Raw genomic sequence first — 56,191 nt, 5'->3', positions numbered from 1 at the left:
TGCGGGACCAGGTGGAGACGAGCATGGACCCGGCCAGCGTGCAGATCATCGACTGGCAGAGCCAGCCCTACTTCTTCGGCGCGTTCAAGCTGAACCACCCGGGCGAGGACCCGTACGTGCAGGCGATGTACTACGATTTCCTGAAGGCGGGAACGCAGGAAGACACCGGCGTCTACATCGCCGGCGACAGCGTGGGCTTCCTGGGCGGATGGGTGGAGAACGCCTTCCAGACGGGGCTGAACGCGGCCGCGGGCGTGGCCGTGTCGCTCGGCGGCACCCTCGTGGCCGCCCCGTCCAGCCCATTCGCCCAGCTGAACCCCAACACGTACGACTACGTAGTCCCCGGCTCCGCGGGCGCCGAGCGCAGCGCAGACCCGGTGATCACGGCGGAGCGCCCGCGGCGCGGCGCGCTGGTGTAGCGGGAGATGCGGCTGGGAAAGGCGAATGAATTCGCGGCAACAACAGCACAAAGTCCCTGCGGGACTGCGGCCCCGGCATTGTCTCGCCCCGCGGCACCGGAGCACGGAGCCGAACCGCAGACCGACGTCATCCTGAGCCTGAGGCCGGGCAAGCCGTAATCCCGGATCTGGCAATCATCTGTGCATTACAAACGCACAGAGAGACGTCATCCTGAGTCGAACACCGCGCTGCGCGCGACCATGGCGGATGAAAGGAGATTGGTCGTGAGCGCTGATGCCACAGAATGAGCGGATCAGCCTCGCGCAGTTTGCGAGGCTTCCCGTAGTTGTTGCTGCGACGCTGCGACTTCAGTCGCCGGTGGGGGGCCAGGCCGCGAACTTTCTATTCAGGCCGGCCACACGATCGTCGCCCCGGCACGAGCGGTTGCAGGCCGAAGGATCTACAGGCGAGGTCGCACGTGCGCTTCCGGATTGCACGATCGATCCCCAAATTCGGTATAGGGTGAACAAAGAAAATCAGGGCAGCAGAGGCGGTTTTCCTCTGCTGCCCTGATCTTGTTTGGGCCTCGACACATCGCGGATGAGATCGAGGCGCGATCCGCGTTGGACGTGCTGGACAGACTATGGATCCTTCGGCCTGCAAGCGCTTGTGCGGAAGCGGGCTGAGGCGTGGCCGGCCTCAGGATGACGTCTTTCAGAGACGGAACACTACCCGTCCCTCGCCCGCTCCGGATCAGACGTTGAAGCGGAAGAGGAGGATGTCGCCGTCCTTGACGACGTATTCCTTGCCCTCGCTGCGCATCAGCCCCTGCTCGCGGGCGGCCTTCACCGAGCCGGTCTTCACGAAGTCGTCCCACCCCACCGTCTCCGCGCGGATGAAGCCGCGCTCGAAGTCGCTGTGGATGACGCCCGCGGCCTCGGGGCCCTTGGCGCCCACGCGGATCTCCCAGGCGCGGACCTCCTTCTCGCCGGCGGTGAAGTACACCTGCAAGCCGAGGAGGCGGTACCCCTCGCGGATGAGCTTGTGGAGCCCCGGCTCGTCCAGCCCCAGCGACGCCAGGAACTCCGCGCGCTCTTCCTGCGGCAGCTCGGCCAGCTCGCTCTCGATCTTGCTGGAGATGGGGATCACGTGCGCCGTCTCGCCGCTCTCCTCCACCGCCCTGCGGAGCGCGCGAACATGCTCGTTGTCGCCCTCCGGCAGGTCGTCCTCCGACACGTTGGCCAGGTAGAGCACGGGCTTGCTGGTGAGCAGGTTGAAGCCCTTCATCACCTTGCGCTCGTCGTCGTCCATCTCCACCGCGCGCGCCGAGCGGCCCTCGCCCAGCGCGGCCACCAGGCGCTCCAGCAGCCCCAGCTCGGCCCTGGCGTCCGCGTCGCCGCCGCGGGCGGCCTTGCGCACTCGCTCCAGCCGCTTCTCGGCCACGGCCAGGTCGCTCAGGACGAGCTCCAGGTTGATGACCTCGCGGTCGCGCACCGGGTCCACGCTCCCCATCACGTGCACCACGTCGGGGTCGTCGAAGCAGCGCACCACGTGCACCACCGCGTCGGTCTCGCGGATGTTGTTGAGGAACTGGTTGCCCAGCCCCTCGCCCTCGCTGGCGCCCTTCACCAGCCCGGCGATGTCCACGAACTGCACCACCGCGCGCACGGTGCGCTGCGGCTGCACCTTCTCGGTGAGCAGGTCCACGCGCGGGTCGGGCACCTCCACCATCCCCACGTTCGGCTCCACGGTGCAGAACGGGTAGTTGGCCGCGTCGGCGCCCGCCGCGGTCAGCGCGTTGAACAGGGTGCTCTTCCCCACGTTCGGCAGCCCCACGATCCCCAGCTTCAGCATATCTCTAACGGTCGCAATCGAATGGATGATTTCGGCAAACGAACAGGCCGGGCGCCCCTGCGGGAGCCCGGCCCAGCGCACCAAATCTAACGCATCCCGCCGCTCACTTCAACGATGCGCCCGCCACCAGGCTCCTCGAAGGCTCACCCGCGCCGGTCAGCGCTCCGCGAGCTGCGCGTCGCCCGATCGCGCGCCCGCCGAGGCGAGCTGCCGCAGCTCCGCGCGCGAGCCGTTGAAGCGGTCGAGGTCCACGGCGCGGGGGATACCGGCCACGCGGCCGCGCTCGGAGTGCTGCCAGAAGGTCCAGCGCGGGTGCGAGGGCGACTCCACGCCGTACTCCGCGATCCAGAGCGGGTAGTCGTCCAAGGCGCTGCCCAGGTGCGCGCGGCGGAAGCCGGGCTTGGTGTAGACCACCGGCCGCACGCCCGTCCGGCGCTCCACCTCGGCCAGCCACGCGCGCACGCCGCGCACCAGCCGCGCGTCGCTCACCCCGTCCGTGGCCTCCACGTCCAGCACCGGCGGCAGGTCGCCGTCGGTGACGCGGACCACGGCCAGGAAGTGCTCCGCCTGCGCCCGCGCGTCGCGGCCGGGGCGGAAGCGGTGGTAGGCGCCGCGCAGGATCCGCGTCTCCCCCATCGCCGCCCAGTTCCGCCGGAACGCGGGGTCCACGAACGTCGCGCCCTCCGTCGCCTTCACGAACGCGAACCCGACTCCGTCGCCCTCCACCGCCGCCCAGTCGATCCGCCCCTGGTAGTGCGACACGTCGATCCCGCGCGCGGACAGCCCATCGTCGGCCGCGGTGCGGGACGTCGATGCGCTCGGTGACACGCTCACCGGCGCCGCCGCAACCGCAGCAACCGCGGGGATCACGGGAGATGGAGATGCAGCGCCACCGCCGGACAGCGCATGGGCGCCGGCGACGAGCGCGGGAACGACGGCAGCGGAAACGAGCTTGAGGCGAAGCATTCAGTCGGAGCGGTTCCGGTTGCGATGCGCATCACTCCGGAAGTCGAATCCAGAGCGGCACTTACCGCATCGCATAAGCGAAAAGCTTGCCAGCGGGACAGGGCCCTCGCCGCGAGCGCGGCGAGAAGACGAGGAGAGACCGCTTCGGCGTTGCACGGCGCCGATGTGCAAGCCGCGGTGATAGATCCTTCGGCCGGCGTCCGGACCGGGAGCGGGGCTGCTTGGGTGAGGCGCCGACCTCAGGATGACGTCGGGTGCTAATTGGAAGGTGCTGTTGAAGTCCGCGAAGGCGGACTGCGTGCCGTTGTAGCCGCCACTTCAGTGGCATCTTCGCCACACGGGCATACGCCGGAAGCTACCCGTTGAAGCGGTTCATCGCCGGCTCGATGCCCTCCTCCATCCACACCTTGATGCCGGCGATGCAGTCGTCGAAGCGCTCGCGGACCAGCTCCTGGTCGCGCTTCGGCATGGGGCTGAGCACCCAGTCGGCCAGGTCCCACTGCGGCGGCTTGGCGCCCACACCGATGCGCAGGCGCGGGTAGTCCTTCGTCCCCAGCGCCTGCTCCACCGACTTCAGCCCGTTGTGCCCGCCCGGCGTGCCGCTCGGGCGGAAGCGGATCTTCCCCGGCTCCAGCGCCACGTCGTCCACGATCACCAGCAGGTCCTTGGTGACGTCGATGGCGTTCATCCGCTTGTAGGGGAGGAGCGCGGACCCGCTGCGGTTCATGTAGGTGATGGGCTTCACCAGCCGCACCGCCCACGGCTCCACCCGGCCGCTGGCCGTGGCCGCCGTCTTGTCCGGGCGGAAGCGCCCCATCCCCCACCCGGCGGCGAGCTCGTCCAGCAGCCACCATCCCACGTTGTGCCGCGTGAGCGCGTACTCGCGCCCGGGGTTCCCCAGCCCCACGATCACCTTCAGCCCGGCCACGCCGCTCCCCTCCCCTTCCCCGTCCGGATCAGCGGAAGCAGCAGGCGACAGGAGCGAGCGCAGCCGGCGGAGCCACAACCGCTACTCCTCGTCGGCCTTGGGGCCGCGCAGCACCTCGGGCTCGGCCACCGCCGCCTCGCCCTCGACGGTCTCGTCGTGCACCCGCGCGGCCAGCACCGACGCCACGGGAAGCTCTCCGTCCATCAGGATGGTGACGTTGGGGATGGAGATGTCGGCCACGCGCACGCTCTCGCCGATGCCCAGCGCCGAGATGTCGACGTCGGCCGAGTCGGGGATGTTCCCCGGCAGGCACTCCACGTGGAGCGCGTACAGCACCTGGTCCAGCACGCCGCCGTCCTCGCGCACGCCCACGGGCGTGCCGGTGAGCCGCACCGGGATGTCCAGCTTCAGCGTCTCGTCGCCGTGCACCTGCAGGAAGTCCACGTGCAGGAACTCGGGGCGGTACGGGTGCTTCTGGATCTCGCGGATCAGCACGTCGGTGCGGCGCCCGTCGATGTCCAGCCCGATCAGCGTGTTCTCGGGGTTCACGTGGTGCAGCAGCAGCTCCAGGTCGTGCGCGTTCACCGACAGCGTCTCGGTGCGGTCGCCGTGGCCGTACAGCACGGCGGGCACCTGCCCGGTGCCGCGGAGCTTGCGCGCCATCCCCTTGCCGCCGCCTTCGCGCTTCGTGGCGCGGAGCGTTGCGTTGGTCGCCATAGAAACACCCTTCCTTTCGCAGAGACAGTAAGGCCCGGCGGGTTTCTCCCGCCGGGCCCGGTGAAAATCAGACCGCTTCGAACAGGGAGCTCACCGATTCGTTCACGTGGGTGTACCGCACGGCCTTTGCCACCAGCTCGTCCACCGAGAGCACCTTCAGCGTGGGAAAGCGCTTTTCTTCGGGAACCTCGATGGTGTCGGTCACCACGATCTCGGTGAACGGCGCGTCGCGCAGCCGCTCGACCGCCGGGCCGCTGAGCAGCGCGTGCGTGGCGCAGGCGTACACGTCGCGCGCGCCGCGTTCCTTCAGCGCCCGCGCGGCCTGGGCCATGGTCCCCGCGGTGTCGATCATGTCGTCGCAGAGCAGGCAGTCGCGCCCGTCCACGTCGCCGATCACGCTCATCACCTCGCTCACGTTGGCGGCGGGGCGGCGCTTGTCGATGATGCCGATGGTGGCGCCCAGCCGCTTGGCGAAGCCGCGCGCCATCTTGGCGCTCCCCACGTCGGGGGCCACCATCACCAGGTTCTCCAGCTGCTTGTCGCGGAAGTAGCGGGTGAACACCGGCGCCGCGTACAGGTGGTCCACGGGGATGTCGAAGAAGCCCTGCAGCTGGTGCTGGTGGAAGTCGATGCTGAGCACGCGCTCGGCGCCGGCGGCCACGATCATGTTGGCCATGAGCTTGGCGCCGATGGCCACGCGCGGCTGGTCCTTGCGGTCCTGGCGGGCGTAGCCGAAGTAGGGGATCACGGCGGTGATGCGCGCCGCCGAGGCCCGCCGCGCCGCGTCCAGCATCAGCAGCAGCTCGACGATGTTGTCGCTGGACGGGTTGGTGCTCTGGATGATGAACAGGTCGCGCCCGCGCACGTTCTCGTCGATGCGGACGAAGATCTCGCCGTCGGAGAAGTTGCGGATGGTGACTCCGCCCAGCTGGCACCCCAGCCGCGCGGCGATCTTCTCGGCCAGCGGCAGGTTGGCGCGGCCGGAGAGGACCATCAGCTTGGCGTCGGCCATGTGCTCGTCGTACATCGGCCTTGGTGGCTTCCGTCCTGGGGGTTCGGCGTACGGGAGCGGTAGAATAGGCCGGGCGCCGGGGAGCGTCAACCTCGCAGGGGACAGGGGACAGGGGACAGGGGACAGGGGACAGGGGACAGCGAAGAATGCGCGCTGACGTTCCCCGCAATCGGGATAGGGGGCAGCCAGTGATCCCGGCTGCACCCCTCCCACACCACCGGACATGCGGGTCCGCATCCGGCGGTTCGGAAAGTTGAGGTCAGTGCGATGCGAGCCGGGGTAGCCCCATCTGCTCGAAGAGGTCCCCGGCAGGGCGGTGTGGAGCGCACCGTGGCTGGACAGCTTCCACCAGCTTCGCATGTGCGCGGCGGCGGCCCGGGCAAGCTGATCGGGCACTCCCCGAGTTCTCATCTCCCGGTACGCCGTGCGTCCACGCTTCCACTGCTTCAACTGCACCATCCGCAGCCTTCGGGCGATCCACTGGTCGAGGTCGTGAAAGATCCCGGGTGTATCCGCCAGTTGGAAGTAGGCCTTCCAGCCCAGCAGGTACATCCGTAGCTCCTCCACCACCCGTGGCAGCGACCTCCCACCGTTGCGGCCAGTGATCTGCCGAATGCGCTCCTTGAATTGGGTCAGGGCCTTCGGCGCGACGCGGCGCTTGACCTCTCGTCCCTTGGCTACCCAGAAGCTGTAGCCGAGGAATTTGCGGTTCCACGCACGCGCCACCGCGCTCTTGTCCTCGTTGACCTTCAGTCGCAGCCTCGCGTAGAGCTTCCGAAGCCGCTCCAGCACACGCTCGCCCGCCCGCTTCGACCGCACGTACACGTTGCAGTCATCCGCATAGCGCACGAAGGCGTGCCCGCTCTTCTCCAGCTTCCGGTCGATCTCGTCCAATAGCACGTTCGCCAGCAGCGGCGAGAGAGGTCCGCCCTGCGGCGTGCCCTCATGCCGCTCCACCACCACGCCGTCGGCCAGCACTCCGGCCTCCAGGTAGCGGCGGATCACCCTGAGCAGCCGCCGGTCCCCGATCCGCCTCTCCAGACGCGACATCAGCACGTCGTGGTTCACGCGGTCGAAGAACTTCTCCAGATCCACATCCACCACCCAGCGCCGCCCCGACTGGACGTACCGCTGCGCCTGACAGACCGCGTCGTGCGCCCGCCGCCCCGGCCGGAAGCCGTAGCTGTGTTCCGAAAACGTAGGATCGAAGATCGGCTGCAGCACCTGCAGGATGGCTTGCTGGATGAACCGGTCGAGCACGGTCGGGATGCCCAATTGCCGCACTCCGCCCCCGCTCTTCGGGATCTCCTGCCGACGCACCGACGAAGGCCGGTAGCTTCCCCCGAGCAATTCGCCCCGGATTCGCTCCCAGTTCTCCCGCAGGTACGCCAGCAGGTCATCCACACTCATCCCGTCGATGCCCGCACTGCCCTTGTTCTTCCGCACGCGCTGCAACGCCACCTTCAGGTTGCCGCGCTCGACCACCCGCTCCATCAACTCCATCGGGCGGCCGCTTCCCGAGCGCTCGTCTCCCTGCGCCCCCGACATGGCTTCACCGCTCCGCCGTACGTTCGGGGCTTCACCCCTATCCTCCGGCAGCAGCTCCATCTGCATGGACTTCTGGTGCATGGCCATTCCGAGACGCAACGTCGTTTCGCTCTCCTCTCCGTTCGGCCCTTCACCGGCGGGGCTGGGCCCAAGCGCATTCTGCACCCCGTTCGGCTACTACGGCCTCTGCTGACTTCTCGCTCCGCCCGGTGCTTCCACCGCACGTCACCCTTTCAGGTACAAGGCGAGATCTCCCCAGGTAAGAACAGTGACCTTCCCCGCACAACCGCCGGATCTACGCAGCCTGAGCCTTGGTCGTGAGAGCTTCGCGGTCATTGGCCCGCTCGCCCTGCTCGGCTGCGCCTCCCATCCGGTTTCTGTTCGTCGGCTCGACGGGTTCGCTACCCCGCTTCTTTCAGCGCTCCCCTCACGGTCGGCGCCTTGCGGCTCGCTTCGGTCCCTACGACCAAGTTCCGGGAGGACTTTCACCTCCTGACCACTGTTCATGCTGGGCACACCAAGGCAGGAGGGCCCGGGATGCGCTCCCGGGCCCTCCTTCACGCGGGGACAGGCTGTTCCCTGTCCCTGTAACCTGTCCCCTGTCCCCTACCGCACGAACTCGCCGATCTCGCGCACCTGCACCGGGGCCACGTTGATCGCCCGCAGCCCGGCCTCGATCTGCGAGCGGTCGCCGACGATCACCACCACCGCGTTGGACGGGCGCACGTACTGCTCGGCCACGCGCTTCACGTCGGCGGCGGTCACGGCCATGATCCCGTTCTGGTAGTTGGCGAAGAACGAGGGGTCGATCCCGTACGTCACCAGCTCGGCCAGGCGCCCGGCCACGGTCGGGTTGGTCTCGAACTGCTGCGGGAAGCCCAGCGCCACGTAGCGCTTGGCCTTGTCCAGCTCGTCGGCCGGGATCGGCTCGGTGCGGATGCGGTTCAGCTCGCGGAAGAACTCCACGATCGAGCTGTCGGTCTTGGCCGTGACCACCGCCGCCTGCGCGGTGAACGGCCCCGCGCTCTGCCGCATGCTGAAGCCCGAGCGCGCGCCGTACGTCCAGCCGTGCGTCTCGCGCAGGTTCAGGTTCAGCCGGCTGCTGAACGCGCCGCCCAGCATGGTGTTCAGCACCTGCAGCGCGAAGTAGTCGGGCGTGTTGCGCGCCACGCCGGGGTGCCCGATGCGGATCTCGCTCTGCGCCGCGCCGGGCTTGTCGATCAGGTAGATGGTGGTGCTGCCGATCTGCGGCGCGGCCACCGACCCCTCCACCGATGGCACGGCGCCGATCCCCACCCACCCGCCGAACGCCCGCTCGATCTGCGGCTGCATCGTGGCCGGATCCACGTCGCCCACCAGGATCAGCGTGGTGTTCTCGGGGCGGTACGCCGCGCGGTGGAAGGCCATCACGCGGTCGCGGTCCAGCGTGCGCGTGGCCTCGATGGTGGCGAAGCGCCCGTACGGGTGCTGCGCGCCGTACACCAGCGACTGGAAGGCGTTGCCCGCGATGGCCGCCGCCTCGTCCTTGGCGCGGGTGAGGTTGGTGACGCGCTCGTCGCGCACCCGCTGCACCTCGTTCGCGGGAAAGTCGGGGCGCAGCACCACGTCGCTCATGATCCCCAGCGCGGGCCCGAAGTTCTTCTTCAGCACGTACAGGTTCACCGTGGCCGCGTCGTAGCTGGCCCCGGTGCCCAGCGACGCGCCCAGCAGGTCCAGCGCGTCGGCGATCTGCAGCGAGCTCTTCCCCGCCGCGCCCTCGTCCAGCATCGAGGCGGTGAAGGTGGCCAGCCCCGGGAGCGCGGCCGGGTCCTCGGTGGTCCCCGCGCCGCGGACGACCAGCACCGCGCTCACGACGGGGATCTCGGGCTGGCGGACGTACAGCACCTTCATCCCGTTGGCCAGCCGCCGCTGCACCGGCGTGGGGGGATGGACGGCCCCCGGCGCGCCCAGCGTGGGCGGCGTGGTGGGGAACTGCTGGGCGGCGCCGGCGGCGGGAAGCGCGGCGGCCAGGGCGCCCAGGATCAGGGCCTTGCGGTTCATCAGTGGGCCTCCGTGGCGGCCAGCTCCGTGTGCCCCTGCGGGACGAAGCTCAGGACGATGCGGTTCTTCCCCTGCAGGTACTCGCGCGCCACGCGCTGCACGTCGGCGGGGGTCAGCGCCCGGTAGCGCGCCAGGTCGCGCGCCGCGAAGCCCGGGTCGCCGGCGAAGTACTCGTAGTCGTTCAGCTGGTCGGCCTTGTTCTCCACCGTCTCCAGCCCCGACACGAACGTGGTCTCGATCCCGTTCACCACCCGCTGCAGCTCCTCGGCGGTGGGCGGGGTGGCGGCCAGCTTGGCGATCTCCTCGTTCACCGCCGTCTCCATCGCGTCCAGCTGCGTCCCCGGCTTGCCGCGGATGATCACCCAGAAGTCGCCGGAGAGGAGGTTGGCGTCGTTGAACGCGTTCGTGCTCTGCGCCACCTGCTGCTCGTACACCAGGCGCTTGTACAGCCGCGAGCTCTTGCCGCCGGTGAGGATCTGCGCCAGCGCGTTCAGCGCCGCCTCGTCGCGCGAGAAGCGCGGGCCGCTGCGCCAGGTCATGGTCAGCTGCGGCAGGGTGACGCGGTCTTCCCTGGTGATGTAGCGCGTGGCCGGGATCGGCGGGATGGGCACGGTGGGCTTGGAGACCGCCGGCCCGGGCCGGATCCAGCCGAAGTACTGCTCGGCCCAGCGCCGCACGTCGGCCGCGTTCACGTCGCCGGCCACGGTCAGGACGGCGTTGTTGGGCGTGTAGTAGTTGCGGAAGAAGCCCTTCACGTCGTCCAGGCTGGCCGCCGAGAGGTCGGCCATCGAGCCGATGGTGGTCCAGTGGTACGGATGGCCCTCGGGGTACAGCGCGTCGTACGCCGTTTCCCACATCAGCCCGTACGGCTGGTTCTCGTAGCGCTGGCGGCGCTCGTTCTTCACCACGTCGCGCTGGGTGTCGAGCTTGGACTGGGTGAGCGAGTCCAGCAGCGTGCCCATGCGGTCGGCCTCCAGCCACAGCGCCAGCGGCACCGCGTTGGAGGGGATGATCTCGTAGTAGTTGGTGCGGTCGGTGGTGGTGCTGCCGTTGTTGCTGCCGCCGGCGTTCTCCAGCAGCGCGTCGAACCGGCCCTGGGCCACATGGCCGCTGCCCATGAACATCACGTGCTCGAACAGGTGCGCGAACCCGGTGCGGCCGGGGCGTTCGTACCCCGAGCCCACGTGGTACCACACGTTCACCGCGGCCACGGGGGTGGAGTGGTCTTCCGCCACGATCACCTTCAGGCCGTTGTTCAGCGTGAAGGTGGTGTGGGGGATGCTGACCTCCTGCGCGGCCAGCGGCGCGGCCAGCAGGAGGAGCGGAACGACGAGGCGTTTCATGCGGGGCTCCGCCTTTCGGAAGAGGGAGATTTTTCGTTCGCCGGGAGGCTAAAACGTTAGCACGCACCCCGGCGAGCCGCCAGAGCGCCGGGGTGAACCCCGCTCAGCGCGGGATGTTCCGTCGAACAGCAGGGGACAGGGGACTGTAGACAGGGATAGGCGTTAGGAGATGGAGATGGGGACAGGTGATGGGCCATGCGCTCTGGAAGGCGGCTGAAGCCGCGGCAACAACTACGGAAAGCCTCGCAAACCGCGCGAGGCTTCAACAACTCATATCACACAAAGAAGCAGGGCAGCGGAGGAATCGCTCCGCTGCCCTGCTTCTTTCGCTGTCGTCAACCCTGTTCCCTGTCCCCTGTTCCTGCTCTTCCTACTGTCCCGCCGGGAGGTTCCTCGCGAGCAGCCAGGCGCGCACGTCGCCCACGTCCAGGCGGCCGTTGGCGTTGCCCTGCAGGTCCAGGTAGGCGGACTGGGCCTGCGTGAGGGTGCCGCCGCCCAGCAGATGGTTCACCACCGCGTCCTGCGCCAGCTGCGGCTCGGCCACCTCGATGCGCACGTCGCGCTTGCCGAAGCCGTTGGGCGTGGTGACCAGCACGGTGAAGGCGTAGCTCCCCGCCTTCGCGGGCGTCCCCTCGATGCGGCCGGTGGAGACGAGGGTGAGCCCCTTCGGCAGCTGGCCGGCGCTCACGCTCCATATCCCGGCCTCGGCGTTGCTGGCGGCGAGCTGGAAGGCGTACGGCGCGCCCATCATCCCCGGCGCCAGCACCGCGTCGCTGGTCACGGTCACGTTCCCCTCGGTGCTCACCTCCACCCGGAAGCCGTCGGCCGTGGCCTCGAGCACCCGCACGCGCACGCCGTTCTGGAAGTCGGTGAAGGTCTCGCCGGGAACCCACATCGCCCCCGCGTCGTTGGGGTTCCCGTTGTTGTCGGGGTCCACCACCTTGGCGGGCACGTCGTCGTTCAGGTTCACCCGGTGGATGACCACCGCCTCGCCGGGGATGCGGCCCACCGCGTCGTACCCGGCGTAGCGGCGCGCCTCCACCGTGTAGAAGGTGCCAGTGCCGGTGCCGGTCTGGATCTGCACCATCTGGTACCCCGCCGACGTGGGGACCGCGTCGCGCACCAGGTCCAGCGTGGCCGTGCCGGAGGTGGCCAGCACGTACTTCCGCGCGGCGGGGATCCACCCCAGCAGGTCCTTGTGGAAGGCGATGGTGTGCGGCGCCACGCGGGTGCCCGCGTCGGTGCTCCCGCCGCCGCTCATCACGTCCCAGCGCGAATCGTACGTGGCGTCGTACGGGCCCGACGAGTGCGGAAGCCCCAGCGAGTGCCCGGTCTCGTGCGCGTAGGTGGACTGCGTGGCCCAGCTGGCCATCCAGGTGGTGGCGAAGCGGCGCGTCTGCCCGTCGATGGTCAGGTTCCACGACCCGCCCCACGACGAGTTATCGAGCGGCGAGTTGAACTGCATGTTGATGCCGGCGTACTGCGTGAAGTCCACCGAGGCGTCCGCGGCGCCGGTGCAGTCCTGGATCAGCATCCCCAGGTTCGCGGTGCCCGACGAGTTCATGTAGTCGCCGCTGGCGCGGGGGAGGACGAACGGCCCCACCACCTGCGTGGTCAGGTCCACCCGGTCTTCCGAGCTCTCGCGCCAGTAGTGCTCCAGCCCCGGGTACGCCGACCCCATCCACTTCTCGTAGACCGACGCGGGGTGCGGGTCGGCCGCGGCCATGTTGGGAAAGCGGCAGAGCAGGGTCACGTAGGTGCGCGGCCCGTGCTGGTTCACGTACGAGACGGAGAGGCGCGGCCCGTCCAGCGGCTGGATCGCGTGCACGCGCAGGCGGGGAACTGCGCGCCCGGCCCCCGCGGGCGCCAGGTCGCCGGTGACGCTCACCCGGCGCCCGTTCAGCCGCAGCATCCCGCCGAACGGCTCCAGGTCCGCGTGCGTGGCGTCCAGCTCCGTCGCGTCGCCCCTGGCATCCACCAGGAACAGGTTCACGGCGGCCAGCGCGTTCTCGGTGCCGCGCGTCTGCCAGACCACGTTCAGCGTGCCGGTGCGCGTCTCGCCGGGAACGCTCCCCGGCATCGCCGCCCAGGCGGCCAGCGCGGCGGCGGCCAGCGCGAGCGCGGCGCGGAAGCGGCTGCGGGAGATGGAGATGCGTGGCATCGCTCAGCTCCCCCGCTTCACGGTGGCCGAGTACCCCGAGACGGACCCGCGCGCCGCGTTCCCCGCGTCGGCCGCCTCCTGCACGGTGGCGCTGTACTCCCCCGCCCGCCCGGCGTCGGGCACCGACACCTGCAGCAGCGCCCCGTCCGCGATCGTCCCGAACACCGCCACGCGGGTGGTGGTCCCCTGCGTTCGCGTGTACACCACGTTCGTGGCCACGGCGGGCTGCACGTCGGTGACCGCGGCGGGGCCGCTCAGCGTGAGCACCAGCGCGCGGTCGCCCGCGTTGGGGTTGTCGAGCGTGACGGTGAGCACGCCGGGGCCGGGCGCCGCCGAGCCGGTGCCGTCTCCGCCGCCGCAGGCGGAGAGGAGCGCGGCGGCCACGAGCAGGGCCGCGCGGGAGATGGGCTTCATGGGGTCCATCGATGGAAGGGAGGATAGGGAGACGCGCTGATACACACGTCCCCGCCGCCGGGTCCGCTGAGAGAACGCCGCCACCGCCATCTCTCTGACAGCTCACCCGCCCCGCACCCTGCGCCAGGAATGGCGCCGCGCCGCCGCGGTCCGCTTCTCCGTTTCCCTCCGCTTCCTCCGTGTGATCCTTTGAAGACGGTTAATCACACAGAGGAAACGGAGGGAACGGAGGAAAAGGAGACGAAACCGTCGCCAGGAAGTTGAACGGCGCGGCCGGCCGCTGCAACGATTTCGACCGCGTCGATCCAGCGTCCGTCGAATGCCGGCGCGGACGCGCGGTATGCACGTTGCGATTGGGGATGGCGGCCGATCGGCGCCGCGGCGCGGATCGGCTCACATCGGTGGCATCGCGGTCCCACCCCGGCGGGTCAGCAGACGCGAGCACGGATGCGGAATCGGCTGCGGTTCTCCCCATCTCCCCGACCCAACGGCGCGCGCCCGGTCCGGCGCGGCGCCCTCCTCCTGCTCGCGTGGGCCCTCTGCGCGTGCGGCGGCGGATCTCCCGACAAGCGGGCGCAGGACGCCGTCGAGTCCGCGCGCTCGTGGACGGCCACGATGCGCCTGGCCGGCAACGCGTGGCTGGCGGGGAAGGTCCCCTCCGTGTACGCCCGGCAGACGTTCCGGAAGGCGCACGAGACGCTGGGAACGGAGATGGCGGCGCTGCGCAGGGACGGCGTTCCGCCCGTGCTCCGCCCCGAGCTGGGGCGCCTGCACGCGCCCGCCGAGTCCGCGCGGCGGCTGGCGGACGCCGTGGAGCGCCGCGACACCACGGCGGTGCGGCAGGAGCTGGGCGCGCTGGCGGTGCAGGACGCCGGGCTGGAGGCGCTGGAGCGGCGCCTCCCGGGAACGGGGAACTAGGCCGTGGCGCTGAAGCCCAAGCAGCTGGTGGAGGTCGCGCTGGGCGTGCTGACCAGCATCGGCGGGTACCTGGACGTGGGCGCCATCGCCACCTCGTCGCAGGCGGGCGCGGAGTTCGGCTTCCGGCACCTGTGGGTGATCGGGCTGGGAACGCTGGCGGTGGTCTTCCTGCTGGAGATGTCGGGGCGCTTCGCCGCGGTCAGCAGGCACACCATCCGCGAGGGGATGCGCGAGCGGCTGGGCTTTTCCTTCTTCGTCACCACCTGCAGCGCCGAGGTGGTGGTGGACGTGCTGATTCTGGCGTCGGAGATCGGCGGGATCTCGCTGGCCCTGCAGCTGGTTACGGGCGTGCCCGCGCGGTGGTGGGCGGTGCCGGTGGGGCTCTTCGCCTGGCTGCTGCTCTGGAAGGGAACCTTCGGCGTGCTGGAGAAGGGGGTCGCGCTCCTCGGGCTGGTCACCCTCGCCTTCGTGGTGGCCGTGGTGCGGCTGCATCCGGCGGTCGGCGAGGTGGCGCGCGGGTTCATCCCCGGCGGCGGGGGCGGCGACGCGGCGCACTACTGGTTCGTGGCCGTCTCCATCCTGGGCGCGCTGATCTCGCCGTACCTCTTCTACTTCTACTCCGCCGGCGCGGTCGAGGACGGGTGGGGGAAGGACCACATCGCCACCAACCGCATGGTGGCAGGGGTGGGGATGACGTTCGGGAGCGTGGTCGCCTGCAGCGTGCTGATCGTGGCGGCCGTGGTGTTCCTGCCGCGCGGCATCCACGTGGACCAGTACGAGCAGGTGGCGCTGGGACTGACGTCGGCGCTGGGCGGGAGCTGGGGGTTCTACCTCTTCGCGGCGTCGCTGGGCATCGCGTGCCTGGGCGCGGCGCTGGAGGTGTCGCTGGCGATCCCGTACGTCCTGGCGCAGGGGCTGGGGTGGGTGTGGGGCGAGAACAAGAAGCCGTCGGCGGCGCCGCGCTTCGCCATCACCTACACCATCGCCATCGTCCTGGGCGTGGTGCCGATCCTCCTGGGGGTGGACCCGCTGAAGCTGACGGTGTTCAGCATGGCGCTCACGGCGGTGTTCCTGCCGCTGGCCATCTTCCCCTTCCTGGTGCTGATGAACGACGAGCGGTACCTGGGCGAGCACCGCAACGGGCGCCTGAGCAACTTCGTGGTGATCGCGTCGGTGTGCATCGCCTTCGTCCTCGCCCTCGTCACCATCCCGCTGGAGATCATGGGGGGATGAAGGATGACAGGGGACAGGGATGAAGATTGGGATGGAGATGGATCGGATGTCGGCTGCGAAGATGGCATGGAAGGCGAATGAATTCGCGGCAACAACCGCACAAAGTCCCTGCGGGACTGCGGCGGAGGCATTGCCGCAGGTCGACAGCATACATGATGGCCTAACCCGGAGGACGTCATCCTGAGGGAGCCTAAGCGACTGAAGGATCCATAGTTGACGCATGAGCGCCGGCTGGCTGGACGCGTCAAAGAGACGGACGTGCTGGACCGGCTATAGATCCTTCGGCCGCCGCCGGGATTCGGGGTGGAAGATGGTTTGGAGCAGCGGCGGCGCTCAGGATGACGTCATCTTGTGGTGGGCGAAGGGAGGAAATACGCGATGATCGAGGACGGGCACGAGTACGACCTGGTGGGGCACGTGCTGGATCAGCAGCTCCGCGACTTCATCGGGCGGCCGATGGGGATGGTGGACGGGCTGGTGCTGGAGATCCGCGACGGCGAGCCGCCGCGCGTGAGCCACATCGAGATCGGCGGCGATACCCTGGCCATGCGGCTGAAGCAGCCGCTGGGGCGCTGGCTGGGGGCCGCCGCGCGCCGGTGGGGGGGCACCCGCGGCCAGCCCTTCCGCATCCCGTGGGAGAAGGTGAAGAGCGTGGGGCTGGACGTGGAGGTGGACGTGGACGCGGACCAGACCCCGGCGATGTACTGGGAGCACCGCATCGGCGCCGTGGTGCGCAGGATTCCGGGCTCGTGAGCGCGGGCGAGGCGCACGTCGAGCGGCTGCTGGGCCGCCCCGTGGTGGACGCCGACGGCCGCAGCCTGGGGCGGATGGAGGAGATCCGCGCCGTCGCGCACGGCGGGCAGCTGTACGTGAGCCAGTACGTCGTGGGGCGATACGGCGTGGCCGCGCGGCTGACGTCGGAGTCGCTGCTGCCGCGGGTGCTGCACCTGGTCGGCATCGCGCGCCGCCGCCGCGGCTACGTCATCCCGTGGATCTGGATGGACCTCTCCGACCCCGAGCACCCTCGCACCACCAAGCCGATGCACCTGCTGACGGCGATCGACGACGACGCGACGCCGTATAAACCGGTGGATATCTAAAAGTCCTAAGTGCTAAGTCCTAAGTCCTAAGTGCTGAGTGCGATGTGGCCACTCAGGACTTGGGACTTAGGACTTAGGACTTCTTTTCGTCTCCACTCCCCCGCCGTGTCCTCAGCCTCGCCAGCGCCAGGTCCGCGGCGCCCAGCGACGGCGCGTTGTCGCCCAGGCCGGCGTGCACGAAGTCGACGCGCGCGGCGGCGGCGGGGAGGGCGCGGGCGCGGACGACGGCGGTGGCACGGTCCAGCAGCTCGGGGAAGCCCTCCATCACCCCGCCGCCCAGGATCACGCGGCGCGGGTTCAGGCCGTTCACCAGCCCCACCAGCGCCGCGCCCAGGATGCCGCCGGTGTCGTCGATCAGCTGCGTCGCCAGCGCGTCCCCGGCCCGCAGCGCGGCGGCCACCGACTCGCCGGTGATGGCGTCGGCCGAGCCGGCGGCGCGGATCAGCGGCTGGCCGGCGGCGTGGTGCGCCAGCACGGCCTCGCGGGCGCGCTCCTCGATCCCCCAGCCGCCGCAGTAGGCCTCCAGGCAGCCGCGGTTGCCGCACCGGCACTGCCGGCCCCCGGCCACCACCGTCATGTGGCCGAACTCGCCGGCCACCCCGTCTCCCCCCTCCAGCAGCCGCCCGCCCAGCACCGCCCCGCCGCCCACGCCGGTGCCCAGGAACAGCACCAGCAGGTCGCGCACGCCGCGCCCGCCGCCCAGGCGCCACTCGGCCCAGGTGGCGGCGCGCACGTCGTTGGCCACGGTCGCGGGGATGCCGAAGGCCTTCGCCGCCAGCCCGCGCACGTCCGCGCCGGTCCACCCCAGGTTGGGCGCGCCCAGCAGAACGCCGCGCGGGCCGACCTGGCCGGCCACGGAGACGCCGACCGCCACGGCCTCGGCGAACGCGCCGCCGAACTCCGCGCGCGCCGCCCCGGCCGCGCGGGTGAGCGTGGCCGCCGCGCCCCCCTCGGGCTCGGTGGGGATGCGGTGCTCGGCCACCACGCGCCCGCCGCGCCCGGCCAGCACGATCTCCGTCTTGGTCCCGCCGACGTCCACCCCCAGGGCCAGCCGGCCGTCGTTCCTCATCCCCATCCCCCGTCTGGTCACCCCACTGCCCCGCGCGCGGCTCCCCGCGGATGCGCCGAAGATGCCGCCCGGCCGCCCCGGCGGCAACCGGTGCCCCGGCACCGGGCGGCGTTAACCGGGTATGCGGGCCGGGGGTCCTCAAAGCGTGGACGTCCGCGCGCCGCGGTCCGGGCGTTGCGGGGGTCCGGCGGGTGGAAGGGAAACGAAAACGACATGACACGATCCGACAGGCCGCTCCGGCTTTCGCCGCGGCAGCGGCTGGCGGCGGTGCTCACCCCCGCGCTGCTGGTGCTGGCGTTCGACGCGGCCACCTTCTGGGGCACGCTGCGCGAGCGCGGCAGCCGCAACGTGGTGGACGAGAGCCACCGCACCATCGAGGCGCTGCAGCAGGTGCTGGCCACCTCCTCGGCGGCCGAGACGGCGCAGCAGCGCTACCTGCTCACCGGCGACGAGAGCGCGCTGGTGCCGTTCGAGCGCGCCCGCGGCGAGATGGGGACGCTGCTGGCCCGGCTGCACGCGCTGACCGCCGACGATCCGGAGGCCGCGAAGGCGCGTGCCGACACGCTGGAGCGCGTCATCACCCAGCGCATGGACGAGCTCCGCGCCACCGCCGCGCTCGCCCGGGCCGGCGACCGCGCGGGGGCGCTGCAGCGGGTGCGCTCGGCGCGGGTGGCGCGGCTGGCGGACGAGGCCGCGCGCGTGGCCGATGCGGTGCGGGGCAACGAGGAAGCCGAGCTGAGCGCCCGCGGCACCCGCGAGGAGGGGGTCACGCGGCGGCTGGTGCTGCTGGTGGTGCTGGGCGCCGCCGCCTGCGCCGGGGTGACGCTGGCGGTGAACGCGCTGCTGGGGCGCTACGGCGCCAGCCAGGAGGCGTTCGCGGGAGAGATGGAGAGGCTGAACGCGCGCCTGGCCGAGCAGTCGGCCGCGCTGCAGCAGCTGACCGCCGAGCTGCAGGAGCGCACTTCGGCGGCGGAAGAGGCCAACCGCGCCAAGTCCCGCTTCCTGGCGGGGATGTCGCACGACCTGCGCACGCCGCTGAACGCCATCTCCGGCTACACCGACCTGCTGGAGACGGGGATCCGCGGCCCCGTGAACGACGCGCAGAAGGCCGACCTGCAGCGCATCCGCGCCAGCAGCCGCCACCTGCTGTCGCTCATCGACACCATCCTGAGCTTCGCGCGCACCGAGTCGGGGAAGCTGGAGGTGCGCGTGGAGCCGGTGCCCGCCGCCGGGCTGGTGCGCGGCATCGAATCGTCCTTCCTCCCGCAGCTGGCCGAGAAGGGGCTGCACTACGAGTGCGACCCGGGGCCGCCGGGGCTGTGGGTGATGGCCGACCCGGGAAAGACCGAGCGCGTGCTGCTGAACCTGATCGGCAACGCCATCAAGTTCACCGATGCGGGCGGCCGGGTGGCGGTGCGGTGCGAGGACGAGGGCGATGTCGTGGCCATCCACGCCCGCGACACCGGCCGGGGGATCGCGCGGGACCAGCTACCGCACGTCTTCCAGCCCTTCGTGCAGGTCGATCGCGAGCAGGTGCCCGAGGCGAAGCGTGGCGTGGGGCTGGGCCTCGCCATCTCCCGCGAGCTGGCCGTGGCGATGGGCGGCACGCTGACGGTGGAGAGCGAGGTCGGCCGCGGCTCCGTCTTCACCCTGCGCCTCCCGCGCGCCCCGATCCCCGCGCGCGCCCCGGCACGTCCGCGACGGCCGACGTAGCCGTGGGGTGATCCGTAGGAGAAAAAGGGACAGGGACGGCGGGGGATGAGAAGCAGAATCAGCGGAGTCGACGGTGGAAGTAGCACCGTTGACTCCATTTGGCTCCCCTGTTGTCGGATCCCGGATCTGGCCATCATCCGTGCATTACAAACGCACAGAGAGACCATCCTGCATCGTCCCTGCGCTGCGCGCGTCCAGGGAGGATGAAAGGAGATCGGTCGTGAGCACCGATGCCACGGAATGAGCGGATCAGCCTCGCGCAGTTTGCGAGGCTTCCCGTAGTTGTTGCTGCGACTTCAGTCGCCGGTGACCGGTTGCGCCCGGAACTTTCTATTCAGCGCCTGTGGACCTTGACCTGCGGCGAGTTGGATGCAGGTTAGGAAAGCATCCTTTCCCGAGACGCCCGCCGCCGGCCCGCGGCGCCATTCCGCGTCTCCGGGGCCGCCCTTCGGCCGTCCAGGGGGTCGAAGCCCATGCCTCCCGCGCTCCAGCCCCTCCGGCTCTCCCCCGCGCAGCGCTTCGCGGCCGTGTTCGTCCCCGCGCTGCTGGTGCTGGCGTTCGGCGCCGCCACCTGGTGGGGCACCCTGCGCGAGCGCCGCTCCCGCATCGCCGTCGACCAGAGCCACCGCACCCTCGAGGCGCTGGACTCGCTCGTCACCACCCTGGTGAACGCCGAGACGGGGCAGCGCGGCTACCTGCTCACGGGGCGCGACGAGTACCTGGACCCGTTCCGCCGCGCAGACGGAGAGGTGCACCGGCACATCGGGCGGCTCCGGACGCTGGCCGGCGACGACCCGCCCATCGCCCGGGCGCGGGTGGACTCGCTCTCGCTCCTCGCCGGCCGGAAGTTCGACGAGCTGAACGAGACGATCACCCTCGCCCGGAACGGCCGGCGCGACGCCGCGCTGGCGATCGTGGCCAGCGGCCGCGGCCGGAACACGATGGAGGCCATCCGCCGCACCGCCGCCTCGCTGGCGGCGGGTGAGAACGCCGAGCTGGCCCAGCGCGCCGAATCCGAGGAGCGCACTTCCAGCGGCGTGGCCCTGCTCATCGTGCTGGGCGCCGCCGGCTCGGCGCTGGTGTCGCTGCTGCTGAACCGCGTGCTGCACCGCTACGGAGAAACGCAGGCCGCCTTCGCCGCCGAGCTGGAGACGGCCAACCACCAGCTCGAGGAGCAGCAGGCCGAGCTGGAGATGCAGTACGAGCAGCTGCAGGAGCAGTCCACCGAGCTCGAGGCGCAGTCGGCGCAGCTGCAGGAGCAGGGCGCGGAGCTGGCGATGCAGAACGACGCGCTGCAGGAGGCCTCGGTGGAGCTGCAGCGCCGCACCGACGCGGCCGAAGAGGCCAACCGCGTGAAGGCGCGCTTCCTGGCCGCCATGTCGCACGACCTGCGCACGCCGCTGAACGCCATCGCCGGCTACGCCGACCTGCTGGAGATGGGGATCCGCGGCCCCGTGAACCAGGCGCAGATCGACGACCTGGCGCGCATCCGCAACAGCACGCGCCACCTCCTCTCGCTGATTACGGGGATCCTGGACTTCGCGCGGGTCGAGGCCGGGCACCTGGAGGTGCGGGTGGAGAACGTGCCGCTCGCCGCCACGGTGCGCGGGGTGGAGTCGTCCATCCTCCCGCAGGCGGCGGAGAAGGGGGTGCGCTTCGAGACCGACCCCGGGGCCGACGAGGTGTGGGTGGAGGCGGACCCCGAGAAGGTGGTGCAGGTGCTGCTGAACCTGGTGGGCAACGCCATCAAGTTCACCGGCGCGGGCGGCGAGGTGGCGCTGAGCTGCGTGGAGGACGGCGACGAGATGGTGGCCATCCACGTGCGCGACACCGGCCGCGGCATTCCGCCCGGGCAGCTTCCCACCATCTTCGAGCCGTTCGTGCAGGTGGACCGCGAGCAGGTGGCCGAGCGGCAGCGCGGCGTGGGGCTGGGGCTGGCCATCAGCCGCGAGCTGGCCGTGGCCATGGGCGGCGCGCTCTCGGTGCAGAGCGAGCCGGGCAAGGGCTCCATCTTCACCTTGCGCCTGCGCCGCGCCGCGAACCCGCACGCCCTGCCGCAGGCCGCCCCGGGCGCGGGCGAGGCCGGGGCGGTGTGATCGCCCGAACCGCACGCAGTGCGCCTTGACGCGCGGCCGTCCGCGACGTTGTGTTACCTCCGTGCCCGCGCGGACGCCGGGCACGGAGGAGCACACTTCACGCGGGAGACGGCGACATGGAGAAGCTGCGGCTGAACGTGGACGGGCTGAAGATCGAGAGCTTCGAGCCCCGGCCGGGCGGGCGCGACGCGAACGCGGCGCCGTTCGTGGCTTTCTGCAGCGTGCAGCCCACCTGCGGCAACCCCTCGCGCGGCGAGGAGACGTACCAGCAGGAGGTCATCACGCGCTACGCCTGCTGCGTCTGAGGCGCGGTTCCGCACACCCTTTCACGGCGGAGGTACCGATGAACAAGCTGCGGCTGGAGCTGGACGGGCTGAAGGTGGAGAGCTTCGAGGCGAGCGCGGAGCGGCGCGGCAAGGGAACGGTGCTGGGGTTCGACGGCAGCACCTGCAGCAACCAGCCGACCTGCGGCATCGCCTCGCGCGGCGAGGAGACGTACGAGCAGGAGGTGTTCACCCGCTACGCCTGCTGCGTCTGAGGCGCGGCCCGCACACACGCGAAACCCTGGAGGAAACGATGGACAAGCTGCGGCTGGAGCTGGACGGGCTGAAAGTGGAGAGCTTCGAGGCGAGCGCCGGCGCCCGCGCGAAGGGCACCGTACGCGGGTACGACGATAGCGTGTGCAGCCAGGGCTACACCTGCGGCGCCGCCTCGCGCGGCGAGGAGACGTACGAGCAGGAGATCAACACCCGCTACGCCTGCTGCGTCTGACGGCAGCCCCGTTCGCGTCCCCACCGCCGCCGAGCGGATCCGCCGGACAGACGAAGGCCCTCGCATCCGATTGGGATGCGGGGGCTTTCGGCTTCTGCGCCACCCGGCAAACGTATCCAGAGTGGCCGCGCGACGGAGCCTGCGATGCACGGCACTTGTTCTAAAACGCTTATTTGCGTAGCCTTCCCAATGCATGTTGCGGAATTTAGTCGAATTTCCGCTTGTCAGTGCATTCCACACGCATTCACGGGAACAGCCGTGCTGATTCGCTTCCGGGTTAAGAACTACCGCTCGATCAGGGACGAGCAGGAGTTCTCCCTTGTCGCATCTACTATGTCGGAGCTTCCCGAGGCGGTTGCGCGCCCGTCCGCCTTTGACTTCGGCGTGCTTCGTAGCGCCGCGTTATACGGTCCCAACGCGTCGGGTAAATCGACGCTCTGCTCCGCGCTTCAGTTTATGAAGTCCGCTGTAACTGATTCGCATAAATCCTGGGATCCGGGTGGTGGAATTTCCCGCGATCCATTTGCTCTGGACACCACCTCTGTGGGTGAGCCTTCATCCTTCATCGTAGATGTGAGTTTAGACAACATAAGATACGAGTACGGTTTCGTTGTCGATTCTTCTCGGGTGCTGGAGGAATGGCTCTACGCGTATCCTAAGGGACGGCGTCAGGAGTGGTTCACCCGCACCTATGACCTACCCGACGAGTTCGCATTCAGCCGCCTTCTTTCGGGTGAAAATCGTACGATCGCCGCACTTACTCGCCCGAACAGCCTGTTCCTCTCCGCCGCGGCGCAGAATAACCATCAAATGTTGTCTCCGCTCCACGAGTGGTTCTCTAAACAGCTTCGGGTTATCGAAGCAGGAACTTTCGACAACCTCACGCTTGAAGTGAGTGAACGCTGTCTGGATCCCGACTATCGCGCGAAGGTCTTCGACATCTTGAAATCCGCGGATCTCGGGATCACGGAAATCGAAGTGTTGGAGGATGATCAGGAAGGAGCCGCTCGCGCGCGGATGTTGGATAAAATGATGGCGGTATTCGGCTCTTCCGAGCTGGCAAGCGTGAAGCTTGTTCATCGCACGAACGGCCGTATCCCCGTGGCTTTGCCATTCAAGGGAGAGTCCGCAGGAACGCGTACACTGTTTGCCCTCGCCGGAGCAATGGTCGAGGTAATGACGAGCGGTGGAACCTTGGTGGTCGACGAGCTCGACCGCAGCCTTCATCCGCACCTGGCGCTCAAGATCGTCCGCATGTTCAACGATCCGGAGACAAACCCGAACGGTGCGCAGCTGATCTTCAACACCCACGACACCAATCTCCTCGACACCGAGCTCCTCCGGCGGGATCAAATCTGGTTCACGGAGAAGGGAGACGACGGCGCAACACGGCTGTTCCCGCTGACCGACTTCCGCGCGCGAAAGCACGAGAATCTCGAGCGTGGGTACCTGCAGGGACGCTTCGGCGCGGTTCCGTCGGTGCGCACGCCTCCAACGTTCCGGCGGACCGGCAGCTGATGGCGCGCGGTCCGCGCCGGGGAGGCGGAAACTCGCTGGGCCGGCGAGCCCCGTTCCGTGATCCCCTTCCCATGATCCTCGTCGTGTGCGAGGGGAAGGTCACGGAACCGCAGTACGTGGAGGGATTTCGGCTGGCGCGGGGAGCCAACACGGTTCGCGTACGGGTGGAATCTCCCGGCGGCGATCCGCTCGCATTGGTGGAACGGGCGATCGCGATTCGGGACGATGCCGCGCAGCGTGCAAAGCGCGAGCGCGACGACAATCTGAGATTCGACGAAGTCTGGTGCGTGCTGGACGTGGACCAGCACGCCCGGTTGGAGGCCGCGCGTACACTCGCGGGGAAGGCGGACGTCCAACTCGCCCTATCCAACCCGTGCTTCGAGCTCTGGCTGTTCCTCCACTTCGCGGAACACGCCGCCCACGTGAAACCGGATCAGGCTGCGCGGCTGCTCCGCAAGCATTTGCCCCAGTACGACAAGCATCTCCGCTTCGAGGACCTGGACCCCGGCTATGCGGACGCGGTGAGAAGGGCCGAAGCGCTCGACCGGCACCACGCCGGTCTGGACCAGGAAGGCGCGAATCCCTCTACGGGCGTGTATCGCCTCACCGAACAGATTCGCCGCTTCGGGAAAGAAGCGCGCCTCTGACCGCGATCATCGCCTTCTCGTCACTCCGCCTCCGCGGCCACGTTTGCGAGCAGGCCCAACTCCTCGACGTAGATGGGGCGCAGCGTGCGGGTGAAGAGCCAGCGCTCCACGGCGCCGAGGATGCCGCCGCGGCCCCGCATCACGGTGGAGATGGTCATGCGCGTCGCGCGGCCGCCCTCCAGCGGGTCGGCGATGAAGGTGGTGACGTTGCCGTTCTCGGGATAGCTCTCCACCAGCACGCGGCCGGGCTCCGGCTCGGTAACGTGGCCGCGCAGCGTGGCCGTGCGGCCGAGCACCGTGACCTGGAAGCGGATGACGGTGCCCTCGCCCACCCCGCCCTTCTCCACCACCAGGTCGTGGAACTGCCTGGGGAGGATGCGCGGGTGGCCGGCGTGGTAGTCCGCCACGATCCCGTACACCCGCGCCGGCGGCGCCGCGATGGCCGCCGATTCCTCGATTCTGTATTCCGCCACGTCGGTTCCTCCCTCGTTCGTTGATCCTCATCCAACGCATGAACGGTTGGCGTGGGACGGTTCTAACACGCCATGGAACCGCCCAGGCACACCGGCGGCTGGCCGATGCTCTGCCGTTGAAGCCTCGCGCGGTTGGCGAGGCTTTCCGTGGTTGTTGCCGCGGCTTCAGCCGCCTTTGCGATCAGCGGCGGGACACCTCCCGGGCCTCCGCGGAAACTCCCGGCGCGCGCGGTGTACACCGGCGCACCCCGAAACGGCGGCAACCCGCGGCGCTTCTGCTTGACGCGGTGCGGGACACGGACGATTCTATACCCCCATGCGCAAGCTCCTGATCTTCATCGGCGTGCTGCTGGCCGCACACGTCGCCCTGCTCTTCGTCCGCCCCGGCGGCGCCCAGGCCCCCGCGGCCGCGCCGGCCGGCGGCCACAGGCTCACCGTCGGCATCGTGTTCGACGTGGGCGGCCGCGGCGACAAGAGCTTCAACGACGGCGCCTACCTGGGCGCCATGCGCGCCGCCCGCGAGCTGGGCGCCGACGTCCGCCTGGTGGAGCCCGGCGAGGGCTCGGACCGCGAGGCCGGGCTCCGGCTGCTGGCCGCGCAGGGCCTCGACCTCGTCATCGGCGTCGGCTTCATCTTCAGCGACGACCTGACGCAGCTGGCGAAGGAATATCCCGGCATCCACTTCGCCGGGGTGGACTACGCGCTGTCGACCGACGCGCAGGGGAACGTCATCCCCCCGCCGCCCAACCTGGCCGCGCTGAAGTTCCGCGAGGAGCAGGGCTCGTTCCTGGTGGGCGCCATCGCCGCGCTCACCAGCAAGACCAAGAAGGTGGGCTTCGTGGGCGGGATGGACATCCCCCTGATCCACAAGTTCGAGGCGGGCTACAAGGCGGGCGTGCACTCCGTCTGCCCCGACTGCCGCGTGATCGCGCAGTACGCGGGCGTGACCCCCGAGGCCTTCCGCAACCCGGGGAAGGGGAAGGAGCTGGCGCTCAGCCAGTACAACCAGGGCGTCGACGTCATCTTCCACGCCTCGGGCAGCACCGGGCTGGGCGTGTTCGAGGCCGCGCGCGCCACCGGCAAGCTGGCGATCGGCGTGGACGCCGACCAGTACCAGGAGGCGCCGGGCTTCGTGCTCACCAGCATGGTGAAAGGCGTGGACAACGCCGTGTTCGACGAGGTGAAGAAGGTGCGCGACGGCACCTTCCACGGCGGGGTGGACTGGTTCGGTCTGAAGGAGAACGGCGTGCGCTACGTGTACGACGAGCACAACCGCGCCCTCATCCCCGACTCCGTCCGCACGCGCGTGGAGCAGTTGAAGGCCGAGATCATCGCCGGGCGCATCGTGGTGCCCAGCGAGCGCTGAACCGTCATCATCTCCCCCATCCCGCTACCCCGCACGCAATTGCCCGAGCAACCCTCCGCCGCCCCCGTGGTGCGCATGGCCGGGATCGAGAAGAGCTTCGGCCCCGTGCGCGCCAACCGCGGGGCCAGCCTGGACGTCGGCGCCGGCGAGATCCACGCCCTGGTGGGCGAGAACGGCGCCGGCAAGAGCACCCTCATGCGCATCCTGAGCGGGATGTTCACCCCCGACGCGGGCACCGTGGAGGTCTTCGGCCGCGACGTGACGGGGTGGACCACCGCGCAGGCCATCGACGCCGGCGTGGGGATGGTGCACCAGCACTTCATGCTCGTCCCCACCCTGTCGGTCGCCGAGAACGTCGTCCTTGGAACGGAGCCGCGGCGGCGGCTGGTGCTGGACCGCGACAAGGCCTTCCGCGACGTGGAGGAATTGACGCGGCGTACCGGGCTGATGGTGGACCCGCGCCGCCGCGTGAGCGAGCTGTCGGTGGGCGAGGCGCAGCGGGTGGAGATCCTGAAGGCGCTGCTGCGCGGCGCCAGGGTGCTGGTGCTGGACGAGCCGACCGCCGTGCTCTCGCCCCCCGAGGTGCAGGAGCTGTGGGGCGTGCTCCGCGGCCTGCGGAACAACGGCGCCACGGTGGTCCTCATCACCCACCGGCTGGACGAGGTGATGGACATCTCCGACAACATCACGGTGATGCGCGCAGGGGCCACGGTGGACCGCATCCGCACTTCCGCGACGACGCCGAACGACATCGCGCGGGCGATGGTGGGGCGCGAGGTCGCGCTGGCCGCGGAGGCCGACGTCTACCGCCCCGGGCGGACCGAGACCGGCGCCGCGCCCGCGCTGGAGGTGCGCGACCTGGTCGTGGCCGCGCCCGGCCGCCCGCGCGCGGTGGACGGCGTGTCGTTCGACATCCGCCCCGGCGAGATCCTGGGGATCGCGGGGGTGGAGGGGAACGGGCAGACGGAGCTGATCGAGGCCATCGCCGGCCTGGCCCCCGCCGCCTCGGGATCGATCCGCCTCGCGGGCGCGGACGTGACGGGGACCGGCGTCCGCGAGCGGGGGGACGCGGGGCTCAGCCACATCCCCGAGGACCGGCACCGGCGCGGGCTGCTGCTGGACTACTCCATCGCCGACAACCTCGTTTTGGGACAGCAGCACCGCTTCCAGAAGGGCCTCGCGCTCGACCGCGAGCGCATCGCCCGCAACGCCGACGAGCAGGTGCGCGCGTACGACGTGCGCCCGCCCGACCCGGCGCTCCCGGCACGCGCGCTCAGCGGCGGCAACCAGCAGAAGGTGGTTGTCGCGCGGGAGATGATGCGCGACTTCCGCGTCCTGCTCGCCGCGCAGCCCACACGCGGCGTGGACGTGGGCGCGGTGGAGCTGATCCACGACCGCCTGCGCCAGGCGCGGGACGCGGGGAAGGCGATCCTGCTCGTCTCGGCGGAGCTGAACGAGGTGCTGGCGCTGGCCGACCGCGTGGCGGTGATGTACGGCGGCCGGTTCGTGACGGTGATGCCGCGGTCGGAGGCGAGCGAGGAAGTGCTGGGACCCTACATGACCGGCGCGCAGCGGGAGGCCGCGTGAGCACAGCCGTGCAGCAGACCCCGCCCGCCGCGCCGGAGACGAAGGGCGGCACCGCGTCGTCCGCCTGGCGCGGGCGGCTGGAGGAGGCGCTCCTTCCGCCCATCGTGGCCATCGTGCTGGCGCTGGTGATCGGCGACCTGCTGATCCTTTCCTTCGGCCAGTCGCCCGGCGCCGTCTACAAGCTCCTGCTGGAGGGGACGTGGGGGAACGCCTACGGCTTCGGGCAGGTGCTGTACAAGACGACCACGCTGGCGTTCACCGGGCTGGCCGTCGCCCTGGCGCTCCGGGCCGGGCTCTTCAACATCGGCGCGGAGGGGCAGCTGGCGGCGGGGGGATTCCTGGCGGCGGCGCTGGGGCTGATGCTTCCCGCGGGGACGCCGGGGGTGCTGGCGGTGCCGCTCTGCATCGTCGCCGCGGCGGTGGGCGGAGGAGCCGTGGGCGCGGTGCCAGGGGCGCTGAAGGCACGCTTCGGCGCGCACGAGGTGATCGTCACCATCATGCTGAACTTCATCACCCTGGCGCTGCTGAACTGGATCATCGCCGCGCACCTGCACGTGCCGGAAACGCTGCACACGCCCGATATCCACGCCGGCGCCGTTCCGCGGCTGGGCGGGGCGTTCACCGGGTCGGCGGCCAACTGGACCATCCTGCTGTCGCTCGCCGCCGCCGGCGCGGTGTGGTGGTACCTGTTCCGCACGCGGCGCGGCTACGAGCTGCGCGCGGTGGGGCTGCAGCCGGACGCGGCCGAGTACGCGGGCGTGCGCGTGGGCGGCGTGTGGCTGCGGGCGATGGCGGTCTCGGGCGCGCTGGCGGGGCTGGGCGGGGTGAACTTCGTGCTGGGCTACAAGCACTACTACGAGGACGGCTTCGCGGGCGGCGCCGGGTTCCTGGGGATCGCGGTGGCGCTGGTGGGGCGCAACGACCCCGTCGGCGTGATCCTGGCGGCGCTCTTCTTCGCCACGCTCAGCCAGGGCGGGCTGGCGATCAACGCCGTGGTGCCCAAGCAGATGGTGGAAGTGCTGCAGGGCGTGGTGATCCTGGCCGTCGCGGTGGCCGTGCCCGAGGTGCGGCGCCTTCTCCGCCTCCAGCCGCGGAGGGGCTGACCGATGATCGTGATCACCTTCATCCTGCAGGCGATCCGCATCGCCATCCCCTACCTGTTCGCGGCGTCGGGCGGCGTGGTGGCCGAGCGCGCGGGGGTGGTGTCGCTGACGCTGGAGGGATTCATGCTCAGCGGCGCGTTCTGCGCCACGCTGGGCTCGTACTACAGCGGCAGCGCGTGGGTGGGCCTCCTCTGCGGCGTCGCCGGCGGGCTGGTGATGGGGCTGCTGCACGCGGTGGCGTCGATCCGCTACAAGGCGGACCAGATCGTGGTGGGGATCGCCATCAACCTGCTGGTGGTGGGCCTGACGCGCTTCTTCCTGCACCTGGCGTTCGACAGCTCCAGCAACTCCCCGCGCGTTCCCGGCTTCGGCGGCGAGAACGGGGGGTCGGGAATCATCGCCCTGATCTCCAACCCGCTGGTGTGGCTGGGGATCATCCTGGTGCCGGTGATGGGGTGGGTGATGTACCGCACCCCGTTCGGCCTGCGCGTGCGCGCCGTGGGCGAGCACCCGCTGGCGGCCGAGTCGGTGGGCGTGCCGGTGCCGCGGGTGCGGTATCTTGCGGTGATGCTCTCCGGCGTGCTGGCGGCGCTGGGCGGGGCGTACCTGGCGCTGGACCAGCACCAGTTCACCGACCAGATGACGGCGGGGCGCGGGTACGTGGCCCTGGCCGCGGTGATCTTCGGGCGCTGGGACCCCATCCGCGCGGGCATCGCCTGCCTCTTCTTCGCCGCCGCCGAGACGCTGCAGATCCAGCTCCAGGGCCTGCAGGCCATCCCCAGCCAGTTCGTCTCGATGATCCCCTACGTGCTCACGATCATTGCACTGGCGGGGCTGGTGGGGCGGAGTGTGCCGCCGGCGGCGCTGGGGCGGGCGGAGGATTAGGTAAAAGACCGCCAGCTCTCAGCCAAAACCTTCAACCAAACATCCGGGTGACTGCATGCTCGTTTGGGCGACAGAGTTTCCAGCTGCTTCAGGCACACACGCAGATGATCTCCTGGACGCGGCGAAGGAGTGGTTGGTCGGAAGCCCTCATTCGAAATGGACGCATGAGGATTTCGGTGCCGAGCCGCTAGGAGAAATCACGCGATACAAGAAGGACGCTCAGGAAGTAACTGTAATGAGGGTGACCCTAGACGAGCAGTCTTGGGCAGGGCTTCGGCAGTCATGGATTGAGAAAGGCAACAAGGAGTGGGTGACCGACACCGTTGCACACGAGAAGGACGGAGTAGTCTGGGTATCCGTGCGGCTTCACTGTAATTTATTAACGCCTGGCAGTAGGCTCCCCACTCCTAAAAAACCGTATTTGATTAAGGTGCTCCTGCAGAGACTTGGCGGGGGCTATGATGGAATTCTGCCAATAGATGCTGACCCCGTTCGACTGCGCGAGGACGAAGTTGATGTCGCAGCGGGTTACATGACGGGAACTGCCAGAAATCGGTTACCTGTTGTGTACGTCAGCACAGATTGGGGACGCCAGTACTCCCTGGATGTGAACCGGCTGTCGCGCGACTTAGCGGGAATGGCACACGTTGTAGTTGAGCCATCACGACAGTTCTCCTTCGCACTTAACCGCAATGTTCACGGAATTAACGCCTACAACGGAGCGGTTAGCATCTATTGGCCTGCGGGCCTTGGGGCGCAAGCACGATTTCTACCGATTCGTTTTGCTTCAGCGACAGAACTAGAGAACGCCATTAGAGAGGCCGTTCGCGTTGCGCTTACCCATATTCGGCCGCGGGTTGAGAGCACCTCATCATACCTTCGGGAAGTTATATCTCGCGCACGACTACAACAGCTCCGGACGCAGGGCAGTGCCGGGTGGGAGGAGTACGCTCAAGAGATCGATGCTGAGTTGTCCGCGGTCAGGCAGCAACTTGATGAATCCGAGGCCGAAATTCGGCGTCTCATGGGCGAGAATATGCGGCTGCAGGGATTTGCTAAGACGAGATCTGAAGGGGTGCTGGCGCTGGGCGACGAACAGGAGTTTTATCCCGGAGAGATCACTGAGTGCATCGCTGCTGCGCTTAAAGCGAGTCGAAGTACAATACGTACCGATTCACGATGGATGCACATCATTGAAGACCTCATCGCTGCTAACCCAGCAGGGGAAGGTGCTGAGCAGATCGCATCTCAAATCAAGGACATCTTCGCAAAAGGAGGGAAGTTCGGTACGACGGAACGGCGGGCGCTAGAAGAGCTTGGCTTTGTTGTTACCGACTCGGGAAAGCATGTGAAAGCCGTGTACCATGGTGACGACAGGTACGTATTCTCCATCTCCAAAACACCGAGCGACTCACGAGCAGGGAAAAACCTTGTGAGTACAATAAACAACAAAATCTTTGGGGCTTGACGTCTGCGGTTCGCCAAGTCTGGACAGGAACAGGTGAATTGTACTTCGAAGACTACGAGCCGGGCTCGGTGCACGAGTTCGGCTCGATTCGCGTGGACGAGGAGGAGGTGCTGGCGTTCGGGCGGAGGTTCGATCCGCAGGTGTTCCACACCGATCCGGAAGCCGCGGAGCGGACGGAGTACGGCGGGCTGATCGCCAGCGGGTGGCACACGGCGGGGCTGATGATGCGGCTGTACTCCGACCACTACCTGTCGAAGGTCGCCACCCTCGTCTCCCCCGGCGTGGACAACCTGCGCTGGCTGCGGCCCGTGCGCCCGGGCGACGAGCTGTCGCTGCGCGTGACCGTGGCCGAGGCGCGGCGCTCGCGCAGCAAGCCGGACCGCGGCCTGGTGCGCTCCGACGTGGAGGTGCTGAACCAGCGCGGCGAGGTGGTGATGACGCTCAGCGCGCTCAACTTCTTCCTCTGCCGCACGCCCGGCTGACCTGATCTCACGCGGAGACGCGGGGCGCGGAGAACTCATCGCGGCGGTGAGTTCTCCGTGTCTCCGCGTCTCCGCGTGAGGCTTTCTGTTGCTGTTCTCCTCTGCGGGAACCGGGTTTGCTAGGTGAATTCCGGTTCGAGCGTCGCACACGGAAATTCGGGGAGCGGATGATGGCGGAGCAGGCGGTGAGGGCCGAGGGGGAAGAGCGGAGCGTGTGGGTGGTGTTCAGCGGGCTGCTGCTGGTGATGCTGCTCGCCTCGCTGGACAGCACCATCGTGGCCACGGCGCTGCCGACCATCGTGGGCGAGATGGGCGGCGTGGGCCACCTGGCGTGGGTGGTGACGGCGTACCTGCTGGCGCAGACCATCGTCACCCCGCTCTATGGCAAGCTGGGCGACCTGTACGGGCGCAAGCGCGTCCTCCAGTCGGCCGTCGTCATCTTCCTGCTCGGCTCGGTGCTGTGCGGAATGGCGCGCTCGCTGGAGGCGCTGATCGCCTTCCGCGCGCTGCAGGGCCTGGGCGGCGGCGGGCTGATGGTGAGCTCGATGGCCGCCGTGGGCGACGTGATCCCCCCGCGCGAGCGCGGCCGCTACCAGGGGATCTTCGGCGCGGTGTTCGGGCTGAGCAGCGTGGCCGGGCCGCTGATCGGCGGGTTCTTCACCACGAACCTCACCTGGCGCTGGATCTTCTACATCAACCTCCCGCTCGGCATCGTCGCGATGGTCGTCCTGGCGGCGACGCTTCCCGCCAACCCCGAGCGGAAGCGGCACCGCATCGACTACCTGGGCGCGGCGACGCTGGCGGCGGCGCTCAGCGGAATCATCCTCCTCACCGACCTGGGCGGGGCCACCTTCCCGTGGGGCTCGCCGCAGATCGTGGGGATGGGCGTGGCGAGCGTCGTCTTCCTGGCGCTCTTCGTCTGGATCGAGCGGCGCGCGGCCGAGCCCGTCCTCCCGCTGCGCCTCTTCCGCAACCGCATCTTCACGGTGAGCAGCGCGGTGGGTGTGGTGGTGGGGTTCGCCATGTTCGGCTCCATCACCTTCCTCCCCCTCTTCCTGCAGACGGTGAAGGGCGCCAGCCCCACGGGCTCCGGGCTGCAGCTGCTGCCGGTGATGGGGGGGATGCTGGTGACGTCGATCGTCAGCGGCCAGCTCATCTCCCGCTGGGGGCGCTACCGCGTGTTCCCGATCGTGGGAACGGCGGTGATGAGCGCGGGCCTCTTCCTCCTCTCGCGGATGCGCGCCGACACCGGCCTGGCCACCGCCTCGCTGTACATGCTGGTGGTGGGGATGGGGCTGGGAATGGTGATGCAGGTGCTGGTGCTGGCCGTGCAGAACTCGGTGGACTACGAGGACCTGGGCGTGGCGACCAGCGGGGCGACGCTCTTCCGCTCCATCGGCGGCTCGCTGGGGACGGCGGTGCTGGGCGCGGTGTTCGCCTCGCGCCTGACGGCGACGCTCGCGCGGGTGATGCCCGGGGCCGCGGGCGCGGTGACCGGCGGCGGCGGGGGGATGGATCCGGCAGCGATCCAGCGGCTGCCGGCGGCGACGCGAGGCGTTTTCCTGGACGCCTTCACCCGCTCGCTGGACTTCGTCTTCCTGTTTGCGGCCATCGTGGGCGCCGCGGCGTTCCTGCTGTCGTGGCTGCTGGAGGAGCGGCCGCTGCGCGACTCGGTCGCGGCGGGCGGCGCCGGCGTGGGCGAGACCATGGCGATGCCGGAGGACGGGGAGAGCTGGCCGCCGTTCTCGCGCTCGCTCTGGCACCTGATGCACCGCGACGCCAAGGTGCGGATGATCGAGAAGATCTCCGCGCTCGCGGGCGTGGGCCTGAGCCCGGCCGCGTGCTGGATGCTGGCGCGCGTAGGCCAGCACCTCGACACCGATCCGTGGCGCGTGGGCGGCGAGTTCAAGATCGACCCCACGCGGCTGCGCCAGGGGATGGACGAGCTGCGCGACCGCGGGCTGGTGGACGGCGACGGCACGCACGGGTCACTCACCCCCACGGGCACGGAAACGCTCGCGCGCCTGCGCACCGCCGGGCGCGAGTGGATGTCCAGCCTGGTGGCGGGATGGGACCCCGAGCACCACGCCGACCTGGCCGCCATGCTCGACCGCGTGGCCGACGAGGTGGTGGAGGGGCGGGCCTAATAGGGAAGTGCGGAAGTGCGGAAGTGCGGAAGTGCGGAAGTGCGGAAGTGCGTTGATCTGGTGCATCGATCGGATCGGGGGCATCATTGCATCCGTCGGTCCGAGTCCGCGATCCTGCCAGCGAGAGGCCACCATGCGATCCATCCTCCGCGTCTTCCTCTTCATCACCGCCGCGGCGACGCTTCCCCGCACCGTTCACGCGCAGCGGGTGGAGATGCCGGAGGGCGGGCCCGTTCGCGTGACCGCGGCGGGATGGCACCCCGGGCGCGTGGCGGGGACGCTGGTGCAGGCGACGGCGGATTCGGTGATGATCCGCACGGGCGACTCGCTGGTGGCGATCCCGCGCGGCCGCGTGACGCGCGTGGAGGTGCCGGACGGGCGCCGGCGGTACGCGACGCGCGGGATGTTGATCGGGATCGGCGTAGGCGCCGTGATCGGGGCGATCGGCGGGATCACCTGCCACGACGACTGCCCGGACGGGACGACCGCGCTGACCACCTTCATCGGCGCCGGCGGCGGGATGCTGCTGGGCGGCGCGGCCGGCGCGCTGGTGACCGGCCCCCGCTGGCGCGACGCATCCCCGCCCACGACGGCGATCCGGATCACGCCCGCGCCCGGCGGCCGCGGCATCGCCCTGACGTTGCGGCGATCCACGCGCTGACGAACCCCGCGAACCCCGCATCAACCGACGCACCGCGCTGCATTGGTGCGATGCGGGCTCGGTGCCCGCCGCGGAGCCCTCCCCCCGCGCCTGAGAGCGCTCGCCCCCTCCCGATAACAGGAGGGGGAATTCGTTTTGGCGCACAGGCGGTGGAGCAGTCGTCGGCTGACGTGTGATGCGGGGCCCGAGGCAGCATCGCCGCGCGCTCCGGAAGCTTCCCCGCAATGAGTTCTCCCCTCCCCCGCGGAGCGGGGGGAGGGGCCGGGGGCGGGGCCGGGGGAGGGGGCCAGCCAGGCGGGCTGGATGCATCCTCCCGGCTCCGCCGACTATCCTCACGCCAACGCCACATCTCCATTCCCATCTTGCCACCTTCGCGGCCCGTTCCCTGCCTTCCCCCGCCGCCGCGAGGCCCAACTCCTCACATCCAGATCGGTTCGGCGGAGAAATGCTGACACTCATCACGAACGGGGACGTGTACGCGCCGGAGCCGCTGGGCCGGCGCGACATCCTGCTGACGGACGGGAAGATCGCCAAGGTCGGCGAGATCGACCGCAAGGCGGTGGAGAGCGTGGGCGTGGACTGCGAGGTGATCGACGCCAAGGGGTGCCTGGTCGTTCCCGGGCTTATCGACCCGCACGTGCACCTGCTGGGCGGGAGCGGCGAGAGCGGCTTCAGCACGCAGACGCCCGAGTTCTTCATCGGCGAGCTGGTGCGCTTCGGCATCACCACCGTGGTCGGCGTGCTGGGGGTGGACACCACGATGAAGACCATGGCCGGGCTGCTGGCCAAGGCCAAGGCGCTGAAGGAAGACGGGCTGAACGCCTTCGTGTGGTCGGGCGGGTACTCCATCCCCCCCACCTCCATCATGGCGTCGGTCCGCGACGACATCATGTTCATCGAGGAGGTGCTGGGCGCGGGCGAGATCGCCATCTCCGACGAGCGGGGGATGGACCCGTCGGCGCGCGACCTGGCCCGCGTGGCCACCGACTGCCACGTGGGCGGAATGCTCTCGCGCAAGGCCGGCCTCCTGCACCTGCACGTGGGCGAGGGCGACTCGCGGCTGCGCCCCCTGCGCGAGGTGCTGGACGGCTTCAACGTGAAGCCGGAGTGGTTCTACCCCACGCACGTGGAGCGCACCACCCGCCTCTTCGACGAGGCGGTGGAGCTGGCGAAGAAGGGGATGCCGATCGACATCGACGTGGTCGAGGGCGACATGGCGAAGTGGGTGCGCCGCTACCTGGAGGCCGGCGCGCCCGAGGACAGGCTCACCATCTCGTCCGACGCGTCGGTCACCAGCCCGCGCGGCGTGTGGGAGCAGATCCGCTCGTGCATCCGCGACTGCGGGCTGCCGAAGGAGAAGGTGTTCCGGCTGGCGACGCGCAACACCGCCGCCATCCTGAAGCTGGAGGGCTACGGCGGAAAGGGCGCGCTGGAGAAGGGCCGCATGGGCGACGTGCTGCTGCTGGAGGAGGGGAGCCTGGAGATCGTGCACGTCCTCTCCCACGGGCTGGCCATGGTGCGCGATGGGAACCTGGTGAAGGAGGAGAGCTTCCTGGACGACAGCGACCGCCAGATCCACCTCAGCGGCCGCAAGGACGAGAAGGGCGAGGAGAAGGAGAAAGGGACCGAAGAGAAGGAAGAGGGAGATGCGGCCAGGTGATCGCCCTTCCGTTCTCCGTCCCCCGCATCCGCGCCGAGCCCGGTCATGAGCGGGGGGATGGGGATCGCAAAGCCGGAGCGTATCCTCCGCTCGCGGGCGCGCCTGGGCGAGGGGCCGGTGTGGGACGCGGCGACGGCGGCGCTGCTCTGGGTGGATGTCTTCGACCAGAGCGTGCACCGCTTCGACCCGGCGACGGGGCACGATGAGATGTGGGAGGTCGGCGGCCTCTGCGGCTGCGTCTGGCCGGCGGCGGACGGGCGGCTGCTGGTGGCGCTGAGGAGCCGGCTGGCGCTGCTGGACCCGCGCACCGGCGGGCTGGAGCCGCTGGCGGACGTCCCCGAGCCGCCGGAGAACCGGCTGAACGACGGGGCGTGCGACGCGCGCGGACGCTTCTGGTTCGGCTCCTTCTCGCCCAGCGAGGGCGGCGCGTCGCTCTGGCGCTTCGACCGCGATGGCGGACTGCGGCGGATGGAGACGGGGCTCACCATCTCCAACGGCCTGGGGTGGAGTCCGGACGGCGGCACCTTCTACCTCACCGACTCGCCCGCGCAGACCATCCACGCGTACGACTTCGACGCGGAGGCGGGACGCATCTCCAACCGCCGCACCTTCGTCGATCTCCGCGGCGAGGACGGCTTTCCCGACGGGCTGGCGGTGGACGCGGAAGGAGGCGTGTGGTCGGCGCGCTTCGCGGGCGGCGCGGTGGTGCGCTACGACGAACGCGGGCGCGAGACCGACCGCATCTCCCTCCCCGTCCCCCGCGCGACGAGCTGCGCGTTCGGCGGCGCGGGGCTGCGCGATCTCTACATCACCACCGCGTCGGTGGGGATGATGGAGGAGGAGATCGAGGACGCGATCGAATCCGGCGACCTCTTCCGCGTCCGCACCGGCGTCGCCGGGCTCCCGGTCCATCCCTTCGTCCCGCCATCCTGAAAAGAACGTCTCACACGGAGGGAACGGAGGGAGCGGAGAACTCATCGCACTCCGCTCCTCCTCCGTTTCCTCCGTTCCCTCCGTGTGATTCTATCTTGTTGTTCTACAGCAGTTTACTGACTTTCGACATCTGTGCTCCACGCGTGTGACCAACCTTTGCATCGGTTTCCGGCCCCACTTTTCGCCCGCACGGGGCGGGCGGAGCGGAGACCGGAACCGGGAGGTCGAAGATGGCCACACGGATGGGCGGATGGGCGCTGGCGGGGCTGCTGCCGCTGGCGGCGGCGTGCTCCACGGGCACGTTGGGGATGAGCACGCTGGGGCCGCACGGGCAGGGCGACGTGGCGGCGCACTCGTTCGTATCGGCGGTGGACGCGGGCGAGATCCAGCAGGCGCAGCTGGCGCAGAGCCGGGCCAGCAGCGGCGCCGTGCGCGACTTCGCCAGCCGGATGATCACCGAGCACTCCAACGCGCTGGCCATGCGCGACGAGCAGATGCAGCGCATGGGGCTGGGGCTGCGCACCAGCGCGCACATCGCCGCGGGGAACCTGGGCTACGGCGGCCCGGCGGTGGAGACGAACGGGCAGGGCGTGGTCTCGAACAGCGCGCACAGCGGCGGCACCGGAACCACGGGAACGGGGATGGGCGAGGTGGGCGCGGGGAGCGGGTCGATGGACATGACCGGCGCCTTCACCCCGTCGATGGTGCTGTCGCCGATGGGGATGGACGAGCTGAACGGCCTGCTGATGCAGAACCCGTACAGCCGGCCGGTGGCGGAGTCGGCCATGGCGGACCTGGCGGCGCTGCGGGCGCTGAGCGGCGCGCAGTTCGACCGGGCGTACATGGACCGGCAGGTGGCCGCGCACCAGTACGCGCTGAGCAGCCTGGACCGCATGCTGGCGCAGGGCGGCATCGGGCACGTGATGACGCAGACGCTGACCGCGCAGCGCGCCGCGGTGGCCATGCATCTGCAGATGGCCCAGCAGATCCGCGCGGGGCTGTAACAGCGCGGAAGCGGCGGGGGCGGCCCGGCGGCCGCCTCCGGCATCACCCTGCAACGCGGGAGCGGACCGATGGCGGACGAGACCTTTCCCACGGGCGCGGAGCTGGTGGCCGAGCTGAACGACCTGCTGGCCCTGGACCACGACGCGGTGCAGGCGTACTCGCTCGCCATCGGCCGCATCTCCAGCGCCGAGTACCGCGAGACGCTGGCCGGCTTCCGGGCCGACCACCAGCGCCACATCGAGCGGCTGGCGCAGCTGATCCGCGACCGCGGCGGCGTGCCGCTGCAGCTGCCGCACATTCCCACCGGCGTGTTCAAGGCGGCGGTGCAGGCGCTCGGCACGCTGGGCGACGACCGGGCGACCCTGCTGGCCTTCAAGACCAACGAGGGGCAGGTGCGCGACAAGTACCGCCGCCACGCCGACCGCCCGCACGACACCGCCGTCTCCGTCGTCCTGCGCGGCGCGGCGGCGGACGAGGAGCGGCACTACGCCTGGGTCGAGGAGGTGGTCGAGCACCTGGGCGCCGGGCCGGGGACCCTCGTGGGCACCGCGCAGCAGGCCGCCCAGGCGGTGCACGGCCGCACCGCCGACGCCATCGAATCCGCGGGCCGGCGCGTGGCCGAAACGGTGGAGCAGCTCCGCCCCGGCGGCGCGGAGTAGCGCGGGAGATCAGGCGGGATCCGAGACGCCGCCGCGCCCTGGTGACGCGGCGGCGTTCGCGTGCTTCTTCGCCCGCTACGAGGTGCAGGAGCGAATGACGGGTGTATACTGGCGACATGCGACTGTCCATTCCGGCATTTAGAAATTAGATTCTACCCGGGCCATCGACCTGGAGAGTACGCAATGTCTTCCCTGCTCGAACGCATCACGATCGATCCGGCGATCTGCCACGGAAAGCCCACCATTCGCGGCCTGCGCTACCCCGTGCAGATGATCCTGGAGCTGTTGAGCGGGGGAATGACGACGGATGAGATCCTGCTGGACTACGAGGATCTCGAACGTGAGGATATCTTCGCAGCGCTCGATTTTGCCGCGCATGTGACGAACGTGAAGCGCATCGAGCCTCTCGCCGCGTGAAGTTCCTGATCGACGCACAGCTTCCGCGGCGGCTCGCGTCGTGGCTACGCGCCGCAGGTCACGCTCGGTCCACACGCTCGATCTGCCCGAGGGAAACCGTACGACCGATCTGGCGATTCTCGAACTCTGCGCCCTCGACCGGCGGACGGTTGTGACCAAGGATTCCGACTTCGTTGATTCGTTCGTCCTGCGGCACCAGCCCGAAAAGCTTCTTCTCATATCAACCGGCAACATTCACAACACCGATCTCGAGCAGCTTCTCCGTTCCAATCTCCCTGCCATCGTAGCCGCTTTCGAGGTCGCCGACTTCGTGGAATTGAGCCGCACCGCTCTGATCGTCCACGGCTGATTCGCCCATCCCCGGTCACCGCTGTTGCCGCGAATTCATCGCCTTCCCTCGGCCTCGGCGTCCACTGGGCGCCGGTGCTCAGCCGTGGAACTGCACGCCCAGGTACGCCACCGTTTCCCCCGCCGCGCCGCCGCGGAACACGCTGCGGCCGATGCTGAACATCAGGATGCGGTGCGCGTCCAGGTCGCGGCGGAAGCCGGCGTTCAGGAAGCGCACCGTCCCGTCCTCCGTCCCCGTCTCCACGTGCACCTCGGCCAGCCACTGCATCCGCTCGGCGGGCGCGTACTGGAAGGCGGCGCCGTAGAACCACCGCTGGCCCGCGTGGCGCTGGAAGACGCGGCCGGCGTCGACGTTCACGGCGAACGGCCCCATCTCGCGCGCGGCTTCCAGCGGCAGCAGCAGCTCCGTGTCCTCCGCCGGGCCGCCGACGCCGGGGTGGAAGACGAGCTTGGGAAAGGTGGAGACGTCCACCGGAAGCGCGGCGCCCGCATCGACGAAGCGCCACTTGGCCCCGGTCTCGATCTCGCCCAGGCGGCCATGCGTGCCCTCGCCCGAGGAGTGCTGGAACGCCACCGGAACCGCCGCGGTCAGCTGCACGCGTGACCCCGCGCCGTAGTTCACGTCCAGCACCGGCAGCTCGTACGCGCCGGTGCCGGGAGTGAAGTCGCCCGTCACGGCCACGTTCACCTCCCACGTTCCCGGCTCCGGCGTTCCCGGATCGTCGGTCATCAGCGGCGGCCCGCCCTGCGCGCGCGCGGCCGCGGGACCGATCGCCAGCGCGCAAACCACCACGGCGATGGAGATGAGGATACGGCGTGTCATCGTTCGAAGTTGAAAATGCATCCGTCGCACGGAGAATTTGAGTTGCGATGAGCTGCTCCCCGCCATCCCCCCGGCCAACCCGACATCGCGCCAGCGGCCGCGATGCCGGGATGCAGCGGGGATGGCCGGGCGCGAGTCCGCGAAGGCGGACTTCGGGCCGTTGTTGCCGCGAATTCATTCGCCTTCCCCAGCCTTCCGACCCGGCATCCAGCCCTCTATCCCCTATCCCCTGTCCCCTGTTCCCCTGTCCCCTAGCCTACCACGCCACCCCCGCCCCGCTGTCTCGCCGCGTGTTCAGCGCGTAGCCCAGCCCGCCCACGCGGAACCAGCGGTAGCCGTGCGCCTCCAGCGCCACGTGGTGGAAGCCGCGCTCGTCGGCGTGCTTCTCCTCCTGCTGCAGCAGGTTGGCCAGGTGGCCGCCCCCCTCGGCCTTCACCCGGAAGCGCGCCTCGCGCGGTCGGTCGGCGAAGTTGTGCAGGATCACCACCGAGTTGCCGCGCCACTCGTAGCACATCGCCAGCACGTCCGCGGCGCCGGTCGGCAGCAGCGTCCAGTCTCCCCACCCGATCTCCGGGCACTCCTTGCGCAGCCGGATCATCCGCACGGTCCAGTTCAGCAGCGACTCGGGGTCGCGGCGCTGCGCCTCCACGTTCACGTGGTCGCAGCTGTACGGGCCCTGGTCGATCACCGGCTTCACCGTCTTCTCCGCGGCCGAGAAGCCGGCGTTGCGCTCGCCCGACCACTGCATGGGCGTGCGCACGGCGTCGCGCTCCTTCTGCCGCAGGTCCTCGCCCATCCCGATCTCGTCGCCATATCTCAACACCGGCGTGCCGGGAAGCGAGAACATCAGCGAGTACGCCAGCTCGATGTGGCTGCGCTCGCCCAGCATCGACGCCAGCCGCCGCCGGATGCCGCGCCCCTACAGCTGCATCTCGGGGTCGGGCCCGAAGCGCTCCAGCACCACGGCGCGCTGCTCCTCCGTCAGGCGCCCCAGGTCCAGCTCGTCGTGGTTGCGGAGGAACTGCGCCCACTGCGCGCTGGGCGGCAGCTCGCGCGTGGCCTTCAGCGCCTCGGAAAGCGGGCCGGCGTCGCCGCTGGCCAGCGCGTAGAACAGGTGCTGGTTCACGAAGAAGTTGAACATCATGTGGATGCCGTCGCCCGACTTGCCGAAGTACCGGCGGTTCTCGTTGGGCATCACGTTGGCCTCGCCCAGCATGATGGCGCCCGCGGTGCGCCACTGCAGGAACGAGCGCAGCTGCTGCAGATACTCGAAGTGCATGGGCGGCTTCCCGCCCTTTCCGTCGGGCGCACCCTCGATGATGAACGGCACCGCGTCCACCCGGAAGCCGCTCACCCCCAGCTGCAGCCAGTACCCCATGATCCGCCGCACCTCGGTGCGCACGTCGGGGTTGTCCACGTTCAGGTCCGGCTGGAACTCGTAGAAGCGGTGGTAATACCACTCGCCCGACTCCGGGTCTTCCGTCCAGGTGGAGGTCTGCACGCCGGGGAACACCATCCCCTTGTTCCAGTCCTTCGGCTTCCGCTTCGCCCACACGTACCAGGCGTGGCGCGGCGATTGGGGGTCGCGCCCCTCCTGGAACCAGGGGTGCCGGTCGGAGGTGTGGTTCACGACCAGGTCGATGAGCACGCGGATGCCGCGGCTCTCCGCGCGCTTCATGAACTCCACGAAGTCGCCGCTGGAGCCGTAGCGCGGGTCCACGCCGTAGAAGTCGGAGATGTCGTAGCCGTTGTCGCGGTTGGGCGAAGGCTGGAACGGCCCCAGCCAGATGGCGTCGATCCCCAGCGACTCCAGGTAGTCCAGCCGCCGCATCAACCCCTCGAAGTCTCCGCAGCCGTCGCCGTTGCCGTCCATGAACGTCTCCAGCGACAGGCTGTAGATGACGGCGTTCTTGAACCACAGGTCCTCGATCACGTCCGCTCCTCCGCGTCCCGGTTCGGCGGCGCCGCGTTGCAAGGCGGAGACCGCAGGGGACAGGGGACAGGGAAGATGGAGATGGAGATGGGGATGGGGAGATGGAGACGGCGGGCGCATCCGGGGAGGATGCGCCCGCCGTGCGGCCTTGCGGGCCTACGCCGCGGGGGGATGCGGCGGCACGGCGCGGGTCACGGGCAGGGTTGTTCGTTGATGGTATTGCAGAGCTTGGCCCGGTACGTCAGGTCGGCGAAGAAGGCGCTGGTGCTGCCGCTCGACGGGAAGAGTCCCGCGCCCTGGACGTAGCCGCCGCCGATGGCGGTCAGGTGCGTGCGGTAGATCGGGCCGTTGAACGCGAAGTAGCCGCCGGTCTTCCCCTGCTTGACGTTGGTATTGAACGACACCATGTAGGTGCCCGGCGGGATCTGGTACGTGGTCGCCAGCGACACCTTCTGCCAGCCGGACGCCGTCTCGCTGGTGAACGGCTTCGACACCAGCTTTGTCCCGGTCGAAGTCCACAGGTTGGCCGTGTGCGATCCCGTCTCGCCCGCCCCCTTGTAGAAGCGGAAGCCCGTCACCAGCACCGTGTCGTCGGTGGTGAAGAGGGTGCCCACCTCCCAGGCGCCGGTGCCGTTGGTGTCGAACACGTCGGCCGGGGTCAGTGTCTCGTAGATGGAATCGGTCGGCAACCACACGATGTAGTCGCGCGGCCCGATGGGCGTGCGAGTGTCGACCAGTCCGCCGTCGGCGCAGGCCGCCACGGACAGTGCGGCGACCGCCGCGAAGATCCAGCGCTTCATCCTTCTTCCTCCTGAACGGGTGGTGGGAAGCGTGGCCGATTCACAGTGACGGTTAAGGATCGCTGGACGGTGGCGACCCTGCCCCCGGAGACCGGCTGCGCCTACCCGTATCGGCCCGAGGATTGTCCTCCGGCCGCGAGCATAATTGCCCATCACATTGGAGATAACAAGTCCTGTTGTGATCGCTGCTTGAGATGTTCAGCTGTGAAAGGATCGGTTTTGAAGTCGTCCGAGTCAGATCAACAAACATTCTGCAAACGGATGGGGACGACTGTGAACACTTGTCTCCGCTCCCCTCCACCGTCATTCGTGGGAGCAGGGTAGATGCATTTATAATCTGGAAAAGGAAGGGTATGCGAATGCGACATTCTGGTATCTTTACGCATCTCCCGAAGTCGTGATGGAATGGATTCCGGGCTCCCGCTGTCAGGATGGATGCAGGCGGCGAGACGGCCTGCGACGCCCCTCACGACTCGAGCGGAGATGATGGAGATGAGACGAACCGCATTCCTGGCCGTGGCGGCTGTCGCGCTGGCCGCGGCGCCGCTCGCCGCGCAGAACCCGCCCCCGCCGGGCGGCCCCGGTGACGGGCCGATGCCCGGCGGTCCTCCGCCGCCCATGCCCCCGCCCCCCGCCGCCGGCTTCCTGCTCGGCCATACCGGCGAGCTGAAGCTGAGCGACGCGCAGGTGATCCGCCTCGCCGCCCTCGCCCGGCGCGCCGCCGACCGCCGCGAAGCCCAGCGCCCCGGCCAGCGTCCGGGCGACGCCGACGCCGCGCGCATGCGCCAGCAGCACGAGCAGATGCGCGAGCAGGTCCGCGCCGACCTGCGCGACGCCCTGGCCGTGCTCACCGCTGACCAGCAGGCCCGCGCCTGGGAGATGATGGCGATGCACCCCGGTCCCGGCGGCCCCTGCGGGCCGGGTGGAGGCCGGATGCGCGGGGCTCCCGGCGGTTCCCCGCCAGCGGACGGTGATCACGGCGCGCCGCCCCCGCCCCGTCCGCGGAGATAGTGAGGAGCAGGGTTCACGCGGAAAAGCGGAGCAGCAGAGGAGTTTTCTCTGCTGCTCCGCTTCTCCGCGTGGAATCCGAGATGAAGCCCGATTACGCGCCGGCGCCGGCCGCCTGCTCCGCCCGGTCCCTGCCGCCGGGTCTCGCCTCGGCGTCGAACGACGGGAGCCAGAGGGTGAAGGTGCTCCCCTCGCCCGGCGTGCTGCGGACGCCCAGGTCGCCGCCCATCCCGCGCGCCAGGTCGCGGCTGATGGCCAGGCCCAGGCCCACGCCCTGCTGGCTCTCGGAGGTGAGGTGGCGGTCCACCTGCACGAACGGGTCGAAGATGCGCTGCTGCTGCTCGGGCGCGATCCCCCGCCCCGTGTCGCTCACCCGGATCCGCACCCCGCCGTCGGCGCGGTGGTACGACACGCGGATGGTGCCCCCCGGCTCGGTGAACTTGATGGCGTTGGTCACCAGGTTCAGCAGGATCTGCCGCGTCTTCTCCGCGTCGGCGCGCACCGCCAGCCCGCCCTCGCCGCGCGACGACTGGTAGGTCAGCCCGCGCTGCGTTACCTGCGGCATCACCAGCGCGTCCAGGTCGGCCAGCAGCCCGGCCACCGGCACCTTCTCCAGGTGGTAGCTCAGCTGCCCCGCCTCGATCCGCGCGAAGTTCAGGATGTCGTTGATCAGCGAGAGCAGGTGCTGGCCACTGCGGCGCATCCGGTCCACGTCGGCGCGGGCGGCCTCGGGAAGCTCGCCGCGCACCCCCATCAGCAGCAGGTCGGCGTACCCGGCGATGGCGTTCAGCGGGGTGCGCAGCTCGTGGCTCATGCTGGCCAGGAACTCGGCCTTGGCGCGGTTGGCGGCTTCCGCCATCTCCCGCCCCCGCACCTGGTCGGTCACGTCGATGGCCACGGCGGAGATGGCGTACACCTGCCCCTCGGCGTCGCGCAGCGGCTGGTACACGAAGTTCAGCACGCGGTCCTCGGGCTCGGCGTCGGGGCGGCGCTGCAGCGGCACCTTCAGCTCCTCGGCCACGAACGCCTCGCCGCTCGTGTACACGCGCTGCAGCAGCTCGTAGATCCCCTCGGTGGCCAGCTCCGGGAACGCCTCGGGCACGGTGCGGCCGTCCAGCTCGCGCCCGCCCACCAGCGCGCGGTACGGCGGGTTGGCCAGGGTGAACACGTGCTCGGGCCCCTCCAGCACGGCGATGGGCACCGGCGCCTGCTCGAAGGTGCGCGTCAGGTGCTCGCGCGCCCGCTCGGCGGCCCGGCGGTGCTCTTCCACCTCCAGCCGCGCCCGCACCTGCGCGGTGACCTCCACCGCCACGCTGGCCACCGCGTACACCGCGCCGTCGGGGTCGCGCAGCGGCTGGTAGCCCAGGTCGAAGAAGTACTCCTCCACCAGCCCGTCGCCGTCGCGGTCCAGCCACACCCGCCGCTCGCCGGCGAAGAAAGGCTCGCCCGTCTCGTACACGCGGTCGATGACGGCGGGAAGCCCCTGCTCGTCGATCTCCGGGAACGCCTGGCGCACCGACAGCCCCAGCAGCGGGCGCCCGCCGCCCGGGGTCTCGGCGTAGCGCGGGCTGACCAGGGTGTAGACGTGCTCCGGGCCCTCCATCACCGCCACGGCCACGGGCGCCTGCTCCAGCACGGTGCGCACGCGCGCCTCGCTCTCGGCCAGCGCGGCCTGCGAGCGTCGGCCGGCCACCTGGTCGGTGGTGTCGATCAGCGTCACGCTCACCCCGCCCACCGCCCCGGCCTCGTCGTACGCGGGGCTGAAGCACAGGGTGATGAAGACGTCGTCCGGCGGCGCGTCCTGCCCGCGCCGCTGCAGGCGGTAGAGCTGGTCCCGCAGGTTGATGGTCTCGCCGGCCAGCACGCGCCGGAACAGGGGCTCGTTGAACTCCCACACCTCGGGCCAGCACGCCTGGTTGGGAATGCCCAGCCCCCACGGGTGCTTCACGCCCATGAAGCGGATGTACTCGTCGTTGTACAGCTGGATCAGCTCCGGCCCCCACAGCACGATCCCCGCGAACGACGAGGCCAGCGTGTTGGCCACCGCCACGCGCAGCGCCGCGGGCCACGCCGCGACGGGGCCCAGCGGGGTGGCCGCCCAGTCCTTCTCGCGGTACAGCGCGCGCATCTCGCCCTCGCCGGCAAAGAGCCGCGAGGCTTCCGCTTCCGCCATGCTTCCCTTGGATCGATCGGATTCCCGCGTCGTGACGAACGTTGTACACCGCACGAACCCGGCCGGTCGGGTACCTCAAGCCCCGCGCCGGGGGGGTGGCAAGGGAATACGATACATATCCTCGCGGCAACCATCCCCAGGACGTCATCCTGAGGCCGGCCACACCGCAACCCATCCCCGCTACATCGCTTGCAGGCCGAAGGATCTATAGCCGGTCCCGCACGTCCGCCGCCCCCGCGCGCCGAATTCCCTCGACGTCCGCGCGATCACCGGAAGGGCGTGAAGAACCCCTCGTCCTCCGACAGGTCGCGCCACGTCGGGTTCGCGGCCGAAACCAGCGCGATCTCTTCCGTGACCGCCGCCACCCCTTCAGCTCCTTCTCACGCGCGATCGCGACCTGCGGATGCGCGGCCTCCTCGAAGTAGACGAGCTGAGTCACGTTGTACGTGGCCGTGAAGCCGGGAACCGTTTTCTGCTTGTGCTCCCAGACGCGGCGGACCAGGTCGTTGGTCATCCCGATGTACAGCGTGCGGCTGACGTTCGACATCACGTAGACGTAGTAGCGGTCGTCGGATGCCATCGGCGTGCCCGGATGCGGTGAGCGGCGGAGGCTTCGGGCGACACGGGGAATCCATCGCTCCGAACCCCTCGCCACGTAAGAGTCGGTCTGTTTTGGGCGTCAGGATGACGTCCGTGGGGCTTCGATGACAAGGGTTGGGAGGCGGATTTCGCGGATCGGCGTGGAATGAAGGCTGACGTGCTGGACTGGCTATAGATCCTTCGGCCTGCAAATGCTTGTGAATGTTCGGAATTCGGTGTGGCCGGCCTCAGGATGACGTCATCAGGGGAGCTTGGGAAACTGATCCCGGCTGACGGGAGACTACAAAAAAAGCGGGCGCGGGAGATGCCACCATCTCCCGCGCCCGCTCGTTTTCATCCCCCGCGACGGTCAGCCGTTGGTGGCGTCGCCGGCCCAGGGGTCCTGCTGCATCCAGGCCGCGTCGTTGGGCGAGAACAGGAAGACCATGCCGCCGTTGCTCAGCTTGGGCAGCAGCTGCTGCGCCCGCGCCGGCTCCAGGGCCGGGCACCCCTCGCTGCGGCCGGCCTTGCTGGCCGTGACGTACGGGGCGCCGTGCGCCACCACGCCGCGCGCCCGGGCCGCGCCGTTGAACTTCCCCGAGAGCCCCGCCAGCCGCAGCCCCACGCTGCGGTACGCCTTGCCGCCCGTGTGCCCCACGAACGCGTAGGTCTCCTGCGCCAGGTACAGCCCCAGCGAGGTGGTGGCCGCGCCCATCTTGTTGCCGAAGCGGGTCGGCACGTTGGTGCCGGCCGGCGCCGAGCCGCGCCCGTGCGCCACCATGAACGGACCGTCCACCACCTTCATCCGCTGCATGTCGAACACGTAGCCGCGGGGCGTGGTGGCCGCCAGGCCGTAGTCCACGAAGTACAGGAACGGCTTGCGCACCTTGTCCGGGTGCTGGGCCTTGTACGCGAAGTACGCGGTGAAGGCCTTCTTCAGCGCCTCGGGATCGCTCTGCTTCTCCACGCTGGGGGCCAGCGCGGCCAGCGCCGTCTGCACCGCCGACACCGCCGTCCCGTTCTCGATGCCGCCGGCGGCCAGCACGGCGCGCGCGGCGGTCAGCACGGGCTGAACGTGCGGCGCGGGCGCCTGCGCCACGGGCGCCGTGCGCGCCGAAGCGGCCTGCGCGAACGTGGTGTGCCCGTTCTGGCTCAGCACGGCGCCCCCGAAACCGGCAGCGGTGGCGCAGGCAGCGATGGTCAGCAGGCGTTGGCGAAGCATCGAATCTCGCGTCTGGTGAAGGCGACCGGGTGGCGGCCGCCCGAAAGCTCGGTCCATTCTCGCGCGCAGCGCCCCCGGACCGTGGCCAGGGAGCGCTTCCGGGCGACGCGGTCTTCCCGCATCCCCGAGCCCATCTCGCGCGCTGTGTTGTATGGCTTCAAATCTAGCCCAATCCTAAGTCCATGTCAATTAAGGGGATAGTTAAAATCCCGAGTCGATGCGCGGTTTGGCACCGTTCGGAGCATCTTCCTGCCAGTCCGGACGCCTTCATTCGGATCGGAGCGGTACAGGGCTGGCGGCGCAAGCCTCATATACATATTTTAAGACGAATAATGTAAAAAGACGGCAGATTCTGGGAAACATGCGGATCTGGGGTGCAACCAGGTTCGCCCGCGGCACCTCGGACGGGACGAGCGGGATGCGGGGTCGGGAGATGACGGCAGGTAGACAGGGCAGACGAGCTGACGACGAGCGGCACTCGGTACTTTTCCGCCTTGGCGATGCAGCGTTTGCAGGCGGATGTCATCTGATACTTGAATCGTCGGCGGCGCTCCGGGCAGAGCGCGGCCGTTCGCGCCGGCGCCGCGTCCGCGGGCCGGCATCCACCGCCCGAACCGGAGAGATCCGCATGGCCAGCAAGCTGAACCTGGACGTGAACAATCTGCAGGTGGAGTCGTTCGAGGCCGAGGCGAAGGACCGCGCCGACCGCGGCACCGTCCGCGGGCACGAGGCCACCATCGACCTGACCTGCTACGACTACACCTGCCGCGGCTACGGCACGTGCGGCATCTACCCCTGCAAGCAGGTTCCCTGAGGCCTGGGATGGCACGGGCGGGATCACCCGAGATCCCGCCCGCCTTCGTTCACCGCTGCATCCTGGAGAACGCGAAGATGAACAAGCTGAACCTGGACGTGAGCAGCCTGCGGGTGGAGTCGTTCGAGGCGCAGGCGGACGACCGCGCGGAGCGTGGAACGGTCCGGGGCCACGACCTCACGCCCGCCTGCTCCATCGACTACTGTCCCACGGAGTTCGACCGCACCTGCAACGGCTACGGAACCTGCGGCATCTACCCCTGCCGGCCGATTCCGTGAGCGCGTAGGCGCAGAACGGTCCGAACATCGCGGCCGCGGGGAGATCTCTCCTCGCGGCCGCTCTCGTCGTCCCCCTGCTCCTCCGCCGCACCTCCGCTCCACCGCTGCCTCGATCCCATCCCCGAACGCCCGCCGGTCATCACGGCCGGTCCCCGCACGTACGGAGTTTGTCCCTCTGCCCCGTCGGCTTCGGGTTTATTCTTGCATCACCCTTCCATTCTGCCGTACGGCCGGACCGGCCCGGCGCCCCAACACGGGGAACGGGCCGGGTGTCTCGTTTCCGAACCTCCAGCGGCCCGCGGCCGCCCGATCCCGAAAACCCGCAGCGGACGATCATGCCCGTCGAAGCCCTCTCCCGCAACAACGTCCGCGTCTCCGGGCGCGGCACCCAGCCCATGCTCTTCGCGCACGGCTTCGGGTGCGACCAGAACATGTGGCGCTTCGTGGCGCCGGCCTTCGAGGACGACTACCAGGTGGTGCTCTTCGACTACGTGGGCTCGGGAAAGAGCGACCTCTCGGCCTACGATCCCCGGCGCTACGCCACGCTGGACGGCTACGCGCAGGACGTGCTGGACGTGGTGCACGCGCTGGACCTGCGCGACGTGGTTCTCGTCGCCCACTCGGTCAGCAGCATGGTGGCGGTGCTGGCGGCCAACCGGGAGCCGGAGCGCTTCGAGCGGCTGGTGCTGATCGGGCCCAGCCCCCGCTACGTGAACGACCCGCCGTACGTGGGCGGCTTCGAGCGCGCCGACATCGACGGGCTGCTGGAGATGATGGAGCACAACTACATCGGCTGGGCCGGCTTCCTGGCGCCCGCCATCATGAAGAACCCCGACCGCCCGGAGCTGGGCGAGGAGCTGACGGAAAGCTTCTGCTCCACCGACCCCGTCATCTCCAGACGCTTCGCCGAGGCCACCTTCCTCTCCGACAACCGCGACGACCTGCCGCGGGTGAGGGTGCCCGCGCTGATCCTGCAGTGCTCGGACGACATGGTGGCGCCCACCGAGGTGGGCGAGTACGTGCACGGGCAGATGCCGGGAAGCACGTTCCGGCAGATGAATGCCACCGGCCACTGCCCGCACATGAGCCACCCGGAAGAGACCATCGAGCTGATCCGCGAGTACCTGCAGCCCGCGCACGCCGCGTGAGCGAGGCGGTGGGCGCCCCCGCGCGGGCGCTGGACCCGCTGCTGGACCATGCGCCCGCGGGGTTCCTGTCGTTCGCCGACGACGGCACCATCACCCTGGCCAACGCCACGCTGGCCGAAATGCTGGGGTACGCCCCCGGCGAGCTGGTGGGCCGCCGGCTGGACACGGTGCTGACCACCGGCGCGCGCCTGTTCTGGCAGACGCACTTCTTCCCCCTCATCCGCATGCACGGCCGCGCGGACGAGGTGTTCCTGGTGCTGCGCGGCGCCGGCGGCGGCGACGTGGCGGTGCTGGCCAACGCGGTGCGCCGCGAGCGCGCGGGCGCGTGGGCCAACGACTGCGTGGTCGTGCAGGTGCGCGAGCGGCGCAAGTTCGAGGAAGCGCTGCTGGCCGCGCGCAAGGAGGCCGAGCGCGCCCGCGCCCAGGCCGAGGAGCACGCCGAGGAGCTGCGCGCGGCCAACGAGCAGCTGGAGGAGCAGGCGGTGGAGCTGGAGCTCTCGCAGGAGCAGCTGCGCGAGCAGGCCACCGAGCTGGAGATGCAGGCCGACCACCTGCGCGCGCTGAACGACGAGCTGACCGAGCGCGGGATCGAGCTGGAGCGGCAGCGCGCGGCGGCCGACGACGCCAACCGGGCGAAGAGCTCGTTCCTGGCGGTGATGAGCCACGAGCTGCGCACCCCGCTGAACGCCATCGCCGGCTACGTGCAGCTGATGGAGATGGGGATCCACGGGCCGGTGACCGACGCGCAGCGCGAGGCGCTGGACCGCATCGGGCGCAGCCAGAAGCACCTGCTGCGGCTGATCAACGACGTGCTGAACCTGGCGCGCATCGAGTCCGGCCGGGTGGAGTACATGCTGGAAGACGTGGAGCTGGGCGGATTGATGGCCGACGTGACGCCCATGGTGGAGCCGCAGATGCTCTCCAAGGGGCTGGCGCTGGAGATGGAGATCCCGCCGCGAACCGTGGCCCGCGCCGACCGCGAGAAGGTGCAGCAGATCGTGATCAACCTGCTCAGCAACGCGCTGAAGTTCACGCCGCCGGGCGGGCGGGTGCGGGTGGACGCGGGGCGCGCCGGGCCCGGGGTGGTGTGGCTCTCCGTGGCCGACACGGGGATCGGCATTCCGCCCGAGAAGCAGGTCTCGGTGTTCGACCCGTTCGTGCAGGTGGACATGAGCAGCACCCGCCGCAGCGAGGGGAGCGGCCTGGGGCTGGCCATCAGCCGCGACCTGGCCCGCGGCATGGGCGGCGACCTGAGCGTGGCCAGCACCCTCGGCGCCGGCAGCACGTTCACCCTCACGCTGCCGGCGGAATCCTAGTGTAGTGATGCCGCGGTCCCGTGTTGTTTCATCGAGACGAGATCCAGAGGACACTCGTCTTTGCTGCTCATCCGAAACAGCACGACACTCGGGAGGCAAACCACCAGGTGGAGTGCACCGTGACGGTGCCGAAGCCAGCGTCTTCAACCGCAGTGCACCGGCTTCGCGGCCGAGTGGACCGGGACCGACCCGGCCGCGTGACAGGACGGGCCGGTGCTCGTTTGCGTCTGGTTCTGTGCTTTTATATTTCGGGGACAGAGCCACTCCGACGGAATCCCCGGCGAGAGGAGAGCGTGATGAAGCGACCGAAACGCTCCGAGACCATCCATGGATCTGCCGCCGAAGTGGCCGCAGACCGCGAAGGCCGGCCGCTTCGTCGCTGGGTACGCCCCACCGTCGTCGGCCTGCCCCGCCTGACCGAGCTGACGCTGCAGTCGACGATTCCCGGCGCCTGCGATTGTCCCGGTCCGGGAAGCGTGGTCATCCCGTAACGCCCTGCTTTCGCTCGGTCACCGGGGACGGGGCGACGATCCCATGCTCCGCCGCCAGCAGCTCGTACGAGCGCAGCCGCGCCTCGTGCGAGTGGACGGCGGTGATGATCATGAGCTCGTCGGCGTGGGTGTCGGCCACGAGGGCGTCGAGCTTTTCGCGGACCTGGGCGGGGGTGCCGACGACCTGCAGGCGGCGGTAGTTGGCGACGACCGTCAGGTCCTGTGGCGTGTAGTCGTACGCGGCCGCCTCCTCGGGGCTGGGGAGCGGGCCGAACTGGCCGCGGTGCAGCCGCACCCACGCCAGCTGCATGGACGTGGCCAGCCGCTCCGCCTCGTCCTCCGTCTCCGCGCAGACGACCGAGGCGGCCACGATCGCGTGCGGCCGCGGAAAGGCCTCGCTCGGCTGGAACGCGTCGCGGTACGCCTGCAGCGGCGGGCCGGCGGGCGCGGGGCTGAAGTGGCTGGCGAAGGCGTACCCCATCCCCATCTCTCCCGCCATCCGCGCGCTCGCGCCGCTGGACCCCAGCAGCCACACCGGCGGTAGCGGCACCCCCATCGGCACCACGCGCACCCGGTGGAACGGGTGCCCCGCAGGAAACTCGCCGCGCGAGAGCGCCACCATCTCGGCCAGCTGCTGCGGGAACTGCTCGGCGTCGAACGGGCGCAGCGCGCTGCTGGTGACCGGGTCCGTGCCCGGCGCGCGGCCGATCCCCAGGTCGATGCGGCCGGGATGCAGCGCCTCGAGCGTGTGGAACGCCTCGGCGATGCGCAGCGGCGCGTGGTTGGGAAGCATGATGCCGCCCGAGCCCACGCGGATGCGCTCCGTCTTCGAGGCCACGTGCTCGATCAGGATCTCGGGCGACGAGCTGGCGATGTTGGGCATCCCGTGGTGCTCGGCCAGCCAGAAGCGCACGAAGCCCAGCCGGTCGGCCAGGCGCGCCATCTCCACCATGTTGCGGAAGGCGTCGGCCGGCGTGCTGCCGGATGCGACGGGAGCGAGGTCGAGAACGGACAGCGGCAGCGCCATGACACACCGGTTCGGGAGACGGGGGGACGAATCGCGCCCCCGTACCCGCGACCGCCGGGGCGGTTCGCCGTCTCCAGCGTGCCCCATCTCATGCGCAGGGGACCGGCGCCGGCCCGGCGATCGCGCGGCCCGCCGCCCTCGCTGGATCTCACGCGGAGACGCGGAGCCGCGGAGGTGCGGGCCTCGCCACCTTCGCGCCTCCGAATCTTCACGATCACCGAAAACGCGCGGCCCTGGCCGGGTGGCCGGGGCCGCGCCATCACGCCGGAACCGGCGGATCAGTCGCAGAGGCTGGTGGCGCTGCCGCCGCTGCAGCCGTTCCAGCAGGTCTGCACGCAGGTACCCTTGTACTGGCAGGTGGCCACGGCCAGCCCGCAGGTGCCCAGGTTGCTGTACTCCTGCGCCTCGACGGTGCCTTCGGCCGGCTCGCCCTGGCCGGCGGCGAAGGTGTCCACATCCAGGGCGTCGAGGTTCAGGCGGATCTTGCGCATCGAGCGGATCTCCATGTGGGGGAGTGGGCTGGGCCGCGCGGCACACCCGGCCGCGCGGCCGGCGCGCCCGTCAGACGGGCGTGGTGGTCTGGCAGCGGCTGCCGCAGGTCCACACGCAGGTGCCGTTCACCTGGCAGGTGGCCACGAAGGCGGCATCGCAGGTGCCGGGCTGGCTCCACTGCCCCTGCACCGTGCCGCGGGCGGGCTCCGCCGCGCTGGTCTCGAACGCCTCGACGTCCAGCGCCTCCAGGTTCAGCCTGATCTTGCGCATCGGTGGCTCTCCGCGTGAATGGTGGGGAACGAGCGGGGCGCGGGGGATGGATGCCCCAGGCACGCGCCCGCGGCGTCAGATGCAATCGATCCGGGTGCATCCCACCCTGGTGGCGCACCCCGCCCCGCAGGTGGCCCCGTACGCGCAGGTGCCCACGAAGGCATCGCAGGTGCCCACCTGGCTCCAGTGCCCGCGCACGGTGCCGCGCGCCGGCTCCACCTGGCTGGTCTCGAACGACTCCACGTTCAGCGTCTCCACTTCGAGCTGGATCTTGCGCATGCGCGACTCTCCTGGTCAGTGGGTTGGGCGAGAATGACAGGGATGCATCCATCTTAAACCCGCAATCGCCATTCCGCACCTCCTGCCATCTCCCAGAGACGCAAGAAGATCGGAAGCGGTGGCGAGAGAATCCTCTGGATGAGCAAATTTCCTGTATCCTCCACCATCCATCATCTACAGCATTGATCCATCTGGATGAAAAGAAGACGCATACTGGCAGCACACCCCCTCATCTCCGCGCCTCGATCCCTCGAGTGCATGCCTGGGATGGAGCAGCCGCCGCGGCGTGACGGACCCCGGGCGGGCGCCGGAATCTCCCGGCGCCCGCCCGCCGTATGGAGCCTCGCGTGTTCTTTGACGGACCCGGCTCGGATGCCGATATTCGGCGGACGGCCACGCACGCGAGTCCACCGCCACAGGTGAGAGATGCCCGACGAGCGGAAGTACCGGGACGAAGAGATCGCGGAGATCTTCGAGGCGGCGGCCGCGGCCCGGCGCGGCGGGGGCGCGCTCTCGCCCGCGGAGGGGATGACGCTGGCGGAGCTGCAGGCCATCGGCGGCGAGGTGGGGCTGGCGCCGGAGCGCATCGCCGAGGCGGCGGCGGCGCTGGACCTCCGCCGCGAAGCCGCCCGCCGGAGCGACTTCGGGATGCCGGTGTCGGTGCGCCGGACCGTGGACCTGCCGCGGGCGCCCACGGACCGCGAATGGGAGATGCTGGTCGCGGACCTGCGCGAGACCTTCAACGCGCGCGGCCGGGTGGGGTCGGCAGGCGGGATCCGCGAGTGGAACCACGGCAACCTGCACGCGTACGTCGAGCCCACCGCGACCGGCTACCGCCTGCGGCTGGGAACCACCAAGGGCAACGCGCTGGCCCTGAACCGCCTGGGCGCGGTGAGCCTCGTGGCGGCGCTCGCCGTCTTCGTGCTGCTCGTTCTCTCGGGCCAGCTCCCGGACGAGTTCATGATCCCGCTCATCTTCGCCGCCATGGGCAGCGCGGCGCTGGCCTTCAACGCGCTCCGCCTCCCCGCGTGGGCGCTGGAGCGCGAGGAGCAGATGGAGCTAGTCGCCGCCCGCGCGCGGGTCCTCCTCGGCGCCGAGCCCGAGCCCGCGGCAGTCGCGATCGGCGGCGCCCCCGTGGGCGAAGGCAGCTGATCCGCAGCAACAATGGCAACCGTGGCGCGCGCGGCACCGTGGATGCGTAGCCGATCTTCGAGCCATCCGGCCTGACTTACATTATCCAGTGCGGCAGCGGCGGCGCACCGATGCGACCCGGTCTGGCCTGAGTGCCAGCCACATGATGGAGTAGCGCGCGGAAAGGCAAAAACGCGGCGCGCGAGCGCCGGCGATCGGCGCCCGGCCGTCATCCGGCAGGGGCGGGTGCCCCGCCCCCCTCTCTAATCCCATCCACGGAGGCAGACATGAACAAGCTGCACTTGGACGTCGACACCCTGCAGGTCGAATCGTTCGCGACGGACGTGGATGGAGACGCTCGCGGAACTGTTCAAGGGCAGTCGATAATCGAGCCCACGGCTTGGTCGTTCTGTTTCGCATGCGGGAGCGACACCGACTGTGGGTGCGAGCCCCAGACCCAAGCCATCGGCTGCACCAGGCCGGCCGTCTGTGGGCCGCAGCAAACGACCTGATTCCAACCACGCGCCAATAACCGGGTCTCGCGGAGTCAGCGGGTCAGCAGAGTGGTATTTCCGCTGACTCCGCTTGGCTCCTGCTGTTTAATCCGATCCGGTACGAAATCACCTTCTGGCATTCGATCGGCCTCACGCCGCCAGCTTCTCCGGCTCCTCCGCCTCTTCCCGCGTCTCGCCGTGCAGGCCGTCGTGCAGGCGCTCGCGGTCCAGCTCGCCGCACCAGCGCGCGACCACCAGCGTGGCCACGCCGT

54 protein-coding genes and 3 pseudogenes (2 of these 57 only partly in view) are annotated in these 56,191 nt (G+C 69.7%); 34 read left to right on the top strand and 23 right to left on the bottom strand.

Annotated elements, in window-relative coordinates:
• Positions 1-419 carry the 3' portion of an NAD(P)/FAD-dependent oxidoreductase gene (locus VLK66_RS11800; protein ID WP_325309619.1) on the top strand. Its footprint begins 1,447 nt before the window's first position, so the window shows 419 of its 1,866 coding nt (coding positions 1,448-1,866); its start codon lies beyond the left edge, outside the window; its stop codon occupies positions 417-419.
• A 733-nt stretch (positions 420-1,152) separates the two neighbouring features.
• Here the strand turns inward: VLK66_RS11800 and ychF are convergent.
• The 10 genes and pseudogenes from ychF to VLK66_RS11755 all read right to left on the bottom strand — a co-directional run bounded on the left by ychF (position 1,153) and on the right by VLK66_RS11755 (position 13,382).
• Positions 1,153-2,253, bottom strand: a complete 1,101-nt coding sequence (gene ychF / locus VLK66_RS11795) for a redox-regulated ATPase YchF (protein ID WP_325309618.1) — start codon at positions 2,251-2,253, stop codon at positions 1,153-1,155.
• Between the two features lie 156 nt (positions 2,254-2,409).
• Complete coding sequence (locus VLK66_RS11790) at positions 2,410-3,219, bottom strand: glycoside hydrolase family 25 protein (RefSeq protein WP_325309617.1); 810 nt, start codon at positions 3,217-3,219, stop codon at positions 2,410-2,412.
• 355 nt (positions 3,220-3,574) lie between these two features.
• Complete coding sequence (gene pth, locus VLK66_RS11785; protein ID WP_325309616.1) at positions 3,575-4,147, bottom strand: aminoacyl-tRNA hydrolase; 573 nt, start codon at positions 4,145-4,147, stop codon at positions 3,575-3,577.
• Between the two features lie 81 nt (positions 4,148-4,228).
• Positions 4,229-4,864 (bottom strand): 50S ribosomal protein L25, encoded by a 636-nt coding sequence (locus tag VLK66_RS11780; protein WP_325309615.1) that lies wholly within the window; start codon positions 4,862-4,864, stop codon positions 4,229-4,231.
• Positions 4,865-4,931: 67 nt separating this feature from the next.
• Complete coding sequence (locus VLK66_RS28620; RefSeq protein ID WP_349260502.1) at positions 4,932-5,858, bottom strand: ribose-phosphate pyrophosphokinase; 927 nt, start codon at positions 5,856-5,858, stop codon at positions 4,932-4,934.
• 277 nt (positions 5,859-6,135) lie between these two features.
• Positions 6,136-7,511, bottom strand: a pseudogene (gene ltrA, locus VLK66_RS28615) (group II intron reverse transcriptase/maturase).
• Between the two features lie 519 nt (positions 7,512-8,030).
• Positions 8,031-9,464, bottom strand: a complete 1,434-nt coding sequence (locus VLK66_RS11770; protein ID WP_325309613.1) for a pitrilysin family protein — start codon at positions 9,462-9,464, stop codon at positions 8,031-8,033.
• Positions 9,464-10,807 (bottom strand): pitrilysin family protein, encoded by a 1,344-nt coding sequence (locus VLK66_RS11765; protein ID WP_325309612.1) that lies wholly within the window; start codon positions 10,805-10,807, stop codon positions 9,464-9,466. The genes VLK66_RS11770 and VLK66_RS11765 overlap by 1 nt, the downstream gene beginning before the upstream one ends.
• A gap of 370 nt (positions 10,808-11,177) precedes the next feature.
• Positions 11,178-12,968: a putative Ig domain-containing protein gene (locus VLK66_RS11760; protein WP_325309611.1), complete on the bottom strand. Its 1,791-nt coding sequence runs from the start codon at positions 12,966-12,968 to the stop codon at positions 11,178-11,180.
• A 3-nt stretch (positions 12,969-12,971) separates the two neighbouring features.
• Positions 12,972-13,382 carry a hypothetical protein gene (locus VLK66_RS11755; protein WP_325309610.1) on the bottom strand — a complete coding sequence of 137 codons (411 nt, stop codon included), beginning with the start codon at positions 13,380-13,382 and terminating at the stop codon, positions 12,972-12,974.
• Between the two features lie 447 nt (positions 13,383-13,829).
• On the opposite strand from VLK66_RS11755, the gene VLK66_RS11750 reads away from it, so the two are divergent.
• From VLK66_RS11750 to VLK66_RS11735, 4 genes are all read left to right on the top strand, one after another.
• Positions 13,830-14,300, top strand: coding sequence for a hypothetical protein (locus VLK66_RS11750; RefSeq protein WP_325309609.1), 471 nt, complete (start codon positions 13,830-13,832; stop codon positions 14,298-14,300).
• Between the two features lie 9 nt (positions 14,301-14,309).
• The gene (locus VLK66_RS11745; RefSeq protein ID WP_349260501.1) at positions 14,310-15,533 is read left to right on the top strand and encodes an NRAMP family divalent metal transporter; all 1,224 of its coding nucleotides are present in this window, start codon (positions 14,310-14,312) and stop codon (positions 15,531-15,533) included.
• 378 nt (positions 15,534-15,911) lie between these two features.
• The gene (locus tag VLK66_RS11740) at positions 15,912-16,286 is read left to right on the top strand and encodes a hypothetical protein (protein ID WP_325309607.1); all 375 of its coding nucleotides are present in this window, start codon (positions 15,912-15,914) and stop codon (positions 16,284-16,286) included.
• The gene (locus VLK66_RS11735) at positions 16,283-16,633 is read left to right on the top strand and encodes a hypothetical protein (protein WP_325309606.1); all 351 of its coding nucleotides are present in this window, start codon (positions 16,283-16,285) and stop codon (positions 16,631-16,633) included. Before VLK66_RS11740 ends, VLK66_RS11735 begins: the two co-directional genes overlap by 4 nt.
• A gap of 73 nt (positions 16,634-16,706) precedes the next feature.
• On the opposite strand, the gene VLK66_RS11730 is transcribed toward VLK66_RS11735, so the two are convergent.
• Complete coding sequence (locus tag VLK66_RS11730) at positions 16,707-17,702, bottom strand: ROK family protein (RefSeq protein WP_325309605.1); 996 nt, start codon at positions 17,700-17,702, stop codon at positions 16,707-16,709.
• Positions 17,703-17,915: 213 nt separating this feature from the next.
• Here VLK66_RS11730 and VLK66_RS11725 point away from each other — a divergent pair, with 213 nt between their 5' ends.
• From VLK66_RS11725 to VLK66_RS11695, 7 genes are all read left to right on the top strand, one after another.
• Positions 17,916-19,415, top strand: a complete 1,500-nt coding sequence (locus VLK66_RS11725) for an ATP-binding protein (protein WP_325309604.1) — start codon at positions 17,916-17,918, stop codon at positions 19,413-19,415.
• 473 nt (positions 19,416-19,888) lie between these two features.
• On the top strand, positions 19,889-21,511 hold the full coding sequence (locus tag VLK66_RS11720) for a CHASE3 domain-containing protein (RefSeq protein ID WP_325309603.1): 1,623 nt from the start codon (positions 19,889-19,891) through the stop codon (positions 21,509-21,511).
• 116 nt (positions 21,512-21,627) lie between these two features.
• The gene (locus VLK66_RS11715; RefSeq protein WP_325309602.1) at positions 21,628-21,816 is read left to right on the top strand and encodes a hypothetical protein; all 189 of its coding nucleotides are present in this window, start codon (positions 21,628-21,630) and stop codon (positions 21,814-21,816) included.
• A 38-nt stretch (positions 21,817-21,854) separates the two neighbouring features.
• Positions 21,855-22,049, top strand: a complete 195-nt coding sequence (locus VLK66_RS11710) for a hypothetical protein (protein WP_325309601.1) — start codon at positions 21,855-21,857, stop codon at positions 22,047-22,049.
• A gap of 38 nt (positions 22,050-22,087) precedes the next feature.
• Entirely contained in the window at positions 22,088-22,282 is a 195-nt protein-coding gene (locus VLK66_RS11705) for a hypothetical protein (RefSeq protein WP_325309600.1), read from the top strand.
• Between the two features lie 258 nt (positions 22,283-22,540).
• Positions 22,541-23,800 carry an ATP-binding protein gene (locus VLK66_RS11700; RefSeq protein WP_325309599.1) on the top strand — a complete coding sequence of 420 codons (1,260 nt, stop codon included), beginning with the start codon at positions 22,541-22,543 and terminating at the stop codon, positions 23,798-23,800.
• A gap of 71 nt (positions 23,801-23,871) precedes the next feature.
• Positions 23,872-24,447 (top strand): RloB family protein, encoded by a 576-nt coding sequence (locus tag VLK66_RS11695; protein ID WP_325309598.1) that lies wholly within the window; start codon positions 23,872-23,874, stop codon positions 24,445-24,447.
• Between the two features lie 20 nt (positions 24,448-24,467).
• Here the strand turns inward: VLK66_RS11695 and VLK66_RS11690 are convergent, their stop codons facing one another.
• On the bottom strand, positions 24,468-24,920 hold the full coding sequence (locus tag VLK66_RS11690) for an SRPBCC family protein (RefSeq protein WP_325309597.1): 453 nt from the start codon (positions 24,918-24,920) through the stop codon (positions 24,468-24,470).
• A 316-nt stretch (positions 24,921-25,236) separates the two neighbouring features.
• Here VLK66_RS11690 and VLK66_RS11685 point away from each other — a divergent pair, with 316 nt between their 5' ends.
• The 14 genes from VLK66_RS11685 (at position 25,237) to VLK66_RS11620 (ending at position 39,642) form a co-directional block, all read left to right on the top strand.
• The gene (locus VLK66_RS11685; RefSeq protein WP_325309596.1) at positions 25,237-26,286 is read left to right on the top strand and encodes a BMP family ABC transporter substrate-binding protein; all 1,050 of its coding nucleotides are present in this window, start codon (positions 25,237-25,239) and stop codon (positions 26,284-26,286) included.
• 39 nt (positions 26,287-26,325) lie between these two features.
• Positions 26,326-27,873: an ABC transporter ATP-binding protein gene (locus VLK66_RS11680; RefSeq protein WP_325309595.1), complete on the top strand. Its 1,548-nt coding sequence runs from the start codon at positions 26,326-26,328 to the stop codon at positions 27,871-27,873.
• A complete protein-coding gene (locus tag VLK66_RS11675; protein WP_325309594.1) occupies positions 27,870-28,976 on the top strand; it encodes an ABC transporter permease in 1,107 nt (368 codons plus the stop codon). Before VLK66_RS11680 ends, VLK66_RS11675 begins: the two co-directional genes overlap by 4 nt.
• A gap of 3 nt (positions 28,977-28,979) precedes the next feature.
• Positions 28,980-29,861 carry an ABC transporter permease gene (locus VLK66_RS11670; RefSeq protein ID WP_325309593.1) on the top strand — a complete coding sequence of 294 codons (882 nt, stop codon included), beginning with the start codon at positions 28,980-28,982 and terminating at the stop codon, positions 29,859-29,861.
• A 55-nt stretch (positions 29,862-29,916) separates the two neighbouring features.
• A complete protein-coding gene (locus VLK66_RS11665; RefSeq protein WP_325309592.1) occupies positions 29,917-31,329 on the top strand; it encodes a hypothetical protein in 1,413 nt (470 codons plus the stop codon).
• A 38-nt stretch (positions 31,330-31,367) separates the two neighbouring features.
• The gene (locus tag VLK66_RS11660; protein WP_325309591.1) at positions 31,368-31,811 is read left to right on the top strand and encodes a MaoC family dehydratase; all 444 of its coding nucleotides are present in this window, start codon (positions 31,368-31,370) and stop codon (positions 31,809-31,811) included.
• Between the two features lie 170 nt (positions 31,812-31,981).
• A complete protein-coding gene (locus VLK66_RS11655; protein ID WP_325309590.1) occupies positions 31,982-33,958 on the top strand; it encodes an MDR family MFS transporter in 1,977 nt (658 codons plus the stop codon).
• 133 nt (positions 33,959-34,091) lie between these two features.
• Positions 34,092-34,619, top strand: a complete 528-nt coding sequence (locus tag VLK66_RS11650; protein WP_325309589.1) for a hypothetical protein — start codon at positions 34,092-34,094, stop codon at positions 34,617-34,619.
• Between the two features lie 445 nt (positions 34,620-35,064).
• On the top strand, positions 35,065-36,279 hold the full coding sequence (locus VLK66_RS11645) for a hypothetical protein (protein WP_325309588.1): 1,215 nt from the start codon (positions 35,065-35,067) through the stop codon (positions 36,277-36,279).
• A gap of 45 nt (positions 36,280-36,324) precedes the next feature.
• Positions 36,325-37,212 carry an SMP-30/gluconolactonase/LRE family protein gene (locus VLK66_RS11640; protein WP_325309587.1) on the top strand — a complete coding sequence of 296 codons (888 nt, stop codon included), beginning with the start codon at positions 36,325-36,327 and terminating at the stop codon, positions 37,210-37,212.
• A 230-nt stretch (positions 37,213-37,442) separates the two neighbouring features.
• Positions 37,443-38,216 (top strand): DUF4142 domain-containing protein, encoded by a 774-nt coding sequence (locus VLK66_RS11635; protein WP_325309586.1) that lies wholly within the window; start codon positions 37,443-37,445, stop codon positions 38,214-38,216.
• 69 nt (positions 38,217-38,285) lie between these two features.
• Positions 38,286-38,876 (top strand): ferritin-like domain-containing protein, encoded by a 591-nt coding sequence (locus VLK66_RS11630; RefSeq protein WP_325309585.1) that lies wholly within the window; start codon positions 38,286-38,288, stop codon positions 38,874-38,876.
• Between the two features lie 183 nt (positions 38,877-39,059).
• On the top strand, positions 39,060-39,293 hold the full coding sequence (locus VLK66_RS11625; protein ID WP_325309584.1) for a DUF433 domain-containing protein: 234 nt from the start codon (positions 39,060-39,062) through the stop codon (positions 39,291-39,293).
• A gap of 40 nt (positions 39,294-39,333) precedes the next feature.
• Positions 39,334-39,642 (top strand): DUF5615 family PIN-like protein, encoded by a 309-nt coding sequence (locus VLK66_RS11620; protein WP_325309583.1) that lies wholly within the window; start codon positions 39,334-39,336, stop codon positions 39,640-39,642.
• Positions 39,643-39,720: 78 nt separating this feature from the next.
• Here VLK66_RS11620 and VLK66_RS11615 read toward each other — a convergent pair whose 3' ends face one another.
• The 3 genes and pseudogenes from VLK66_RS11615 to VLK66_RS11600 all read right to left on the bottom strand — a co-directional run bounded on the left by VLK66_RS11615 (position 39,721) and on the right by VLK66_RS11600 (position 43,197).
• A complete protein-coding gene (locus VLK66_RS11615; protein WP_325309582.1) occupies positions 39,721-40,464 on the bottom strand; it encodes a hypothetical protein in 744 nt (247 codons plus the stop codon).
• 256 nt (positions 40,465-40,720) lie between these two features.
• Positions 40,721-42,397: pseudogene (locus VLK66_RS28610) on the bottom strand (alpha-amylase family protein).
• Between the two features lie 191 nt (positions 42,398-42,588).
• A complete protein-coding gene (locus tag VLK66_RS11600; RefSeq protein WP_325309579.1) occupies positions 42,589-43,197 on the bottom strand; it encodes a DUF4082 domain-containing protein in 609 nt (202 codons plus the stop codon).
• Positions 43,198-43,689: 492 nt separating this feature from the next.
• On the opposite strand from VLK66_RS11600, the gene VLK66_RS11595 reads away from it, so the two are divergent.
• The gene (locus VLK66_RS11595) at positions 43,690-44,208 is read left to right on the top strand and encodes a hypothetical protein (protein ID WP_325309578.1); all 519 of its coding nucleotides are present in this window, start codon (positions 43,690-43,692) and stop codon (positions 44,206-44,208) included.
• A gap of 91 nt (positions 44,209-44,299) precedes the next feature.
• On the opposite strand, the gene VLK66_RS11590 is transcribed toward VLK66_RS11595, so the two are convergent.
• From VLK66_RS11590 to VLK66_RS11585, 3 genes and pseudogenes are all read right to left on the bottom strand, one after another.
• Positions 44,300-46,378, bottom strand: coding sequence for a PAS domain-containing sensor histidine kinase (locus VLK66_RS11590; RefSeq protein ID WP_325309577.1), 2,079 nt, complete (start codon positions 46,376-46,378; stop codon positions 44,300-44,302).
• A 406-nt stretch (positions 46,379-46,784) separates the two neighbouring features.
• Positions 46,785-46,892 (bottom strand): annotated as a pseudogene (locus VLK66_RS28605) (GIY-YIG nuclease family protein); the annotation flags it as partial.
• Between the two features lie 435 nt (positions 46,893-47,327).
• Positions 47,328-48,179 carry a murein L,D-transpeptidase catalytic domain-containing protein gene (locus tag VLK66_RS11585; RefSeq protein ID WP_325309576.1) on the bottom strand — a complete coding sequence of 284 codons (852 nt, stop codon included), beginning with the start codon at positions 48,177-48,179 and terminating at the stop codon, positions 47,328-47,330.
• A gap of 628 nt (positions 48,180-48,807) precedes the next feature.
• On the opposite strand from VLK66_RS11585, the gene VLK66_RS11580 reads away from it, so the two are divergent.
• The 5 genes from VLK66_RS11580 (at position 48,808) to VLK66_RS11560 (ending at position 52,226) form a co-directional block, all read left to right on the top strand.
• Positions 48,808-48,993 carry a hypothetical protein gene (locus VLK66_RS11580; protein WP_325309575.1) on the top strand — a complete coding sequence of 62 codons (186 nt, stop codon included), beginning with the start codon at positions 48,808-48,810 and terminating at the stop codon, positions 48,991-48,993.
• 77 nt (positions 48,994-49,070) lie between these two features.
• Positions 49,071-49,271, top strand: coding sequence for a hypothetical protein (locus VLK66_RS11575; RefSeq protein ID WP_325309574.1), 201 nt, complete (start codon positions 49,071-49,073; stop codon positions 49,269-49,271).
• Between the two features lie 335 nt (positions 49,272-49,606).
• Positions 49,607-50,419: an alpha/beta hydrolase gene (locus VLK66_RS11570; protein ID WP_325309573.1), complete on the top strand. Its 813-nt coding sequence runs from the start codon at positions 49,607-49,609 to the stop codon at positions 50,417-50,419.
• Positions 50,416-51,735, top strand: a complete 1,320-nt coding sequence (locus VLK66_RS11565) for a PAS domain-containing sensor histidine kinase (protein ID WP_325309572.1) — start codon at positions 50,416-50,418, stop codon at positions 51,733-51,735. The genes VLK66_RS11570 and VLK66_RS11565 overlap by 4 nt, the downstream gene beginning before the upstream one ends.
• Before the next feature lie 296 nt (positions 51,736-52,031).
• Positions 52,032-52,226 (top strand): hypothetical protein, encoded by a 195-nt coding sequence (locus VLK66_RS11560; RefSeq protein ID WP_325309571.1) that lies wholly within the window; start codon positions 52,032-52,034, stop codon positions 52,224-52,226.
• Here VLK66_RS11560 and VLK66_RS11555 read toward each other — a convergent pair.
• The 4 genes from VLK66_RS11555 to VLK66_RS11540 all read right to left on the bottom strand — a co-directional run bounded on the left by VLK66_RS11555 (position 52,216) and on the right by VLK66_RS11540 (position 54,294).
• The gene (locus VLK66_RS11555; protein WP_325309570.1) at positions 52,216-53,253 is read right to left on the bottom strand and encodes an LLM class flavin-dependent oxidoreductase; all 1,038 of its coding nucleotides are present in this window, start codon (positions 53,251-53,253) and stop codon (positions 52,216-52,218) included. The genes VLK66_RS11560 and VLK66_RS11555 overlap by 11 nt on opposite strands.
• 278 nt (positions 53,254-53,531) lie before the next feature.
• Positions 53,532-53,744, bottom strand: a complete 213-nt coding sequence (locus VLK66_RS11550) for a hypothetical protein (RefSeq protein WP_325309569.1) — start codon at positions 53,742-53,744, stop codon at positions 53,532-53,534.
• A 70-nt stretch (positions 53,745-53,814) separates the two neighbouring features.
• Complete coding sequence (locus VLK66_RS11545; protein ID WP_325309568.1) at positions 53,815-54,015, bottom strand: hypothetical protein; 201 nt, start codon at positions 54,013-54,015, stop codon at positions 53,815-53,817.
• A 75-nt stretch (positions 54,016-54,090) separates the two neighbouring features.
• On the bottom strand, positions 54,091-54,294 hold the full coding sequence (locus tag VLK66_RS11540) for a hypothetical protein (protein WP_325309567.1): 204 nt from the start codon (positions 54,292-54,294) through the stop codon (positions 54,091-54,093).
• 426 nt (positions 54,295-54,720) lie between these two features.
• On the opposite strand from VLK66_RS11540, the gene VLK66_RS11535 reads away from it, so the two are divergent.
• Both VLK66_RS11535 and VLK66_RS28745 read left to right on the top strand, forming a co-directional pair.
• Positions 54,721-55,446, top strand: a complete 726-nt coding sequence (locus VLK66_RS11535; RefSeq protein ID WP_325309566.1) for a hypothetical protein — start codon at positions 54,721-54,723, stop codon at positions 55,444-55,446.
• A gap of 266 nt (positions 55,447-55,712) precedes the next feature.
• Entirely contained in the window at positions 55,713-55,937 is a 225-nt protein-coding gene (locus VLK66_RS28745) for a pinensin family lanthipeptide (protein ID WP_414676469.1), read from the top strand.
• A gap of 132 nt (positions 55,938-56,069) precedes the next feature.
• Here the strand turns inward: VLK66_RS28745 and VLK66_RS11530 are convergent, their stop codons facing one another.
• A protein-coding gene (locus VLK66_RS11530; protein WP_325309565.1) for a dicarboxylate/amino acid:cation symporter crosses the window boundary here: on the bottom strand, positions 56,070-56,191 show its end. The gene runs 1,186 nt beyond the window's last position; only the last 122 of its 1,308 coding nucleotides appear in the window; its start codon lies off the right edge, out of view; its stop codon occupies positions 56,070-56,072.

This window comes from Longimicrobium sp., assembly GCF_035474595.1.
Classification (GTDB): domain Bacteria; phylum Gemmatimonadota; class Gemmatimonadetes; order Longimicrobiales; family Longimicrobiaceae; genus Longimicrobium.
The sequence above is the reverse complement of the archived record's forward strand: the minus strand, read 5'-3'. Positions and strand labels throughout refer to the sequence as shown.

Coding starts and splice junctions, on each gene's coding strand:
- ychF (WP_325309618.1), bottom strand. CDS start 2,253: ATGCTGAAGCTGGGGATCGTGGGGCTGCCGAACGTGGGGAAGAGCACC.
- VLK66_RS11790 (WP_325309617.1), bottom strand. CDS start 3,219: ATGCTTCGCCTCAAGCTCGTTTCCGCTGCCGTCGTTCCCGCGCTCGTC.
- VLK66_RS11780 (WP_325309615.1), bottom strand. CDS start 4,864: ATGGCGACCAACGCAACGCTCCGCGCCACGAAGCGCGAAGGCGGCGGC.
- VLK66_RS28620 (WP_349260502.1), bottom strand. CDS start 5,858: ATGGTCCTCTCCGGCCGCGCCAACCTGCCGCTGGCCGAGAAGATCGCC.
- VLK66_RS11770 (WP_325309613.1), bottom strand. CDS start 9,464: ATGAACCGCAAGGCCCTGATCCTGGGCGCCCTGGCCGCCGCGCTTCCC.
- VLK66_RS11765 (WP_325309612.1), bottom strand. CDS start 10,807: ATGAAACGCCTCGTCGTTCCGCTCCTCCTGCTGGCCGCGCCGCTGGCC.
- VLK66_RS11760 (WP_325309611.1), bottom strand. CDS start 12,968: ATGCCACGCATCTCCATCTCCCGCAGCCGCTTCCGCGCCGCGCTCGCG.
- VLK66_RS11755 (WP_325309610.1), bottom strand. CDS start 13,382: ATGAAGCCCATCTCCCGCGCGGCCCTGCTCGTGGCCGCCGCGCTCCTC.
- VLK66_RS11750 (WP_325309609.1), top strand. CDS start 13,830: ATGCGGAATCGGCTGCGGTTCTCCCCATCTCCCCGACCCAACGGCGCG.
- VLK66_RS11740 (WP_325309607.1), top strand. CDS start 15,912: ATGATCGAGGACGGGCACGAGTACGACCTGGTGGGGCACGTGCTGGAT.
- VLK66_RS11730 (WP_325309605.1), bottom strand. CDS start 17,702: ATGAGGAACGACGGCCGGCTGGCCCTGGGGGTGGACGTCGGCGGGACC.
- VLK66_RS11725 (WP_325309604.1), top strand. CDS start 17,916: ATGACACGATCCGACAGGCCGCTCCGGCTTTCGCCGCGGCAGCGGCTG.
- VLK66_RS11720 (WP_325309603.1), top strand. CDS start 19,889: ATGCCTCCCGCGCTCCAGCCCCTCCGGCTCTCCCCCGCGCAGCGCTTC.
- VLK66_RS11715 (WP_325309602.1), top strand. CDS start 21,628: ATGGAGAAGCTGCGGCTGAACGTGGACGGGCTGAAGATCGAGAGCTTC.
- VLK66_RS11710 (WP_325309601.1), top strand. CDS start 21,855: ATGAACAAGCTGCGGCTGGAGCTGGACGGGCTGAAGGTGGAGAGCTTC.
- VLK66_RS11705 (WP_325309600.1), top strand. CDS start 22,088: ATGGACAAGCTGCGGCTGGAGCTGGACGGGCTGAAAGTGGAGAGCTTC.
- VLK66_RS11695 (WP_325309598.1), top strand. CDS start 23,872: ATGATCCTCGTCGTGTGCGAGGGGAAGGTCACGGAACCGCAGTACGTG.
- VLK66_RS11685 (WP_325309596.1), top strand. CDS start 25,237: ATGCGCAAGCTCCTGATCTTCATCGGCGTGCTGCTGGCCGCACACGTC.
- VLK66_RS11670 (WP_325309593.1), top strand. CDS start 28,980: ATGATCGTGATCACCTTCATCCTGCAGGCGATCCGCATCGCCATCCCC.
- VLK66_RS11665 (WP_325309592.1), top strand. CDS start 29,917: ATGCTCGTTTGGGCGACAGAGTTTCCAGCTGCTTCAGGCACACACGCA.
- VLK66_RS11655 (WP_325309590.1), top strand. CDS start 31,982: ATGGCGGAGCAGGCGGTGAGGGCCGAGGGGGAAGAGCGGAGCGTGTGG.
- VLK66_RS11650 (WP_325309589.1), top strand. CDS start 34,092: ATGCGATCCATCCTCCGCGTCTTCCTCTTCATCACCGCCGCGGCGACG.
- VLK66_RS11645 (WP_325309588.1), top strand. CDS start 35,065: ATGCTGACACTCATCACGAACGGGGACGTGTACGCGCCGGAGCCGCTG.
- VLK66_RS11640 (WP_325309587.1), top strand. CDS start 36,325: ATGAGCGGGGGGATGGGGATCGCAAAGCCGGAGCGTATCCTCCGCTCG.
- VLK66_RS11635 (WP_325309586.1), top strand. CDS start 37,443: ATGGCCACACGGATGGGCGGATGGGCGCTGGCGGGGCTGCTGCCGCTG.
- VLK66_RS11630 (WP_325309585.1), top strand. CDS start 38,286: ATGGCGGACGAGACCTTTCCCACGGGCGCGGAGCTGGTGGCCGAGCTG.
- VLK66_RS11625 (WP_325309584.1), top strand. CDS start 39,060: ATGTCTTCCCTGCTCGAACGCATCACGATCGATCCGGCGATCTGCCAC.
- VLK66_RS11615 (WP_325309582.1), bottom strand. CDS start 40,464: ATGACACGCCGTATCCTCATCTCCATCGCCGTGGTGGTTTGCGCGCTG.
- VLK66_RS11600 (WP_325309579.1), bottom strand. CDS start 43,197: ATGAAGCGCTGGATCTTCGCGGCGGTCGCCGCACTGTCCGTGGCGGCC.
- VLK66_RS11595 (WP_325309578.1), top strand. CDS start 43,690: ATGAGACGAACCGCATTCCTGGCCGTGGCGGCTGTCGCGCTGGCCGCG.
- VLK66_RS11590 (WP_325309577.1), bottom strand. CDS start 46,378: ATGGCGGAAGCGGAAGCCTCGCGGCTCTTTGCCGGCGAGGGCGAGATG.
- VLK66_RS11585 (WP_325309576.1), bottom strand. CDS start 48,179: ATGCTTCGCCAACGCCTGCTGACCATCGCTGCCTGCGCCACCGCTGCC.
- VLK66_RS11580 (WP_325309575.1), top strand. CDS start 48,808: ATGGCCAGCAAGCTGAACCTGGACGTGAACAATCTGCAGGTGGAGTCG.
- VLK66_RS11575 (WP_325309574.1), top strand. CDS start 49,071: ATGAACAAGCTGAACCTGGACGTGAGCAGCCTGCGGGTGGAGTCGTTC.
- VLK66_RS11570 (WP_325309573.1), top strand. CDS start 49,607: ATGCCCGTCGAAGCCCTCTCCCGCAACAACGTCCGCGTCTCCGGGCGC.
- VLK66_RS11560 (WP_325309571.1), top strand. CDS start 52,032: ATGAAGCGACCGAAACGCTCCGAGACCATCCATGGATCTGCCGCCGAA.
- VLK66_RS11555 (WP_325309570.1), bottom strand. CDS start 53,253: ATGGCGCTGCCGCTGTCCGTTCTCGACCTCGCTCCCGTCGCATCCGGC.
- VLK66_RS11550 (WP_325309569.1), bottom strand. CDS start 53,744: ATGCGCAAGATCCGCCTGAACCTCGACGCCCTGGATGTGGACACCTTC.
- VLK66_RS11545 (WP_325309568.1), bottom strand. CDS start 54,015: ATGCGCAAGATCAGGCTGAACCTGGAGGCGCTGGACGTCGAGGCGTTC.
- VLK66_RS11540 (WP_325309567.1), bottom strand. CDS start 54,294: ATGCGCAAGATCCAGCTCGAAGTGGAGACGCTGAACGTGGAGTCGTTC.
- VLK66_RS11535 (WP_325309566.1), top strand. CDS start 54,721: ATGCCCGACGAGCGGAAGTACCGGGACGAAGAGATCGCGGAGATCTTC.
- VLK66_RS28745 (WP_414676469.1), top strand. CDS start 55,713: ATGAACAAGCTGCACTTGGACGTCGACACCCTGCAGGTCGAATCGTTC.